Genomic DNA, 57,671 nt, shown 5'->3' on the forward strand with positions numbered 1-57,671 from the left:
GGTCCTGGGCCCGCTCCCGCAGGTCCGCGGCCGTCCTGCTGTGCACCGCGGTCCTGACCGGCCCCTTCCTGCCCGGTTCCTTCCTCTCCAACGGCGTGCCGCAGCGCGGCGTCGAGACCGCTGCCGCCGAGGAGCCCGCGGCCCTGTACGGCGCCCCGCAGGACCTCTGCTCGGTCACCGACGCCCGGCTGCCGGAGATCTCCGGCATGGCGGTCGACGGCGGCACCACGACGGTGATGAACGACGGCGGCGACGCAGTGGTCGTCTACCAGCTGGACGGCGGCTGCGCGGTCACCGGCGAGCGGACCGCGGCCGTCGACCCGTACGACCCGGAGGACATGGCCCTGGCGGCCGACGGCACCGTCTGGCTCGCCGACACCGGGGACAACCGGTTGTCCCGTGCGACGGTCGCCCTCATCGCCCTGGCCCCCGACGGTGCTGCCACGGTCTACCGGCTGACCTACCCGGACGGCCCGCGGGACGTCGAGGCGCTGCTGCTGGCCCCCGACGGCACCCCGTACCTGGTCACCAAGGAGGTGCTGGGCACCAGTGAGGTCTACCGCCCGGTGGGCGCGCTGGACGCCGGTGCCGCGGTGCCGCTGGAGAAGGTGGCCGACCTCCCGCTCGCGCTGACCGGCACCGAGGGCGGACCGGTCGGGCGCGCGGGCCAGCTCATGATCACCGGTGGTGCGGTCAGCCCCGACGGCGCGGTGCTCGCCCTGCGCACCTACACCGACGCCTACGTGTGGGCGCTGTCCGGCTCCGACGTGGTGGGCGCGCTGGCCGCTGCGCCGGTGGTCGTGCCGCTGCCCGCCGCACCGCAGGGTGAGGCCATCGCCTTCGCCGCCGACGGGCGCAGCCTGGTGGTCACCGGCGAGGGGCTGCCGGCGGTGGTGACGGCGTTGCCGGCGGTCGGTGCACTCTCACCGGCCGCGTCCACGGAGCCGGCGACGGCCACCGAGGCCGCGGGCGAGACCGCCGCAGCGCCGCGCGCGCCGCTCTCCCCGTGGGCCGCGGGCGCGATCGCGGTCGTCGCCGCCGCGGTGCTGGTCGCCGGCGTCGGGCGTCTGCGCCGCCGCTGACCGTCGCGATCGTCGCCGCGCCGGCGAGCGGGTGCGGGGGAGGGACGCGCACCCGCCCGGACGGGGTCAGACCCGGCGCAGGACCGTGACCACGCGGCCCAGGACGGTGGCGTCGTCACCGGGGATGGGCTCGAAGGCCGGGTTGTGCGGCAGCAGCCACACGTGGCCGTCCCGGCGCTTGTAGGTCTTGACCGTGGCTTCGCCGTCGATCATCGCCGCCACGATCTCGCCGTTCTCGGCGGTGGCCTGCTGACGGACGACCACCCAGTCGCCGTCGCAGATCGCGGCGTCGATCATCGACTCGCCGGTCACCTTCAGCATGAACAGCGTGCCCTCGCCGACCAGTTCGCGGGGCAGCGGGAACACCTCCTCGACGGCCTGCTCGGCCAGCACCGGACCACCGGCGGCGATGCGCCCGACCAACGGCACGTAGGTCGGGGTGGGGACGCGGGGGTCGTCGACCCCGCTGCCGGCACCGGCCGCGGCCAACCCGGCGGCGGACGGGTCGGCGTCGGGGTGGTCGCCGGGCAGCCGCACGTCGAGGGCGCGCGGGCGGTTCGGGTCGCGCCGCAGCCAGCCCTTCTTCTGCAGCGTCGACAGCTGGTGGGCCACCGAGGAAGCCGAGGACAGCCCGACGGCCTCGCCGATCTCGCGGACGCTCGGCGGGTAGCCGCGACGCTCGACGGAGTCGCGGATGACCTCCAGGACCCGGCGCTGGCGCTGGGTCAGGCCGTCGCCGGCCTCACCGCGCTCGGGGAACTCGCGCACCGACGCACCGCGACCGCCGGACGCCGGCTCGGCGGAGCTGCTCGCCCTCGGCCGGCGAGGTCGCTTGCCGGTGCCGTCGGTCCCGCCGGGGGTGTCTCCCGCGCTCGCCACGTGTCCTCCTCGTCGGCCGCGTGCCGCAGCCGTGCTGTCCGGGCGGTCGTCGCGGAGGCGGGTGGCCGACGCGCTGACCGGGGTGATCGATACGGACCGTAACGCCTGCGGGCCGATTCTTCAAACACGTGTTCGAAGTTCCACCCGTGTCATCTCGATTTTGTCGGACCCGTGCGGTAGACATCCGCACAGACGTTCGATCGAACAGCCGTTCGACCGGGATGGGTCCGCGAGGGCCCGCACGAGCGACAGGAGTTGCCCCAGATGGCCAGCACCGCGAGCCCCCTCCGCACCGTCCCGCGCAGCGCCGCACCCGGCGCCGCGATGCCGACCGCCCTCCCGGCGCCGGTCGTCCGTGCCCAGGCGGGGCGTGGCGACCTCCGGCGGGGCAACCACCCGGCCGGTCGGGCGCTGTCCCGCTCGGCGGTCGCCACCCCGGGTGGGTCGATCGCCCCGGTGTTGCCCCTGCGTCCCGCCGGCGCGGTCGTGGTCCCGCTGCGTCCCGGCGCGCCGCGAGCCGTCCCCGCCCCTGCCGTCTCCGTTCCCGCCGTGCCCGCCGTCCCCGTCGCCCCCGCTGCTGCGGCGGACCCGGCTCCCGTCGGTCCGGCCCGGCTGCGGCTGACCCGCCGCGGTCGGGTGGTGCTGAGCGGGTTGGGTGTGGTGGCCGCGCTCGGGGTGGCGGCCGTCGTCGGCCCGGCGCTGGGTGGTGCAGGTGACCCCGCGCTCGAGCTGGCGGGGCGGTCCAGCGTGGTGGTGCACAGCGGCGACACCCTGTGGTCGATCGCCGAGTCGGTCGCCCCCGACGTCGATCCGCGAGGCGTGGTCGACGCCCTGCGCGAGGCGAACGGCCTCGAGGACACCCGCCTGGTGCCCGGTCAGGTCCTCGTCCTGCCCTGACGTCGTCGACTCGCGGGGGCGGCCGTGGCGGGGTCCCGAGGGGCGGGTGGGTGCGTACGGCGTGGTGGGGCGCGTATGGCGCGAGGCCTGCCAGGTGCGGCCGGTCCTGTCGTGCACTTCTGGGAAGGCGACACGCCAGCCAGGGGTTGCACACCAGTAGGGGTCCGGAGCTACTCTCACCACAACATCTAGTAGTTACAGAGATGTCGTTCCGTCCACAGGTTGTTCCCCAGGTTCTCCCGAGGTCGTCCACCGGATGTCCCCGACCGAGTCCACAGGGAGCCCCTCCGGACCCGTGAGGAGATGACCCCGGTGCGCTGCCCGTTCTGCCACAACCCCGACAGCCGGGTCGTCGACTCGCGCGAGACCGACGAGGGGGCGACCACCCGCCGTCGGCGCTCCTGCCCGGGCTGCGGCCGTCGGTTCACCACCGTCGAGGAGGCCGTGCTGGCCGTCGTCAAGCGCAGCGGGGTGACCGAGCCGTTCAACCGCGCCAAGGTCGTCGCCGGCGTGCGGCGGGCCTGCCAGGGCCGGCCGGTCGACGAGGACCAGCTCGCCGTGCTGGCCGCGCAGGTCGAGGACGCGGTCCGCTGCACCGGGTCGGCCGAGGTGCCCAGCAACGAGGTCGGCTTGGCCATCCTGCGCCCGCTGCGCGACCTCGACGAGGTCGCCTACCTGCGGTTCGCCAGTGTGTACCGCTCCTTCACCTCGGCGGCGGACTTCGAGAAGGAGATCGCCGAGATGCGCGCCAAGGCCGCCTCGGTGGCCGAGATCGCGTCGGCCGACCTCCCGCCGCCGGTCATCCCGCGGATCGTCGGCGACGCCGGCCCGCCGGGTCCCGGCACACCCCAGCCCGGCACGCCGCAGCCCGCTGCGCCCTAGCGGCCCACCCGCCACCCCGTCCCACCACCGGTCCGCGGCCTTCCCCACCGCACCGGCACCCGGCACCGCTGCCGGGGCAGATCCACGAGCACGGCCGGAGAACTGCCGGTACCTCCCGGTACGCAGGGACCCGGTGGCCTCACCCGTTCCACCCAGCACGAAGCAACCGGCACCCGCCCCACCGGCGCGGGTGCAGACACACGAATCCCAGGGGGAGTCTTGACCGAGACCACCGACCGCATCTCGTCCGGCCGCAAGCGCAACGGCAAGTCCGTCGAGCGCAAGGGCCTCACGGTCCAGCGGGTGTTCACCACCGCGGGCGTGCACCCCTACGACGAGGTGACCTGGGAGCGTCGCGACGTCGTCATGACCAACTGGCGCGACGGCTCGATCAACTTCGAGCAGCGCGGGGTCGAGTTCCCCTCCGAGTGGTCGATCAACGCCACCAACATCGTCACCACCAAGTACTTCCGCGGCGCGGTCGGCTCCCCGCAGCGCGAGACCAGCCTGCGTCAGCTGATCGACCGCGTGGTGCTCACCTACACCGAGGCCGGCCGCGAGCACGGCTACTTCACCACCGAGGGCGACGCCGAGCTGTTCGAGCACGAGCTGACCTGGATGCTGCTGCACCAGTACTTCAGCTTCAACTCGCCGGTCTGGTTCAACGTGGGCACCGCGTCGCCGCAGCAGGTCAGCGCCTGCTTCATCCTCGCCGTCGACGACACGATGGACTCGATCCTGAACTGGTACCGCGAGGAGGGCCTGATCTTCAAGGGCGGCTCCGGTGCCGGCCTGAACCTCTCCCGCATCCGGTCGTCGAAGGAGCTGCTGTCCTCCGGCGGCACCGCGTCGGGCCCGGTCTCGTTCATGCGCGGGGCCGACGCCTCCGCCGGCACCATCAAGTCCGGCGGGGCGACGCGCCGCGCCGCGAAGATGGTCGTGCTGGACATCGACCACCCCGACATCGAGGAGTTCGTCGAGACGAAGGCGCGCGAGGAGGACAAGATCCGTGCGCTGCGCGACGCCGGCTACGACATGGACCTCGGTGGTCGCGACATCACCAGCGTCCAGTACCAGAACGCCAACAACTCGGTCCGGGTGAACGAGGAGTTCATGCGGGCGGTCGAGGAGGGCACCGGCTTCGGGCTGCGTTCGCGCACCGACGGCTCGGTGATCGAGACCGTCGACGCCAAGGAGCTCTTCCGCAAGGTCACCACCGCCGCGTGGGAGTGCGCCGACCCGGGCATCCAGTACGACGACACGATCAACGACTGGCACACCAACCCCGAGACCGGGCGGATCAACGCGTCCAACCCGTGCTCGGAGTACATGAGCCTGGACAACAGCTCGTGCAACCTGGCCTCGCTGAACCTCATGAAGTTCCTCAAGGCCGACGGCACGTTCGACTCCCCCCGGTTCACCCGCGCCGTCGAGCTGATCATCACCGCGATGGACATCTCCATCTGCTTCGCCGACTTCCCGACCGACCCGATCGGCGACACCACCCGGGCCTACCGCCAGCTGGGCATCGGCTACGCCAACCTCGGCGCCCTGCTGATGGCCACCGGCCACGCCTACGACTCCCGCGGTGGTCAGTCGCTGGCCGCGGCGATCACCTCGCTGATGACCGGTACCGCCTACCGCCGCTCGGCCGAGCTGGCCGGTGTGGTCGGCGCCTACGACGGCTACGCCCGCAACGCCTCGGCGCACGCCCGCGTCATGCGCAAGCACTCGGCCGCCAACGACGCCATCCGGCCCGTCGGCGCCGACGACGCCGACGTGCTCAAGGCCGCGACCGCGCAGTGGCAGGAGTGCCTCACCATCGGTGGGCAGAACGGCTGGCGCAACGCCCAGGCGTCGGTCCTGGCCCCCACCGGCACCATCGGCTTCATGATGGACTGCGACACGACCGGCATCGAGCCGGACTTCTCGCTGGTCAAGTTCAAGAAGCTGGTCGGCGGCGGGTCCATGCAGATCGTCAACCAGACGGTCCCGCGGGCGCTGGCCAGCCTCGGCTACCAGGAGGAGCAGGTCGAGGCCATCGTCGAGTTCATCGCCGAGCACGGCCACGTCGTCGACGCCCCCACCCTGCGCCCCGAGCACTACGAGGTCTTCGACTGCGCCATGGGCGAGCGGGCCATCTCCCCGATGGGCCACGTCCGCATGATGGCCGCGGTCCAGCCGTTCATCTCCGGTGCGATCTCCAAGACGGTCAACATGCCCGAGACGGCGACCATCGAGGACGTCGAGAACATCTACTTCCAGGGCTGGAAGATGGGCATCAAGGCCCTCGCGATCTACCGCGACAACTGCAAGGTCGGCCAGCCGCTGTCCGGCGGCAAGGGCAAGAACGACGGCACCAAGGCCGAGGTGGCCCCCGTCGCCGAGGCCCCGGCCGCGGCCGCCCTGTCCCACCCGGTGCGCAAGCGGCTGCCGAAGAAGCGCACCAGCGTCACCACGTCCTTCTCCGTCGCCGGTGCCGAGGGCTACATGACCGCCGGCATGTACGAGGACGGCAGCCTGGGCGAGGTCTTCCTCAAGCTGGGCAAGCAGGGCTCCACCCTGGCCGGTGTCATGGACGCCTTCTCGATCGGGATCTCGCTGGCGCTGCAGCACGGTGTGCCGTTGGAGACCTACATCTCCAAGTTCACCAACATGCGCTTCGAGCCCGCCGGCATGACCGACGACCCGGACATCCGGATCGCCCAGTCGGTGATGGACTACATCTTCCGGCGCCTGGCGCTGGACCACCTGTCCATCGAGAAGCGCGCGAACCTGGGCATCTTCACCGCCGAGGAGCGCGCGGCGCAGGTTGCCGGGTCCTACGGCACGGCCTCCACCGCGACCGTCGAGGAGGAGGTCGACCTCGAGGCGCTGCGTGGCTCGGCGCCGACCGAGGCCCCCGAGAAGCAGCAGGAGAAGGTCACCCCGGCCGGCCCGAAGTCGATCAAGGAGGCCCACTCCTCGGCCGAGCTGCTCGAGCTGGTCACCGGCACGGCCACCGACGCGCCGCTGTGCATGACCTGCGGCACGAAGATGCGCCCGGCCGGCAGCTGCTACGTCTGCGAGGGCTGCGGCTCCACCAGCGGTTGCAGCTGACCACCAGCACCTAGGTCCCCAGCGGGGGCGGAGCCGACCGGCTCCGCCCCCGCTGGCGTGTCCGCGGTCCGCCGACCGGATACGGGTGCGCGCGGTTCAGCCCGCCCGGCGGGGGGTAGTGCTGGTGAGTTCGCCTGCTCGACACCGTCCCGGACCCGGCGGCCCTCCGCCGATGGTCTGCGAGGTCCCCCCGTGCGAGATCCATCACCGCATCCGCCCTGGGTCTGGACCGGGCGAGTCCGTCGTCGGCCGCTGACGAGGTCCCGCACCTCGTGCCGATTCCTGCCCGTGCACCGGACGACGTCGTCCGGGGTGCGGTCGGGCACGCGAACCCCTGGCTCCATCCTGCGCGACCGCCCCCCTGGAGCCCCTCATGACCGCTGACCGGCACACCGTCCTCCGCTCGATGCACGACATCGGCCTCGCCGCCTGGTTCGGGGGCAGCCTGATGGGTGCCTTCGGCGTCAACGGTGCCGCGGCCGCCGCGAAGGACCCGACCGAGCGCGTGCGGCTCAGCTCCATCGGCTGGGCGAAGTGGGCCCCCGTCCAGGCCGCCGCCATCGGCGTGCACCTCGTCGGCTCCCTCGGCATGGCCCGGGCCGACCGCGGCCGGGTCGCCAACCAGGACGGCGCAGTCAGCAACACGGTCATCAAGACCGTGCTCACCGCCGCCGCGATGGGCACGACGCTGGCCAGCGGGCTCGCCGGCGCGAAGACCGCCAAGGGTGCGAAGGACGCCTCGGGGGCCCCGGCCGCCGGTGCCACCGAGCCCGGTTCGGACACCCCGGCGGACGTCGCCGAGGGGCAGGCCGCACTCAAGCCGCTGCAGTGGATCAACCCGGTGCTGACCAGCGTCCTCATCGTGCTGGCCGCCCAGCAGGGCGAGCAGCAGCGCACGGCACCCGCCCTCCTGACCGGCATGTTCGGTCAGGGGATCACCGGCGCCCGCACCGCGCTCAAGCGCGCCGCCGGCTGAGCTGTCCGACCGTGACCGCTCTGCAGGACCCCCCGCCCGTGCCCGCGTCCCGGGCACGGGCGGGTGCCCGTCCGGCCACCCTCTACGCCCAGCTCGCCGAGCAGGTCCAGGCCGCCGGCCTCATGCGGCGTCGGCTCGGCTTCTACGGGGCGACGGCGGCTGCGGTGGTCGGCACCACGGCCGGTGCCTGGGTGGCGTTCGCGCTCCTGGGCGACAGCTGGTGGCAGCTGGCCGTCGCCGCCGTCCTGGCCGTGACCAGCGCCCAGTTCGGGTTCCTCGCCCACGACGCCGCGCACCGCCAGGTCTTCGCCTCCCACGGCGCCAACGCCTGGGCCGCCCGGTTGCTCGCCGGCGTGGGCGCGGGGCTGAGCGTCGGCTGGTGGACCGGCAAGCACAACCGCCACCACAGCGGGCCCAACCAGGTCGGCCGCGACCCCGACATCGCCCCCGGGGTCCTGGTCTTCGACCCCGCCGACGCCGGGTCCCGATCCGGCGTCGTCGGCCGCTGGTTCCTGGCCCGTCAGGGCTGGGCCTTCTTCCCGCTCCTCCTGCTCGAGGGCCTGCAGCTGCACGTCGCCGGGCTGCGCGAGCTGCTCACCCGGGCCGACCTGCCGCACCGCCGGCTCGAGCTCGGGATCATCGGCGCCCGGCTCGTCGGTTTCCTGGTCGCCGTCCTCGTCGTCCTCCCACCCGGCAAGGCCGCCGCGTTCGTCGCCGTCCAGCTGGGGTTGTTCGGGCTGCTCATGGGCGGGGCGTTCGCGCCCAACCACAAGGGCATGCCGATCGTGCCCGCCGGCACCCGGGTCGACTTCCTCTCCCGCCAGGTGCTGATGAGCCGCAACATCGACGGCGGTCGGGTGACCGACATCGCCATGGGTGGCCTGAACTACCAGATCGAGCACCACCTGTTCCCGAGCATGGCCCGGCCCGACCTGCGGCACGCCCAGCCCCTGGTCCGGCAGTTCTGCGCCGACCACGGCGTGCCCTACACCCAGACCAGCCTGGTCGGCTCGTACGGCATCGTCGTGCGGTACCTGAACCGGGTGGGGCTGGGGGAGCGGAACCCGTTCACCTGCCCGCTGGTGCAGCAGACGCGGGCCTGACGCAGGGGCCGCCACCTGGCGGGCGAGCACCGCCAGGTGGCGCTGGGCAGACGGCGGTGGGCAGGACACGATGGTGATCGCGGTCACCGGTGACCGCCCCGGCCCCAGGAGATCCCGTGACGACGACGTCGCTGCCCCGCCCGCCCTTCGACCCCCTGGTCGCCGCCGCGCTCGACGCGCTGGGCGAGCTGCTGCCCTCGTCGCTGACCCCGGACATGATCCCCGTGCTCCGGCAGCCCAACCCGGCCTTGCCGCCGGCCAGCGACGACGAGCTGTCCCAGGGCGGCGCACTGCAGGTCAGCACCCGCACGGTGCCCGGTCCCGACGGCGCGCCCGACGTCGAGGTGATCGTGCTCCGGCCCACCGCGGCGATGGCTCCGGTGCCGGCGGTGCTGCACACCCACGGCGGCGGAATGATCATCGGGGACGCCCGCACGGGGTTGCTCGAGATCGCCGGCTGGGCCGCCGAGCTCGGCCTCGCGGTCGTCTCGGTGGAGTACCGGCTCGCCCCCGAGACGCCGCACCCCGGCCCGGTGGAGGACTGCTACGCCGCGCTGGTCTGGACGGTGCGGCAGGCCGCGGAGCTGGGCATCGACCCCGAACGGGTGGTCGTCGCCGGGGCCAGCGCCGGGGGAGGGCTGGCCGCCGCGCTGGCCCTCATGGCGCGGGACCGGGGTGAGGTGGCCCTGGCCGGCCAGGTGCTGATCTACCCGATGCTCGACGACCGGAACGACACGGTGTCGGCCCAGCAGATGGCCGGCGTCGGGGTCTGGGACCGGACCTCGAACCAGACCGGCTGGACGGCCCTGCTCGGGGACGCGGCGGGCGGCCCCGACGTGCCCGCCTACGCCGCGCCGGCCCGGGCCACCGACCTCGCCGGCCTGCCGCCGGCGTTCATCGACGTCGCCTCGACCGAGACCTTCCGCGACGAGGACGTCGCCTACGCCTCGCGCATCTGGGCGGCCGGCGGTGTCGCCGAGCTGCACGTCTGGCCCGGCGGGTGCCACGGCTTCGACCTGCTGGTCCCCGACGCCGCCATCTCGCAGGCGGCGCGGGCGGCCCGGATCGCGTGGCTGCGTCGACTGCTGGCCGCCTGACCGGGGGCTGGTGGCGGCGCCGGCCGGCGGACAGGATGGCCCCGTGAACGATCTGGCGATGCGGCTGGCGGCGCTGGACCCCGAGGTGGGCGCCGCGCTGCGGGCGGTCGGGCACTTCGACGCGCTGCTGGCGGCGCGGGCCGGGCTGCAGGACGTCGTCCGCGGGGCTGCCGAGCTGGCCGGGTGCGCGGCCCGGTACGTCGACCACGAGCGGGGCCTCGTCGTCCGGGCGCAGCCCGACGGCGTGCTGGCGGCCGGGTCCGCGGCCACCGACCCCGGGTGGGTGCGGACCGGTGTCGAGGGCACCGGTGGTGAGCTGCTCCTGGAGCGCCCGGGCCCGGCCGGCACCCGGGACGCGGTCGTGCTGGAGCGGGCGGCCGCGGCCGTCGGCACGGTGCTCGACCGCACCCGGCGCGGTCGCCCCGGCGCGGACCCGGCCTCGGTGGAGGTGGTGCTGGACCCGGCGGCCACCCCCGCCGACCGGCAGGCCGCCGCCCACCGGTTGGGCTTGACCGGTCCGGCCCGCGCGGTGGCGCTGGCCGACGGGCGGTGGGCGGTCGTCTGCGGCGGCGAGCCGGCGCCGGCCGGTGTCCGGTGCGGCACCGGTCCGGCGGTCCCCGTCGAGGAGCTGCCCGGCTCGGCCGAGCTGGCTGCGCTGGCCCTGCGGCTCACGGCCGAGGGCACCGCCGAGGACCCCGGGCCCCGCGAGGTCCACGCCGACGACGTGGCGACGGTGCTGGCCCTGGTCCGAGCGGTCGACGACGCCCCGCCGCTGCCCGACGTCCGGGCGCTGCAGGGCGCGGCCGCCGCCGGTCCGTGGGTGCTGACGACCCTCGACGCCGTCGCCACGACCGGGAGCCAGCGCGACGCCGCCCGGGCCCTGCACCTGCACCACTCCACGCTGCAGGACCGGCTCCAGCACGCCGAGCAGATGCTCGGCTGGGGGGTGCGCGACCCGGCCGGACGGCTGCGGCTGCAGCTGGCCCTGCACCTGCACCGGGCGGCCCGCTCCGGCGTGGGCGGGCGGCAGGGGGCCGACCGGCGGTAGCGGCGGCGTGGAATTCTGTGCCGGTGGACGACGACCTGTACCTGCCGTTCGCCGAGCGCACCCCCGACGGCCAGTACGCCGACGTGCTGCGGGCGATCGTCACCGAGGGGGAGCGGACGGCGACCCGGCAGGGCGTCGAGGCGCTGACCCTCATGCAGCAGACCACCCGCTACCCGCTGCGCAACGGCTTCCCGGTGATCACCGAGCGGTCCATCAAGGGCTTCTGGCCCAAGGCGATCGGCGAGCTGTGCGCGTTCGTCAACGGCGCCACCACGCTCGAGGAGCTCGCCGCGTTCGGCTGCGACTGGTGGGACGCCTGGGCGACGCCTGCGAAGACCCGCAAGCGCGGTCTGCCCGACGGTGACCTGGGGCCCGGCTCCTACGGCGGGGCCTTCCACGACTTCCCGGCCCCGCCCGGCCGCGAGCCCATGGACCAGTTCACCCACCTGGTCGAGCAGGTGCGCGAGCTGCCCGAGCTGCGCACCCACTTCGTGTCGCCGTGGATCCCGCAGTACCAGGTGCGCGGCGAGGGCAAGACCCCCGGGACGACGATCGCGCCCTGCCACGGCTGGGTGCACGTGCGGGTCCTCAACGGCACCCTGCACCTGCACATGTTCCAGCGGTCGGCCGACGTCCCGGTGGGCGTTCCGGCGAACATGATCCAGTACGCCGCGCTGACGCTGATGCTCGCGCAGCTCACCGGCACCCGGGCCGGCACGTTCCACCACACGATGAGCGACGCGCACATCTACGTCGACCAGCTCGACGCCGTCCACGAGATGCTCGGCCGCGAGCCCCGCCGGCTGCCCACCCTGACCCTCACCGACGAGGGCCGGCAGGTCACCGACATCCATGACTTCCGGGCCACCCACTTCGCGCTGGCCGACTACGAGCCGCACCCGGCCATCCGCGGCATCCCGGTCGCCTCGTGAGGCTGTCGCTGGTCGTGGCGGTGGCCGACGACGGCGTCATCGGCGACGCGAACGGCCTGCCCTGGCACATCAGCGAGGACCTCCGCCGCTTCCGCGAGCTCACCACCGGCCACGTGGTGGTCGCCGGTCGGCTGACCCACGAGTCGGTGGTCGCGCGCCTGGGGCAGCCGCTGCCGCGCCGGCACACCGTGGTGGTCAGCCGCCGCTCGGCCCCCGCCGGACCGGAGGTCTGGACGCCGGGCGCGGCCACCGTCGCCGGCGACCTCGACGCCGCGCTCGCGCTGGCGGCGCGACTGGCTGCCGACGCCGAGCACCCCGAGGTGGTCGTGATGGGCGGTGCCCAGCTCTACGCCCAGGCCTTGCCGCAGGTCGGCACGGTGCACCTGACCCGGGTGCACCTGGAACCCGGCGGCGACACCCGCATGCCCGAGGGCTGGCTCGACGGCTTCACCGTCGCCGACAGCCGCGACCTCACCACGGCGTCGGGCGCCGACGTCACCTTCCAGACGCTGACCCGTGGCTGACCTGTACTGCCCGGCCAACGCCCGCACCGCCGAGCAGGTCGCCCGCATGGCCGACCTCGGGGCGCGCGGGGTCTGCCTGTTCTGCGCCGACGCGGGGTCCGAGGCCGGGGGCGGTCAGGTCGTCACCGAGACCGTGCACTGGCGAGCCCTGCACAACGACTTCCCCTACGCCGGCGCCGCGCAGCACCTGCTGCTGGTGCCCCGGGCGCACGTCACCGACGTCCTGGACCTCGACGACGAGGCCCGCGCCGACCTGTGGACGATCCTGCGCACCGTGCGCGGCGACACCCGCGGGCCCTACGGGCTGGGCATGCGCAACGGGCCGTGCGAGGGCACCGGCGGCACCATCGCGCACGCCCACCTGCACGTGCTGGTGCCCGACGGGGAGCGCCCGCTGCGCATGCGGTTCAGCTCGGTGCGCTGAGGTCCACCCAGACCAGCTCGACCCCGGCGCCGGCCAGGATCTGCTCGGCGTCGAGCACCGCGTACGAGCCGCGGAAGAAGCAGCGGGCGAACCGGGCCTCGGCCACCAGGTAGGCGCAGGCCGGGCAGGGGAACGCCGAGACGTAGAGGTCGGCGCCCGCGGTGTCGAAGGCACCGGCGGCGGCCTGGCCCACCAGCGAGGCCTCGGCGTGGATCGCCGTCGACAGGTCGGCGCGCAGCCCGCGGGAGAACTCGTTGCGCGGGTCGCCGGAGACGTAGGGCGCGTACTCGGTGGGCTGGTGCCGGTTGTGCGCGGTGGCCAGCACCTCGCCGCCCCGGGCCGCGAGCGCGCCGACCTGGCGCCACCAGTCCGAGGACCGGTCCCCGACGGCGACGGTCCGCTGCATGAGCGCGACGTGCACCGGGTCGGTGGTGGCCGCGGCGCTCGCCTGCGCCGGCCGCTCCTCGGTGGCCCAGGGCCGGTCCCAGCGCAGGAAGGTCCGCTCGAACCGCCACGGGACCCCCGCGTGCTGCTGCGCGAGGGCCCGGGTGACGGCCTCGTCGGGGACCACGACGACGTCCCCGGTGAGCGCGTCCGGCAGGTCGTCCGGCTGCACCACGCGCGCGGCCACGCCGTGCTCCAGGGTCACCAGCCGGGCCACGGTGCCGGCGGCCAGCGCCCGGATCTCCTTGCGCATCGCCGGGAACTGCTCGGCGAAGCCCTCGCCGAGCAGCAGCACCTCCGCGGCGTCGGCGTGCTCGGCGAACAGCCGCCGGTGGCCCGCGTGGTAGACCGGCGCGTACAGCAGGACCTGCTTCACGGGTTCTCGGTGGCCGCCGCGTCGGCCAGGTGGATCAGCCGCAGCCGGGCCGACGTGCTCACCGTCGACATCCGGTCCAGCACCACCACCCGGTCGCAGTACTCGGCCTCCAGCCGGGCGACCTCCTCGGCGGTGTAGGTGTCGGCGGTGGCCACCAGCACGGCCGGGCGCACCGCCTTGATCAGCGCCCACTGCTCGTGCTCGACGTGCTTGAGGGTCACGATGCCCACCCCGCGCTGGTGGGTGACCATGCGCAGCCGCTCCATCTCGGGGACGGCGGGCCGGCTGGGCCCCTTGCGCCGGCGGACCTTCTCGTCGCTGTCCACGCCGACGATGAGGAACCCGCCCAGGGACCGGGCGTGCTCGAGGTAGCGGCTGTGGCCCTCGTGGATCATGTCGAACGAGCCGCTGGTCAGCACCACGCGGAGGCCCAGGGTCTTCAGCGCCGAGCTCATGGCGGCCAGCCGGTCGAGGTCGTCGACGAAGCGTTCCTCGAAGTGCGACGCGTCCTGGAACAGGTCGCTGTAGAGCCGGCCCGGCTCGGGGTTCCCGGTCACGCGGCGAGGCTACCGGTCGGCGAGGATGGGTCCCATGAGCGAGCGCGCGCACGATCTGGTCCTGTTCGGTGCCAGCGGGTTCGTCGGGAAGCTGGTGGCCGAGTACCTGGCCGAGCACGCCCCCGAGGGTGCGCGGATCGCGCTGGCCGGCCGCACCCGGGCCAAGGTCGAGGTGGTCCGCGCCGGGCTGCCCGAGCGTGGCCGGAGCTGGCCGGTGCTGGTCGCCGACTCCGCCGACCCCGCCGCGCTGGCCGAGCTGGCCGGCAGCACGCGCGCCGTCGTCACCACCGTCGGGCCCTACGCCCGGTACGGGCTGCCCCTGGTCGAGGCCTGCGCCCGGGCCGGCACGCACTACGCCGACCTGACCGGCGAGGTGCTCTTCGTGCGGGACGCCGTCGACGCCACCGACGCGCTCGCCCGGGAGACCGGGGCGAGGATCGTGCACGCCTGCGGCTACGACTCGATCCCCTCCGACCTCGCGGTCGCCGAGCTGGCCCGACGGGCCGCCGCCGACGGCGCCGGCGGCCTCACCGACGTGCAGACGGTGGCCACGGCCAAGGGCGGGTTCTCCGGCGGCACGATCGACTCGATGCGCGCCCAGGTCGCCGCGATCAAGGAGCGACCCGAGCTGCGCCGGGTGGCCGGCCACCCCTACGCCCTCAGCCCCGACCGGGCAGCCGAGCCCGCCACCCGGCAGCCCCGCGACGCGTCGACGCCCTCCCGCACCGCGGACGGTCGCTGGGTCGCCCCGTTCGTCATGGCCTCGTTCAACACCCGGGTCGTGCGGCGCAGCAACGCGCTGCAGGACTTCGCCTACGGGCGCGGGTTCTCCTACGGCGAGGTGATGGCCACGGGCACGGGCATCGGCGGCGCGGTCGCCGCCGGCGCGGTCACCGGTGGGCTGCTCGCCGGCGTCTCGGCCATGGCGTTCGGACCCACCGCGGCGCTGCTGGACCGGGTGCTGCCGGCGCCCGGCGAGGGCCCGGACGCCGCGACCCGGGCGAAGGGCTTCTTCCGCATGGTCACCACGGGGACGACGGAGTCCGGCCGGCGCTACCGCTCGGTCGCCGCCGGGAAGGGCGACCCGGGGTACGCGGCGACCGCGGTGATGCTCGGCGAGGCGGGGTTGTCGCTGGCCCTGGACGACCTGCCCGACCGCGCCGGCTCGCTCACCCCGGCCACCGCCTTGGGCACCGTGCTGGTCGACCGCCTGCGCGCGGCCGGCCACACCTACGAGGTCACCGAGCTGTGAGCGTGCGCCGCGCCGAGGAGGCCGACCTGCCGCTGCTGGCCGACGTCGAACGGGCGGCGGACCAGCTCTTCGTCCCGCTGGGCATGACCGACTTCCCGCCGCCGGCCACCCCGGCGCAGCGGGCGCAGGCGTGGCGTGTGCTGGTCGAGGGCCGACCGCCGCGGGGTTTCGCCGTCCTGGAGCTGGTCGACGGCGCGGTGCACCTGGAGCAGTTGTCGGTCGACCCCGCCCACGGCCGGCAGGGCATCGGGGCCGGGCTGCTCGAGGCGACCGTCGAGCAGGCGCGGGAGCACGGTGCCGACCGGGTCACGCTGTGCACCTACGCCGACGTCGCCTGGAACGGGCCGTTCTACGCCCGGCACGGGTTCGTCGAGATCACCGACCCGACCCCCGGCCTGGCCCTGCTGCTGGCCCACGAGGTCGACCTCGGTCTGGACCGGTACGGTCGCCGCGCGGCGATGGAGCGCCGGCTCTGAGCCTTGCCCCTGAGGTGGGGTCAGGCGTCGCCGCGGCGGACGACCCGCCCGGGGAGGGCGTCGAGCACGACCTCGCCGTCGCGCACCACCGGGGTGCCGGCGACGAGGACGTGCTGGAAGCCGCTGCTGGGTGCCAGCGCGGTGTAGGTGGCCCGGTCGGTCACGGTGGCCGGGTCGAACACCACCAGGTCGGCGTCGGCGCCGACCTGCACCCGGCCCTTGCGGCGCATCGCCGGGACGGCCGCCTCCAGCAGCTGGGCCGGGAGCAGGGAGGACCGGCGGAGGGCCTCGGTGAGGCCGAGGACCCCTCGCTCGCGGACCAGCCAGCGCAGCGTCCGCGCGTAGGACCCCGCGGTGCGCGGGTGGGTGACCGCGTCGGCCGGGGGTGGCCAGACGTCGGGCACGGCGGCGCCGCCGGGACCGACCAGCGGCATCGCGTCGGTGGCCACCGCGGTGTCGGGCAGCAGGAACGAGCGCTCGAGCAGGGCGAGGTCACCGGCGTCCTCCTCGTCGAGCATGTGCACCACGACCAGGCCGCCGGGGTCGGTGGCCCGGAGGTGGGTCAGCTGCGCGGCGTCGGCGATCCGCTCGCCGGTGGCCAGCCAGGTGATCGACGACGGGGTCAGCCGCATGCGGTGCAGCGCCTCGGGGGCCAGGAACGCCGCGCCGACCACCGTGGAGCCCGCGCCGTACGGGTAGGCCTCGGTGCTCACCCGTACGCCCTCGCCCCGGGCGGTCTCCACCGCGGCGGCGACCTCGTCGAGCATCCGGTTCGAGGTGGAGTTCACGTGGCACATGTGCATGTGCGCGCCGGTGCCGGCGGCCGCGGCGATGACCTCCAGCGCGCCCTCGAGAGAGGTCCCGGGCTCCTCGGTGGAGATGAACCGCGTGTGGGTGAAGGTGGGCACCCCGCGGCGGGCGGCCAGCCCGGCCAGCCGGAAGTACTCGGCGCGGCCGCTGTCGGGCGCGTAGCCGACCAGGCAGCCGATGCCCAGCGCACCCTCGTCGAGGGCGTCGTCGAGCAGGCCGAGGATGCGGTCGACCTCGGCGTCGGTGGCCGGACCCCGCCACCGGGGCCCGTTCTGGAACTGCCCGAACAGGTCGAGGCTGAGGTCGCCGTCCCCGGGCAACGGGACGCCGTCCAGCACGTGCATGCGCGCGTCGGTCCAGGCCGCGGAGAACCCGACGTTCACCGGACGGCCCTCGGCCTCGGCGCGTGCGCAGGCCAGCCCCACCGGCAGCGCCCCGGCCTCCAGCTCCAGGGCCGTGGTCACGCCGTCCATCGCCTGCAGGCGGAGACCGGTGAGCGACTGGGCGTGGCTGTGCAGGTCGACGAACCCCGCCGTGACCACCTGGCCCGACACGTCCCACACCTGCCGGCCCGGGGGCACCTCCTCGCTCACCGCGGTGACGGTGCCCCCGGTGATGCCCACGGCCCGGACGCCGTCCAGGCCGGTCTCCGGGTCGACCACCCGGCCGCCGACCAGCACCAGGTCGTGCATCAGCCGACCTTGGGGTTGGCCCGCACCCCGTAGTGCACGTACTCGCTGCCGTCGGGCAGGGCGTAGAAGGTCACCGCCATCCAGCTCTCCTGGCCCGGGGGCTGGGCGCAGAACAGGCCGTCGGCGACCGCGTGCAGGGTCAGCTCCTCGGGGGAGTGGCCGGGGGCGTCGGCGAGCGGGCCGGTGGGCACCATGCGCAGCACCAGCCCGCCGTCGCGCTCGCTGACCTCGGTGCGCACCGAGCTGCGCTCGTAGGTGCCGGTCCACCGCGCGAGGTCGAGCTCGGGCGCGGGGTCGGCCGGCTGGATCTGGTCGGCCATCGTGACCCCGGCCAGCTCGGACACGACCTCGCCGACCAGCGCGCGGAACAGGTCGGCGGTGTGGCCGCCGTTGGTCAGCAGGACGACGACCAGCCCGGCGTCGGGCACGACCCGCAGGTAGGCGTTCTGCCCGAAGGTGGTGCCGTCGTGGCCGTAAAGCCGCTGGCCTTCCCAGCCGAAGCGGATCCAGCCCAGGCCCCAGGAGTCCGCGCCCAGGGTGTGGGTGTCGGGCAGCTGGGTCTGCTCGGCCTGCATGTCCGCGGCGGTGCTCCCCGACAGCAGCGGGGCGCCGCCGGTCAGGTGCGCCCGGGCGAAGGTGGTGACGTCGCGGGCCGAGGCGTTGATCAGCCCGGCCGGCCCGGCCGAGCGGGGCAGCAGGAAGGTGGTGACCGGCTCGAACGGCTGGTCGGGGCCCTCGCTCACGTGGCCGACCGCGACCCGGTGCAGGATCGCCTCCTCGGGCAGCGTCGAGGTGCGGGTCAGGCCCAGCGGCTCGACGACCCGCTCGCGCAGCACGGCGTCCCACGTCGTCCCGGTGAGCACCTCGACCACGCGGCCGGCCAGGCTGAACCCGGAGTTGCAGTAGGAGAAGGTCGCGCCCAGCGGGTGGTTCTGCTGGACCTCCGCCAAGGCGGCCACATACCTCTCGAGCACGTCGTCGCCGCGGCCGGTGTCGGTGAACACGTCGCCGTCGATGCCGCTGGTGTGGGTGAGCAGGTGCCGCATCGTCACCTGCTTCGTGACGTCCGGGTCGCCCAGCGCCAGGTCGGGCAGCACCTCGACCAGCGGGGCGTCGAGGTCCAGCTTCCCCTCCTCGACCAGCTGCATGACCAGGGTCGCCGTCCAGACCTTGGAGATCGAGCCGATCTGGAACACCGAGTCGGTGGTCACCTCGACGCCGGTGGCGGTGTTGAGCACGCCGGTGGCGGCCTCGACGAGCTCGTCGTCGGCGCCGTCACGGCCCAGCCGCAGGATCGCCAGGGTCGCCCCGGGCACCTGGTGGGCCGCGGCGAGGGAGTCCAGGCGCTGCTGCCAGTGCGCGCCGTCCAGCGGGGGAGTGGTCACGTGCTGCTCCGTCCAGTCGATGATCCGCCGGCTGAGGTCGGCCCGGTGGCTGGGCCGGCCGTCGACGACGAACAGGTGGGAGGCCCCCGGGTAGAGGACCAGCTCGGTGGGCACCCCGCGGCTGCGCAGGGCGGTGAACCACAGCTCGGCCTGCCCGGCCGGGCAGCGCTCGTCCGCGGCGCCGTGCACCACCAGCGTGGGGGTGGTGACCGCGCCGACCCGGGTCCACGGGTTGACCTCGGCCAGCGCGGCGCGGTCGGTCACCGGGTCGGGCCACTCCAGGCCGCCCAGCAGCGGGCCGACGTCGGAGGTGCCCCACATGCCCGTGAGGTCGGCGACCACGCCGCCGGCCACGGCCGCGGCGAACCGGTCGGTGCGCCCGGTCAGCCAGCAGGTCAGGAAACCGCCGTAGGAGTAGCCGGTCAGCGCCAGCCGGTCGGGGTCGGCGACGCCCTCGGCGACCAGGGCGTCCAGCGGCTCCAGCACGTCGCGCTCGTCGGCGAGCCCCCAGCGGCCGACGGCGGCGGTGTGGTGGTCGAGGCCGTAGCCGTCGCTGCCGCGGATGTCCAGCAGCAGCACCGACCAGCCCCGGCCGGCCAGCACCTGGTGGTAGGGGTGGATCGCGTCGGCGGCCGGGGTCCAGGCGTTGTGCGGGCCGCCGTGCACGTCGACCAGCAGCGGGCCGGGGCCGGTCACGGCGGGGTCGCGCAGCAGCCAGCCGTGCACGGTGCGCCCGTCGGAGACGGTGAAGGTGCGCGCCTGCGGCGCGACGAGGGCCACGCCCGGCAGGGCGGCGGCGGTGTGCCGGGTCAGCCGCACCGGCGCACCCCCGGACAGCGGGACGACGGCCACCTCGCCGAAGGTGGTGGGGTCGGCCAGCACGACCGCGGCGACGTCGGCCCCGGCGGCCACCGCGAGGCCGGAGACCACGACGTCGTCCCCGCCGACCAGCCCCTCCGGCGCCCCGGAGCCGTCGACCGGGGCGGCCACGACGTGGGTGCAGCCGTGGTCGCGGATGCAGAACACGACCCGGCGACCGTCCGGGGTGAGCTGCGCCGGCCCGCCCGGGTAGCCGGGGCCGCCGGGCATGACGTTGCGGTCGAGCACCGCGGCCAGGTCGGTGACGCGGCCGCCGTCCAGCGGCACCCGGAGCAGCTGGGTGTGCCCGACCTCGACCCGCTGCTGCCCGCTCACCAGCAGGACGTCGTCCGGGGCCCAGACGACCGGGCCGGCGACGCCCTCGGCCGGGCCCACCTGCTCGGGCTGCCCGCCCGTGACCGGCACGACGTGCACCGCGGAACGCCCGGTCAGGTCGGGGTCCGGGCCGGTGGGGGCGCCGAAGGCCAGCCGCCGGCCGTCGGGGGACCACGCGGGGGCGCCGACGTGCCGGTCGCCGGAGGTCACCTGCCGCACCTCGCCGCTGGCCCGGTCGAGCACGTGCACCTGGCTGCGCACCTCGCCGAGGTGGCCCGCGCCGTCGGCCTTCCAGCCGAGCCGGGTGGTCACCAGCGGGGCGTGCTCGTCGGGGGTGCCGGCCGGGTGCACCGGGGCGGTGAAGGCCAGCGCGCCGCCGTCCGGGCGCCACACCGGGGCACCGGCCCCCAGGGGGAGGTCGGTGACCCGCTCGGGCTCGCCGCCGGTCATCGGCAGCAGGTGCAGCTGGGCGGGCGCCCCGTCGGCGGCCCGCAGGAACGCCAGCACCGCGCCGTCGGGGGAGAAGGTGGGCGCGGTGTCCGCCGGGCCGTGCGTCAGCGGGGTCGGCGCGGCCCACCCGTCGCCGTCGGCGCGGACGACCCACAGGCAGCGCCGGTCGACGTCGGCCCCGGTGTCGGTGGTGCGCAGGACGTAGACGACGGTGCGGCCGTCGGGGGCGATGGCCGGCTCCGCGGGCAGGGCGAACGCGGCCAGGTCGGCGAGCTGCAGCGGGCGGGCCATGCCCGGATCGTGCCGCCGCGGTGCCGGTACTGGTTCGTCCGACACGACGAACGGGGTGCCGCCGGTTCGGCCGCGCGGACGAACGGCAGCTCGCCCGGCGCCCCTAGCGTCCACCGCCATGACGAGCGCGACGAGCACCACGGTGGAGCAGGTCGGGGCCTGGCTGGCCGACCGGCTGCCGGCCCTCCTGGCCGAGCACGACGTGCCGGCCGCAGCCGTCGCGGTGTCCGTGGGCGGCGAGGTGGTCGAGGCCGCCGCGGGGCTGCTCAGCCGCACCACCGGTGTCGAGGCCACGACCGACTCGGTGTTCCAGATCGGCTCGGTCACCAAGGTCTGGACGGCGACCCTGGTGATGCAGCTGGTCGACGAGGGCGCGGTCGACCTCGACGCCCCGGTGCGCCGGTACCTGCCCGACCTGCGGCTGGGCGACGAGTCCGCCGCCGCGGCGATCACCGTGCGGCAGCTGCTGGCGCACACCGCCGGCTTCGAGGGCGACGTGTTCACCGACACCGGCCGCGGCGACGACGCGCTGTCGACCTACCTCGGCGAGCTCGCCGGGGTCGCGCAGCTGTTCGCCCCCGGCGAGCTGTTCAGCTACAACAACGCCGGCTACTGCGTGCTCGGCCTGCTCGTCGAGGTGCTGCGCGGCAAGCCCTACGACCAGTGCCTCACCGACCACCTCATCACCCCGCTGGGCCTGACCACCGCCTCGCCGAGCCCCTACGAGGCGATCGTGCACCGGGTCGCCGTCGGCCACGTGACACCGGCCCCGGGCGCCGAGCAGGTGGCCGCACCGGTGTGGGCGATGGTCCGCTCGAACGCCCCGGCCGGGTCGATGCTGGCCATGTCGGCGCGCGACCTGGTCGGCTTCGGCCGGCTGCACCTGTCCGGCGGGGTTGCCCCCGACGGCACCCGGCTGCTGGCCGAGGCCACCGTCGCGGCCATGCGCGAGCCGCAGGTGCGGCTGCCCGAGCTGCGGGTGCTGGGCGACGCGTGGGGCCTGGGCTGGGAGCTGTTCGACGGCCCGGGCGGGGTGCACGGCCACGACGGCAACACCATCGGCCAGGCCTCGTTCCTGCGCCTGGTGCCCGAGCACGACCTGGCCGTCGCCCTGCTGACCAACGGCGGCAACCCCTACGCCCTGTACGCCGACGTCGTCGGGCACGTGCTGCGCGAGCTCGCCGGCCTCGAGCCCCGGGCCCTGCCCACCCCGCCGGCCGACCCCGCGCCGGTGGACCCCACCCGGTTCACCGGCACCTACGAGAGCCTCGTCTACGACCTCGTCGTCAGCGCCGACGAGCAGGAGCGCATCTGGCTGCAGATCGTGCCCAAGGACCCGCTGGTCGACCTGACCGACGGCCCCGAGCGCACCGAGCTGGTCGGCTTCGGCCCCGACGCGCTCATCCCGGTGCAGGGCCAGATGGGGCTGCACATCCCGCACGTCTTCCTCGGCGACGACGGCTCGGGCCGGGCCCGCTTCCTGCACCTGGGCCGCGCCGTGCGCCGTGCCGACGCCTGACCTGCCCCCGCACACCCCGCCCCGTCCAGCCCAGCCCCGCCCCGAGAGGACCCCCGCATGAGGCACGTCCGCACCGCCGCCGGACTCGGCGTCACCGCCCTCGCGCTCGCCGCTTGCGGCGGCGGCTCCGGGGGTGGTGGCGAGGCCGTCTCCGGCGGCACCTTCGTCTTCGCCGTCGCCGCCGACCCGGGCAACCTGGACCCCCAGGCGTCGGCGGCCAGCGGGCTGTTCCAGATCACCCATTTCGCCTACGACTCGCTGCTCGGCCTGGACGCCGACGGGGAGGTCGTCTCGCAGATGGCCACCGACTGGTCGGTGGACGGGTCGACGGTCACGCTCACGATGGACCCCGACGTCACCTGCTCCGACGGCACGCCGTTCACCGCCGAGGACGCCGCGGAGAACATCAACTACGTCGCCGACCCGGCCAACCAGAGCCCGTTCCTCGGGGTGTTCGTGCCCGACGGCGTGACCGCCACGGGCGCCGAGGACGGCACGGTCACCCTGACCCTCGCCGCGCCGGCGCCGTTCGTGCTCAACGGCCTCGCCGGGGTGCCGATGGTCTGCTCGGCCGGGCTGGCCGACCGCGACTCGCTCACCGACTCGACGCTGGGCACCGGTCCCTTCCAGCTCACCGAGGCCGTGCCGAACGACCACTACACGTACACGGTGCGCGACGACTACACCTGGGGCCCGGACGGTGCGAGCACCAGCACCGAGGGGACCCCCGACCAGGTGGTGTTCCAGATCGTGCCGAACGAGACCACCGCGGCCAACCAGCTGCTGTCCGGCGAGGTGAACGCCGCGCAGATCATCGGCCCGGACTTCGACCGGCTGGAGTCGGCGGGGCTGTTCTCCACCAGCGTCACCGCCGTCCTCGGCGAGCAGTGGTACAACCAGACCGCTGGCCGCCCGGCGTCCGACCCGGCCGTCCGGCTGGCCCTCACCCAGGCCGTGGACTTCGAGCAGGTCGCCAAGGTGCTCAGCGCCGACCGCGGTGGCCCCGGCACCAGCTTCGCCGCGTCGGCCCCCTCCGCGTGCGGCGGCGACTCGGTCTCCGACGCGATGCCGGACGTCGACGCCGACGCCGCCGCCGCGACCCTCGACGCGGCCGGCTGGGTCGCCGGCGCCGACGGCACCCGGGCCAAGGGCGGCACGCCGCTGGCGATCACGTTCCTCTACGACACCGAGCTGGGTGCCAGCGGCTCGGCCGCCGCGGAGCTGGTCACCACGGCCTGGCAGGACCTGGGCGTGACGGTGGACGTGACCCCGCAGGACGAGACGGCGTCGATCAGCACGCTGTTCGGCTCGGGGGACTGGGACGCCGCCTGGGTGCAGCTGAACGTCAGCAGCCCCGACCAGGTGGTGCCGTTCGTCTCCGGCACCGTGGTGCCCGACGGCAACAACTTCGCGCACATCGCCAACCCCGACTACGACGCCCTCGTCGCGCAGGCCAGCACCATGGAGGGCACCGACGGCTGCGACACCTGGCTGCAGGCCGAGGCGGCGCTCGTGTCCTCCGCCGACGTCTTCCCCTTCGCCAACCAGGAGTCGACGTTCTTCGGCTCGGGCGCGGAGTTCGCGCTCGGCGACGGCCTCATCCCCACCAGCATCCGCATGCAGGGCTGAGCCGGTGACCGCCGTCGCCCCGGCCTCCGCCGTCGGGACGCCGTCCCGACGGATGGCCGACAACCCGTGGCTGGCCTTCGCGGTGCGCCGCACCGGCCGGCTGCTGGTCTCGCTGTGGGTGCTGGTGACGGCGTCGTTCCTGATCCTGCACCTCATCCCGGGCGACCCGGTGCGGGCGGCGCTGGGGCCGACCGCACCGGCCGCCCTGGTCGCCGCCCGCCGGGCGTCGCTCGGGCTGGACCGGCCCCTGTGGGAGCAGTACGTGGACTACCTGCGCGGGGTGCTGACCGGCGACCTGGGCTCGTCGCTGGGCTCCTCGCTGCCGGTCTCGCGGATCATCGGGCAGCGCCTGCCGGCCACCCTGGAGCTGGCGCTGCTGGCCTTCGTGGTGGTGGTCGCGCTCGCCGTGCCCATCGGGGCCGGGATGGGCGTGCTCACCCGGGGTGGGCGGCGGCGCGGCGGCGAGCTGGCGTTCTCCTCCGCGAGCACGGTCGTCGGCGCGGTGCCGGACTTCGTGCTCGGCGTCGGGTTCGTCTACGTCTTCAGCGTGACGCTGGGCTGGCTCCCGGTGGCCGGGCGCACCGGGCCGTCGTCCTACGTGCTGCCGGTGCTCGCCCTGGCCGTCGGCCCGGCGGCGGCGCTGGCCCGCATCGTGCGGGTGGAGATGCTCACCGCCCTGCGCAGCGACCACGTGCGGACGGCGCGGGCCAAGCGGCTGCCGGCCTGGCAGGTCAACCTCGGCCACGCGCTCCCGCACGCGCTGACGGCCTCGATCACCCTCGGCGGGCTGCTGCTCTCGGCGCTGGTGGCCGGCACCGTGCTGGTGGAGAACGTCTTCTCCTGGCCGGGCCTGGGCTCGACCATCGTCTCCTCGATCCTGGAGAAGGACTACCCCGTCGTGCAGGGCGTCGTGCTCGTGTACGGCGCCGGAGTGCTGCTGGTGAACCTGGCCGTCGACGTCGTCCTGTCCCTGCTCGACCCGCGCTCCGTCATCCGGGAGAGCTGATGACCACCATGGCGCCCGGGGTGCTCGTCCCCGTCGCCGACCGACCGGCCGCCCGTGGCCGGTGGGGGTCGGTGCTGCGCACGCCGGTCGGCATCGGCGCCGGGGTGCTGCTGGCCGCGGTGCTGGTGCTCGCCGTCGTCGCGCCCGTCGTGTGGGGGGCGCAGGCCGAGGCCGTGGACACCGACGCGATCCTGCAGGGGTCCTCGGCCGCGCACCTGGTGGGCACCGACAACCTGGGCCGTGACCTCTTCGCCCGCACCATGGTGGCCACCGGCCTCTCGGTGCGGCTGGCGCTGACCGCCACCGTGCTCACCGTGGTGCTGGGCATGCTGCTGGGTGCGGCGCCGCTGCTGCTGGGCCGCCGCGCCGGCCGGCTGGTCACCGCGGGCATCGACATCGCCGTCGCGTTCCCCGGCCTGCTGCTGGCGCTGTTCTTCGCCATCGTGTTCGGGGTCGGCGCCACGGGCGCGGTGCTGGCCATCGGCGTCGCCGGGGCGCCGGTGTTCGCCCGGCTCACCTCGACGCTGGCCGCCGGGGTCGCGTCGCGGGACTACGTGCTGGCCGCGCGGGTCGCCGGGGTCGGCCGGTTCCGCGTGCTGCTGCGCCACGTGTTCCCCAACATCGCCGAGCCGCTGGTCGTCAACGCGACCATCGGCGCCGGCGGTGCGCTGCTGGCCTTCGCCGGGTTGTCGTTCCTCGGGCTGGGGGTGCAGGCGCCGGACTACGACTGGGGCCGGCTGCTGCAGGACGGCCTGTCGGGCATCTACCGGCACCCGGAGGCCGCCCTGGCCCCCGGCCTGGCCATCGTCGTCGCCGGGCTGGCGTTCAACCTGTTCGGCGAGGCCGTGGCCAAGGGCATCGGGCTCACCTCGGCCGCCGGGGTCGTGCGCGGCCGCCGCGCCGCCGGGGCCGACCGGCAGCCGGCCACCGAGCGCGGCCCGGTGGCCGGGCAACCCGTGCTCGACGTCGAGGACCTCTCGGTGGCGTTCCCGGGTGCCGGTGGCCCGGTCCGGCCGGTGCGCGGGGTGACCTTCTCGGTGGGGCGCGGCGAGGCCGTGGGCGTGGTGGGGGAGTCGGGGTCGGGCAAGTCGCTCACCGCGCTGGCCGTCGCCCGCCTGGTCGAGGCGCCGGGCGAGGTGACCGCGGCCCGGCTGGACTTCCGGGGCACCGACCTGCGCACCGGCGGCGAGCGGGCGCACCGCCGGCTGCTGGGCACCGGGTTCGCGATGGTCTTCCAGGACCCGATGACCTCGCTGAACCCCACCCGGCGGATCGGCCACCAGCTGGCCGAGGGCGCCCGCCGGCACCAGGGCCTATCCCGGGCGGCCGGGCTGGCCCGCGCGGTGGACCGGCTGCGCAGCGTGCGGGTGCCCGAACCCGAGCGCCGGGCCCGCCAGTACCCGCACGAGTTCTCCGGGGGCATGCGCCAGCGGGCGATGATCGGCATGGGCCTCATGGGGGAGCCCGCGCTGATCGTGGCCGACGAGCCGACCACCGCCCTCGACGTCACCGTGCAGCGCTCGGTGCTCGACCTGCTCGCCGCGATCCGCCGCTCCGACGACGTCGCCCTGCTGCTGATCAGCCACGACGTGGCGGTCGTGCGCGAGGTGTGCGACCGGGTGCTGGTGATGTACGCCGGGCGCATCGTGGAGGACCTGCCCGCCGACCGGCTCGCCGCGGGCCGGCACCCCTACACCCGGGCCCTCGTGGCCACCGTCCCGGACATGGCCGTCGACCTCGACGCACCCCTGCCGGTGATCCCCGGCCGGCCGGTCGACCCGTCGGCGCAGCCTCCCGGGTGCGCCTACGCCGCGCGCTGCCCGCTGGCGTCGGACCGCTGCCGGGCGGAGGACCCACCGCTGGCGGCCGACGCGTCGGGGAGCCGGGTGGCCTGCTGGCACGCCGACGAGGTCGCCGACGGGGCGCTCGCCGCCGCCGGTGCGGCACGGGAGGAGGTCGCGTGAGCGAGCTGGTGTTCGACGACGTGACGGTGCGGTACGGCAACGCCCGCACCGGGCACACCGCGGTGGACGGCGTGCGCCTGGTCGTGCCCGACGGTGCGGTGGTCGGCCTGGTCGGCGAGTCGGGGTCGGGCAAGTCGACCCTGGCCAAGGCTGCGGTCGGGCTGGCACCGGTGACCGGTGGGGCGGTGCTGCTGGACGGCGTGCCGGTGCCCACCCGCCCCGGTCGCCGTCCCGTGCAGATGGTGTTCCAGGACCCGTACTCCTCGCTGGACCCGCGGATGACGATCGGCGACAGCATCGCCGAGGCCGTGCCGCGCGGCACCCCGCGGGCGCAGCGCCGGGCCGACGTGCTCCGGTTGCTGGAGCTGGTCGACCTGGACCCGGCCCGGGCCCGCGCCCACCCCGCCCAGCTGTCGGGCGGGCAGCGGCAGCGCGTGGCCGTCGCGCGGGCCCTGGCCGCCCGGCCCGACGTGGTGATCGCCGACGAGATCACCTCGGCGCTCGACGTGTCGATCCAGGGCACGGTGCTCAACCTGGTGCGCCGGCTGCAGCGCGAGCTGGGCACCTCGATGCTGTTCATCTCGCACAACCTGGCCGTGGTGCGCTACGTCGCCAGCACCATCGCGGTGATGCGCGAGGGCCGCATCGTCGAGCAGGGCCCGGCCGAGCAGGTGCTCGGCGACCCGGCGCACGAGTACACCCGCGAGCTGCTGGCCGCCGTGCCCGGGGCGGTCCGGTGACCGAGCTCCCGGCCGACGTGCTGGCCGACATCCACGAGCTGGTCTCCTGCGAGTCGCCCTCGGACGACCTGGCGGCCGTGGCCCGCAGCGCCGACGTCGTCGCCCGGGTCGGCACCCGCCGGCTGGGGTGCGAGCCCGAGCGCATCGTGCTCGAGGGCCGCACCCACCTGCGCTGGCGCCTGGGGGAGGGTCCGCCACGGGTGCTGGTGCTGGGTCACCACGACACCGTCTGGCCCCTCGGGTCGCTGGCCACCCACCCGTCCACGGTCGTCGACGGCGTGCTGCGCGGCCCGGGCAGCGTGGACATGAAGGCCGGCCTGGTCGTCGCGTTCGCCGCGGTGGCCGCGCTCGAGGACCCGGCCGGGGTGACCGTGCTGGTGACCGGCGACGAGGAGCTGGGCTCGCCGTCCTCCCGGACGCTGATCGAGGACGAGGCCCGCGGCTGCGCGGCCGCGCTCGTGCTGGAGGCCGCCGCCGACGGCGGGGCCCTCAAGACCACCCGCAAGGGCGTCTCGCTGTACCGGGTCGCGGTCACCGGCCGCGCCGCGCACGCCGGGCTCGCGCCCGCCGACGGCGTCAACGCCGGCGTCGAGCTGGCCCACCAGGTGCTCGCGCTGACCGCCCTCGGCGACCCCGACCTCGGGACGACGGTCACCCCGACCGCGTCGGCGGCGGGCACCGTCACCAACACCGTGCCGGCGCAGGCATGGGTCGCCGTCGACGTGCGCGTGCCCGACGCCGCCGAGCAGGACCGGGTCGACGCGGCGGTGCGGGCGCTGCGCCCCGTGCTGCCCGGCGCCCGCGTGGAGGTGACCGGCGGACCGAACCGACCGCCGATGGAGGCCGCCGCCGCGCTGCTCGACCGGGCCCGTGCGGTCGCCCGCGGGCTCGGGCTGCCCGAGCTGCGCGGTGCCTCGGTCGGGGGCGCCTCCGACGGGAACTTCACCGCCGGCGTCGGGGTGCCCACGCTCGACGGGCTGGGCGCGGTGGGCGGGGGCGCGCACGCCGACGACGAGCACGTGCTGGTCGCCGAGCTCGCGCCGCGGCTGGCGCTGCTCACCGCGCTGCTGGCCGACCTGCTCGCCGACGTCGCGGACGAGCCGGCCGGGCCGGCCGACGGGGGCCGGCGGTGACCACGTGGACCGTCGCCGACGACGCCCAGCTGGCCGCCGACGCCGCCGGGCGCGCGGCGGGGGTCGCGGTCCGGACGATCACGGCGGTGCCGGACCTGGCCGCGGTCGCCGGCCTGCTGGGCGCCATCTGGCAACGGGCCGACAGCCCGCCGTTGAGCACCGAGCTGCTGCGGGCGCTGGCGACGGCGGGCAGCTACGTGGCCGGCGCGTACGACGGGGACGACCTGGTGGGGGCCTGCGTGGGCTTCTTCGCCGAACCGGCCGCCGGGTCGCTGCACAGCCACATCGCCGGGGTCTCCGGGGCCGTGCGCGGTCGCAGCGTCGGGTTCGCGCTCAAGGTGCACCAGCGCGCCTGGGCGCTGGCCCGCGGGGTCGGCGAGATCACCTGGACCTACGACCCGCTGGTCGCCCGCAACGCCTGGTTCAACACCGGCAAGCTCGGCGCCGCCGCGGTGGCCTACCTGCCCGACCACTACGGCGGCATGCAGGACGCGCTCAACGCCGGCGACGAGACCGACCGGTTGCTGGTCCGCTGGGACCTCGCGGCGCCGCAGGTCGTGGCGGCCTGCCGCGGCGGGGCCCCGGGTGCCGCCGTCCCGCCCGGCGCGGCGGTGGCGCTGGGCTGCTCGCCCGACGGCGCCCCGGTGCCCGGTCGCACCGACGCACCGGTGCTGCTGGTGGCCGTGCCCCGCGACGTCGAGGCGCTGCGCCGCACCGACCCGGCGCTGGCCGCGCGGTGGCGCAGCGCCGTCCGGTCGGTGCTGCACCCGGTGCTGGCCGACGGCGGGCGGATCACCGGCTTCGACCGCGCCGGGCGGTACGTGCTGCACCAGCGCGGCGCAGAGCACACGACAGGGGAGAGGCAACCGTGGAGCTGATCGACTCGACCGTCGAGGGGGTCGAACTGCGGCGGGTCGGGCTGCCCCTGGTGTCGCCGTTCCGCACCTCGTTCGGCACCCAGACCCACCGCGACGTCCTGCTGGTCCGGGTGGTGACCGCCGACGCCGAGGGCTGGGGCGAGTGCGTGGCCATGGCCGACCCGCTGTACTCCGAGGAGTACGTGGACGGCGCGGTCGACGTGCTGCGCCGCTTCCTGGTGCCCCGGCTGGCCGCGGCCGGGCGGATCGACGCCGCGGCGGTCGCCGAGGTGCTGGCCCCCGTGCACGGGCACCGGATGGCCAAGGCCGCCCTTGAGCTCGCGGTGCTCGACGCGCAGCTGCGGGCCGCCGGCACCCCGCTGTCCCGGCACCTCGGCGCCGTGCACGACCGGGTGCCGTGCGGGGTGTCGGTCGGGATCATGGACTCGGTGCCGGCGCTGCTGGACGCGGTGGGGGAGTACCTCGACCAGGGCTACGTGCGGATCAAGCTCAAGATCGAACCCGGCTGGGACGTCGAACCGGTGCGCGCGGTGCGCGAGCGCTTCGGCGACGACGTGCTGCTGCAGGTCGACGCCAACACCGCCTACACCCTCGCCGACGCCCGGCACCTGGCCCGGCTGGACCCCTTCGACCTGCTGCTGGTCGAGCAGCCGCTGCCCGAGGACGACGTGCTGGGGCACGCCGCGCTGGCCCGGCAGATCCGCACCCCGGTCTGCCTGGACGAGTCGATCACCTCCGCCCGGGCCGCGGCCGAGGCGATCACCCTGGGCGCCTGCTCGATCGTGAACGTCAAGCCCGGCCGGGTCGGTGGGTACCTGGAGGCCCGGCGGATCCACGACGTCTGCGCCGCGCACGGGGTGCCGGTCTGGTGCGGCGGGATGCTGGAGACCGGGATCGGCCGGGCGGCGAACGTGGCGCTGGCGGCGCTGCCCGGGTTCACGCTCCCCGGGGACACCTCGGCGTCGGACCGCTACTACCGCACCGACGTCACCGACCCGTTCGTGCTCGACGGCGGCCACCTCGGCGTGCCCACCGGGCCCGGCATCGGCGTCGTCCCGGTGCCCGAGGTGCTCGAGGACGTGACCACCTGGCGCGAGTGGCTGCCGGTGTGAACCGGACGGATCAGTAACGTCGACCCGGTGACGGGAGCTCCGGCAGGTCTGCGCCGGGTCCTCGACGACCTGGGCACGACGCTGCTGGACCTGCTGCACGGCGACCCCGACGCCGTCCCGCGGCTGGGCGGGGTGGCCATCCACGACCCCATCGACGAGCCCGAGCTGCCCCCGGCCGCGCTGGTGCTGGGCGTGGGCGTCGGCGGAGCGGCGGCGACCATCACCTTGCTGACCCAGCTCGGCCGCCGCGGTGCGGCCGGGCTGGTGCTGCGGGCGCCGGTGACGGTGACCCCGGCGGTGCTGGCCGCGGCCCGGGAGTCCGGCGTGGCGCTGCTGGGGCTGACCCGCGGGGCGACCTGGGCGCAGCTGGCGGCCATGCTCCGGGTGCTGCTGGCCGAGGGCGACGTCGGCGCGCAGACCGCCGAGTCGCTGGGCGGGCTGCCCTCGGGCGATCTGTTCGCGCTGGCCAACGCCGTGGCCGCGCTGGTCGACGCGCCGATCACCATCGAGGACCGCAGCAACCGCGTGCTCGCGTTCTCCGGCCGGCAGGACGAGGCCGACCCCGGACGCATCCAGACCGTGCTGGGGCTGCAGGTGCCCGAGGTCTACTCCCGGGTGCTCACCGAGCGCGGGGTGTTCCGCGAGCTGTACCGCTCCACCGGGCCGGTCCTGGTCGAGCCGGTGACCCCGCTGGACGGCGCCGGTGCGCTGCCCCGCGCGGCCATCGCGGTGCGGGCCGGTGACGAGGTGCTCGGCTCGATCTGGGCGGTGCTCCGCGACGGCCTGAGCCCCGACCGGGCCCGCGCCCTCGGTGAGGCCGCCACCCTGGTCGCCCTGCACATGCTGCGGGTGCGGGCCGGCGCCGACGTGCAGCGCCGGCTGCAGGCCGACCTGGTCTCCACGGCGCTGGAGGGGGGCGCGGGCGCGCGGGAGGCGCTGCACCGCCTGGGGCTGGCCGACCGCTCGGTGGTGGTGCTGGCCCTGGCGGCGCTGGACCCCGCCGCCGGGGTCGACGCCGCCAGCGACGCCGGGTCGGCCAACGACCGCCAGCGGCTGGCCGACGCGTTCGGGGTGCACCTGTCCGCCGTCCACCCCCGGTCGGCCACCGCGCTGGTCGGCCACGCCGTCTACGGGCTGGTGCCGGTCACCGGCGAGGACGCCGACGCCCGGGCCGTGCGGATCGCCACCGACTTCCTCGACCGCATCGGGCCGCGCATCCCCGCCGTCGTCGGGATCGGCCCGGCCGGCCGCGACGTCGCCGGCCTGGCCGCCGCCCGGGTGGCCGCCGACCGCGCGCTGCGGGTGCTGCGGGTGCGCGCCGGTGCGGCGGGAGGCGGTGCGGTGCGGGTGGCCCGGGCCGACGACGTCCACGTCGAGGGGCTGCTGCTCGAGCTGCACGACCTGGCCGAGGCCCGGGGTGACCGGCCGGCCGGGCCGGTGGCCCGGCTGGGGGAGTACGACGCCGCGCACGGGGCGCAGCTGGTGCCCACGCTGCGGGCCTGGCTGGACGCCTTCGGCGACGTCCCGGCGGCCGCCGCGGCGCTGTACGTGCACCCGAACACGTTCCGCTACCGCCTGCGCCGGGTCGCCGAGGTCGGCGGCATCGACCTGGGCGACCCCGACGTCCGCTTCGCCGCGATGGTGCAGCTGCGCCTGCTGGACCGCTGAGGGGCCGGGCCCCCGATCAGGCGCGCAGGACGTCGTCCGCGCTGCCCACGACCGCGAACGTCGTCGTCCCGTCGGTGCCCGAGACGACGGCGGCCCCCGAGGCGGACACCCAGCCCCAGCCGGCGGCGAGGTCGGGCACGACGGTGGACCCGTCGGCGGCGGTCAGGGTGACCTCCGCACCGGGCGGGGCGGCGACCACGACGAACCGGAACGCCGGCCCGTCGGGGTCGGTGACCACGCAGTCGGTGGCCACGACGAGCCGGGCGAGGTCGGTCCCGGCCGGGTGGCCGGCGCCCCCGCAGCTGGCGACGGCGGTGTACCCGCCCGACGTGGCGTGGTGGTAGGCGGCGGTCCCGGTGGTGGTGACGACGGCGCCGCCGGGCAGGACGGCGGCCACGGTGGCGGTCTCGACGACCTGGCCGGTCGGCATCCGGGCGCTGCCCGCGCCCAGGACCGTGATCGCCAGGTCCGCCGGCGCCCAGGAGGTGGCCGCGCTGACGGCGTCGACCGCCGCCGCGTAGGCGGTGGCCGCGACCTGCTCGGTGCCCGACCGGCTGGTGGGCACGCTCCCCGGGTCCGGGGCGACCGCATCGACGACCAGCGGCACCCGCCCGTCGGTGGGCGCGCCGGGGCCCACCGCGTACCGCACCCCGGCCGCCGACGAGCGGTCGACGGCCAGGACGGCGACGCCGTCCTCGGTGGGCACCTCGCGGTAGTCCCGCGCCCCGCTGCCCAGGGCAGGGTCGACGTCCACCCCGGGGGACACCTGGACCTCCGTGCCCTCGGCGGCGACGACGACCAGCTCCACCCGGCCCCGGTCGGGATCGGTCACCGCCACGGCGGCGGCCAGGTCGTCGGCCGCCCCCGTCGGGTCGCCCTCCGCGGTGGGGGTGACCGTCAGCTGCCCCGGTCCGCTCCCGGCGGCGCCGGTCAGCCACGCGAGCTGGGTGCCCCCGTCCGCGGCGCGGCCCATCAGCACCACGCGGGTGCCGTCGACGTCCCCGCCGTACACGAGGCGGTAGCCCGACCCGGGCAGTCCTGCGGCGTCCAGGCGCCGCTGCAGGTCGGGCAGCACCCCTGGGTCGTCGGCCAGCTCACCGCGCGGCGCGCCCGCGTAGGCCCCCGCCAGCACCGGTGCCGACGGTGCCGACGCCGGCACCGGTCCGGGGAGGTGGTCGGGCACGAGGACCGCACCGGCGACGGCCGCGGCGGCCACGACGACGGCGAGACCGGCGCGCCGCCGCCGACGGGTGACCGCGACCCCGACGGCGTCCGCCGCCGCGTCGTCGTCGAACGCGGACGCGTCGTGGGCGGCGGCCAGCGAGGCGAGCCGCTCGGGGAGGCGGGTGGGGTCGGGCACCTCGCCGACCAGCCGGCGCGCGGCGGTGTCGGGGTCGGCGCCCGGCACGAGGTCCCGGATGCGCGCGGGGGGCCAGTCCTCGGCGAAGCGCAGCACGACGGCCGCCCGCTCGTCGCGGGTGAGGCCGGCGAGGGCGTCGGCCAACCGGCCGGCCGCGGCTAGGTCGTCCTCGGTGAGCCACCAGACCGGCGCCCCCGCGCTGAGGGTCGCGCCGTCCCCGACCCGCCGGCGGCGGAAGGTGCGGACCACCGCGACGACCGCGCCGTCGTGGCCGGGCGGGACCGGGCGGGCACCGGCCAGCGCCGCGACGACCAGCCGCCAGGCGCTGCCGACGTCACCGGTGAGCAGCACGGCGGTGGGCAGCACCTGCCGCCAGCGCTCCCGCGCGAGCGCCGCCCTGGTGTCCACGAGCACCCAGGATGCCCCGGATGCCGGGCGTCTGCACCGGGTCGGCCCGCCGGAGGGGCCGGACCCCCGTCAGGGACGGTGGCGCGGGCGTCAGGGAGACGTCAAGGGCGTGGTCCGCCGGGCCCGGTGGACCCAGGATCACGGGGTGACCACGACGACGACCACCCTGCTCACCGGCCTGTGCCGACCGACCACCTGCGCGACGGTGCACGCCGTCGAGGCGCACCGGAGCAGCGACGAGCTGGACGGCGGACCCGAGCTGGCCCTCTGCGGTGCGGTGGTCTCCGTCGCGGACACCCCGTGGACGCCGACCGCACCGGGTGCCTGCCCGGCCTGCGCCTGCACCTGCTGAACCGGGGGGAGGCAGGATCAGCGGCATGGCCTACGAGGCGGCGCAGACCCGCTACGACGACATGACCTACCGCCGCACCGGGCGCAGCGGCACCGACCTGCCCGCGGTCAGCCTGGGCCTGTGGCACAACTTCGGCGACGACGTGCCCTTCGACCGCCAGCGCGACATCCTGCGCCGGGCCTTCGACCTGGGCATCACCCACATCGACCTGGCCAACAACTACGGCCCGCCCTACGGGTCGGCCGAGACCAACTTCGGCCGCCACCTGCGCGACGACTTCGCGCCCTACCGCGACGAGCTGGTGATCAGCACGAAGGCCGGCTACGACATGTGGCCCGGCCCCTACGGCCAGGGCGGCGGCGGGCGCAAGTACGTGCTGAGCAGCCTCGACCAGTCGCTGCGGCGGATGGGTCTGGAGTACGTCGACGTCTTCTACAGCCACCGGCCCGACCCCACCACGCCGCTCGAGGAGACGATGGGGGCCCTGCACACCGCGGTCACCAGCGGCCGGGCGCTGTACGCCGGCATCAGCTCCTACGGCCCCGAGGACACCCGGCGGGCGGCGGCGATCCTGGCCGACCTGGGTACGCCGCTGTTCATCCACCAGCCCAGCTACTCGATGCTCAACCGCTGGATCGAGACCGAGGGTCTGCTCGACGTCCTGGCCGAGGTGGGTGCCGGGTGCATCGCGTTCTCGCCGCTGGCCCAGGGCATGCTCACCAGCAAGTACCTGGACGGCGTCCCCGAGGGCTCGCGGGCCAGCCAGGGCAAGTCGCTGTCGACCGACCTGCTCACCGACGACGCGATCGAGCACGTGCGCGCGCTGAACACCCTGGCCGAGGGCCGCGGGCAGTCCCTGGCCCAGCTGGCCCTGGCGTGGGCGCTGCGCGACGAGCGGGTCACCAGCGTGCTGGTCGGCGCCAGCAGCGTCCGCCAGCTCGACGACAACGTGGGGGCCCTGGCGAACCTGGCGTTCACCGCCGACGAGCTGACCGCGATCGAGCGGCACGCCGTCGACTCGGGCATCGACCTCTGGCGGGCGCCCCGCACCGCGGGGTGACCCACGAGACGGGTTCGACCTCGTCGGTGCGGGGCAGGTCCTGACCACGCCTGCACCCGCACCGACGAGGAGAACCCATGAGCCGCCCCAGGATCGTCGTCGTCGGGGGAGGGTTCGCCGGGTTCCACGCCCTCCGCAAGCTCGAGAAGACCATGCCCCCCGAGGCGGCCGAGCTCGTGCTGGTCAACCCCAGCGACTACCTGCTCTACAGCCCGCTGCTGCCCGACGTCAGCGCCGGCGTCGTCGAGCCGCGGCACATCGCGATCAGCCTCCGCCAGCAGCTGCGCCGCACCCGAGTCGTGCTGGGCAGCGCCACCGCGGTCGACCACGGCGCGAAGACGGTCACCGTGCGGACGACGGACGACGGCGGCGCCACCGAGGAGGTCGTCACACTGGCCTACGACCGCCTGGTGCTCGTGCCCGGGTCGATCACCCGCCAGTTCGACATCCCCGGTGTCGCCGAGCGCGCGCACGGGGTGAAGACCCTGGTCGAGGCCCAGTTCCTCCGCGACCACCTGCTCCGCCAGCTGGACCGGGCCGACGCCCTGCCGGCCGGTCCCGAGCACGACGCCGAACGCCGCGCCCGCATGACCGTCGTCGCGGTCGGCGCGGGCTACACCGGCACCGAGATCGTCGCCCAGCTGCAGTTCTGGCTGGAGACCATCGCGCAGCGGTGGTCGACCGTGCGTCCTGCGGACATCTCGTGGGTGCTCGTCGACCTGGCGGAGAGCGTGCTGCCCGAGCTCGGCCCCGAGCTGGGCGAGAAGGCGCTGGGTGCGCTGCGCCGCCGCGGCATCGACGTGCGGCTGGGCGTCACGGTGAAGGAGGCGCGGGACGGCGAGACCGAGCTGACCGACGGCTCGACCATCCCCAGCCGCACCCTGGTCTGGGGGGCCGGGGTCGCCGCCAGCCCGCTGGTCCAGACCCTGGACCTGCCGCTGCAGAAGGGGCGGCTCGTCGTCCGGCCCGACCTCACCGTGCCCGGCGCCGACGGGGTGTTCGCCGGCGGCGACGCGGCCGCCGTCCCCGACCTGACCCAGGAGGGCACCCCGATGACCCCGCCGACCGCGCAGCACGCGCAGCGGCAGGGCACCGCGCTGGGCCGCAACGTGGCCGCCAGCCTGGGCGTCGGCGCGGCGAAGCCGTACCGGCACCGCGACCTCGGCCTGGTCGCCGACCTCGGCGGCTGGGACGCCATCGCCAAGCCGTTGGGCATCAGGCTGCACGGTCCGGTGGCCAAGCTGGTGGCCCGCGGCTACCACCTGTACGCGCTGCCGTCGGTGGCCAACCGGGTGCGGGTCGGCACGGACTGGCTGCTGGCCGCGCTGCTGCCGGCCCAGTCGGTCGAGGTCACCCGCATCCGGCCCGACCAGGCCCTGGTCAGCACCGCCCAGCAGTCGCAGGCGCACCTGCGCGGCTGATCCCCCCGCCGGCGGGTCGTCCGTGCGATCCTGCGGCGGACGGAGGGGGAGCGGTGCGGGCAGCACGTGCGGTGGCGGCGGTCGCGCTGGTCGGTCTGAGCGTGTCGGGGTGCCGGCTCGGCGCCGCGCTGGGCGCGGAACCGGCAGTCGCGACGGACGCGACCTCGGCGTCCGTCGCGACGACCAGCCCGTCGGCGGCGCCGGCCCCCGCCGTCGTCCCGCTGGCCGTCGTCCCCGGCGCCGGTGCCGACGACCTCCTCTCCGTGACCCGCGGCGAGGTGCAGGTGGGGTTCGCGCCGCCGCTCACCGACTGGCCGGAGCCGTGCCAGGTCGACGACGCAGCGCTGGAGTACGTGCCGATCACCATCAGGTTCAGCGGCGACGAGCTGGCCGGCCGGCTCACCGTGACCATCACCGCGGCGACGCCGGCCGACGTCGGCCCGATCGGGGTGTTCTTCGACGACGCGACCGACCCCTACTGCCAGGGGGACCCCGCGTTCCCGTCGTCGGACACGTTCTGGTCGCACGGCAACGGCGGCCGCACCACCGCCTACGTCGTGCTCCAGGACGCCGTCGGCCCCGCCACGCCGCAGGGTCGGCCCGACGTCGTCTCCAGCCTCGAGATCCGGGTCGACGACCTGCGCCGGCACGCATCCGGCGACGCCCCGCTGCGGTTGACGGCGCCCACGGTCGGCGCGCTCTGCCCCGACGACGACGACGCGATCTGCGTGCCCCTGCCCTGACCGCGAGACTGGGCCGGTGACCGACCTCCGCTTCTGGTTCGACCCGGTCTGCCCCTTCGCCTGGCTCACCAGCCGCTGGGTCGAGGAGGTGGCCCGGCAGCGCGAGTACTCCGTCGAGTGGCGGTTCATCTCGCTGCGGCTGCTCAACGCCCACGTCGACTACGCGGCCCACTTCCCGCCCGAGTACGAGGCCGGGCACACCGCCGGCCTGCGGCTGCTGCGGGTGGCCGCCCGCGTGCGCGACGAGCACGGGGACGACGGCGTCGGCCGGTTCTACGCCGCGGTCGGCACCGGCATCCACGACGCCGAGCCGGTCGGTGCCACCCCCGGCCACGACCGCCGCGGCACCCGGGAGTTCCTCGCCCCGGTGCTGGCCGACCTCGGCTTCGCCCCCGACCTCGCCGACGCCCTGGACGACGACGCCCTCGACGCCCGCATCCGGACCGAGACCGACGAGGCGCTGGCGCTGGCCGGCAAGGACGTCGGCACCCCGATCCTGCAGTTCCTCCCGCCGGACGGCCTGGCGTTCTTCGGCCCGGTCATCAGCCGGCTGCCGGCCCCCGAGGACGCCGTCGCGCTGTGGGACCACGTCGTCGGCCTCGCCTCCTTCCCGGGGTTCACCGAGCTGAAGCGGTCGCTGCGCGAGCGCCCCCAGCTGCGCAGCTACGGCGTCGAGCCCGGCGAGGTGGGGGAGACCGAGGACTGGCACGGCGGCAGCCGGCGGCAGAAGCGGTGACCGACCTGCTGCTGGCCGACGTCCGGCCGTGGGGCGGCCCGCCGGTCGACCTGCTGGTCACGGGGGACCGCATCACCGACGTCGTCCCCGCCGGGTCGGGCTCGGACGGCGGGCGGGTCGAGGGCGGCGGGCTGCTGGCGCTGCCCGGCGGCCGGGTCGTCGTCCGCGACGGCGAGCTGCTGGTCTGACCTCCGCCGCGGGGTGGCCCGACGTCCTGCACGGTGGCCGGCCGTCGTCCACCGCGTCCACCGTCGGGGATGTCCGGCCACCCCGGTGCCGGCGAGGGTGCGCGTGACCAGCCGACCCGGGTCGGCCCGGGTCACGGGTCCAGCTGCAGGTCGACCAACCACCCGGACTCCGCGCGGTAGGAGGACTGGTCCCGGGGTGGGACGGTGTCGGCCCGGTCGGCGACGCCGTCGGGTGCGGTGTCGACGTCGCGGTGCTCCTCGCTGCCCGGCACGGACACGAACGTGCGCCCGCCGTGCGCGGCGTACCAGGTCGACGACTGGCCGGTCGCGGCCGTCGTCCCCTCCTGGTGCAGGCGGCTGATCACCCGGATGCGGGTGATCCGGCCGGTCACCGGGGGCAGGTCGTCCCACCCGTCGCCGCCGTGCCAGGTCGCCGACAGCCGGGCACGGAGGCGCACGGTGCCCACCGGCAGGTGCGCAGACAGGTCGCTCCACCCTGCCTGCAGGCCACGGGCCGCGAGCACCCGTGCGGACCAACCGGGCCCGGGGTCCGGGGCCGGTGTCGCCGTCCAGACGTCCTCGGGGGCGGTGTCGTCGAGGACGGCGAGCAACCGCCAGCTCACCCGGTCGCCGATGGCCAGCGGGCCGCCGCAGCAGCCGAGCTCCCAGTCGGCGACCTCGACCTCGATGCCGGTCATCGCAGGTACGAGGCGCCGTTGACGTCGAGGACGGCGCCGCTGCACCACAGCGCATCGGGACCGGTCAGGAACGCGACCGCGGCGGCGACCTCCGGCGGCTCGCCGACCCGGCCGAACGGGCTCTGCGCGCGGATCCCGTCACCCACCGGCCCGGCCAGCAGCGACGTCGCCATGTCGGTGGCCACGAACCCGGGGGCCACCGCGCTGACGCCGATGCCGTGCCCACCCAGCGCCAGGGCCAGGGACTGGGTCAGCGAGTGCACCGCGGCCTTCGACGCCCCGTAGGCCATCGCCTGCGGCTCGCCGCGGAAGGCGCCCCGGGAGCCGACGGTCACGATCCGGCCGCCCGCGGGACCCTCGGGCCGGTCGAGCAGGTGCCGCACGACCTGCCAGCTCACGTTGGCCGTCCCGACCACGTTGACCGACAGGACCCGGTGCCACGATGCCTGCCACTGCTCGTAGTCCGACTCCTCGATGACCAGCGGGTCGTGCGCCGCGGCGTTGTTGACCAGCACGTCGACCCCGCCCAGCCCGGCCACCGCGTCGGCGACCAGCGCGGCCACCGCCGCCGGGTCGGCCAGGTCGCCCGAGACCAGCAGGTGACCCTCGCCCGGCAGGCCGGCGAGCACCGCCCGGCCGGCGTCGAGGTCCCGGCCGGCGTGCACGGCGACCGCGTCACCGCGGGCGGCCAGGGCGTGGGCGATCGCGGCACCGATGCCGCGGGAGGAACCGGTGACCAGGGAACGGGTGCGCACCTCCGGCACGGTAGCCGTGGTGGAGGTGCGCACCCTCCGTCGTGTCAGCTGGCGTGCGCGGGGCGGTGCGGGTGGCCCTCGACGGCGACGACGATCGCCTCCTGGGTGCTGCGGGCCACGATCATCTCGACCGGCTCGGTCTCGCTGGCGTTCTGCTCCCAGTGCACGATGCCCGGCGGGATGAACACGAAGTCCCCGGCGTGCGCCTCGCGGACGTCGTCGAGCTCCTCGCCGACCCACCAGCGGGTCACCCCGCTGATGACGAAGATCGCCGTCTCGGACTCGCCGTGGTGGTGCACGCCGGTCTTGCCGCCGGGCTCCAGGACGGCGTAGCCCATCCAGAGCTCGGACGACCCGGTCTTGTCCGCGCAGATCGCGGCGAACCGTCGCAGCCCCGGCGTCTGGGCGGTGCGGGTGTCGCGCTCCTCCGGCCCGATGACCCGGACGTCCAGCGGCATCAAGCGATCCGCTTGAGCCGGGTGATGGTCAGCCCGTTCTCGTCCAGCAGCTCGTCGATGCGGCCGGCGAACTGCACCAGGTGCGGGGTGGCCAGGTGGGCGTCGAGGTGGGCCGGGGACTCCCAGTTCTCGTAGAAGAAGAACGTGCCCGGCTCCTCGACCGCCTCGTGCAGGTCGTAGTTGACGTACCCGTCCTCCTGGCTGGTGGGCTCGATGAGGGCCTCGAGGCCGGCGCGGAGCTCGTCGGCCTTGCCGGGGGCGGCCTTCATGTACGCGATCACGGTGAGCAGGTCACGGCGGTCGTCGGTGGGGGTGGGCATCGTCGCTCCAGTCCTGGGTGCGGGTCGGTCGGGTCCACCCCATCGCCCCAGCCGGTGGTGCACAACCCACCGGGTGTCTCAGTTCTGCGACACCCCGGCCAGCAGCTGCTCGCACAGCTCCATCGTCACGACGTTGTCCTGCGCGCTGCGGTCCGGGGCCACCGGCGTCGCGGCGAAGGCGGTCAGCTCGCCGACGAAGCCGCGCAGGTGGAGGTCCTGCTCGCCGCCGGACATCGTGCTGCTCGCCGGGACCAGGCGCTCGACCCGCTCCTGCGGGGCCTGCCACCCCCCGCTGCCGCCGAACCGGATCTCGGTGGTGCGGGAGTCCACCACCTCGACGACCGCCTGCTCGAAGGCGATCTCGACGACGTCGACCTCCGAGGAGTGGGCCGGCGACGAGGCCAGCCGCAGGGTGCCGTGCACCTGCGGCGCCACGGTCAGCAGTGCGCTCAGCGTCGATCCCGACGCGTGGGTCGAGGTGGTGGCCTGCACGGTGTGCGGCGCGCCGAGCAGGAAGGGCACCAGGTCGACGTGGTGCACGGCCGCCAGGGTCAGGAAGGACCGGACGTCGGGGGCGAACGCCCGGGTGTCGGCGGCGAACCGCACGTCGAAGCCCACCGGAGGCCCGAACCTGCCCGACCGGACCACGTCCCGCAGTGCCACGAGGGCCGGCGCGTGCCGCTTCATGAACCCCGCCCGGAGCACCACCCCGGCGTCGGCGGCGTGGTCGGCGAGCCGGCGGGCCTGCGCCGCGTCGGTGCCCAGCGGCTTCTCGCACAGCACGTTCCGGCCCGCTGCCAGGACCGCGGCCACGATGTCCGGCTGGTCGGCCGGCTGGGCGCAGACCACGACGTGCCGCACGTCGGGCTCGCCGGCCAGCAGGTCGGCCACCGAGCCGTACGGCGTCCCGGCGGAGCCGGCGGCGGCCAGGGCGGCCCGCGACCGGTCGACGTCGCGGGTGGCCAGGGCGGCGATCTCCAGGCCGGCTGCCCGGATGGCCGGGACCAGGTTGACCCGGGCGTGGTGCCCGGCCCCGACCAGGGCGATGCGCTCGGTCACCGGCCCTCGGCGATCTGCTTGATCGCCGCCAGCGTCGCCGGGATGCCGCTGCGCGCTGCCTCCTGGCGGGTGGCGATCTCGTGCGCTGCGCGCTCTCCGTGCTTCTGCGCCATGAACTGCAGGCCGGCGTCGGCGAACTCCCACGACTCGGTCAGCCGGGTGCCGCCCTCGACCGGCTCCAGGTCGTAGCGCCAGAACACCTTGCGGTCGTTGACGCTCCAGGCGAAGGCCCGTGGCCGGTCGGCCTGCTCGACGGTCGACCGGGTCTCCCAGGTGCGCTCCGGGGTCTCCTGGCGGCCGCCGAAGACGTCGCCCACCGCGCCCGAGCCGCCGTCGACCCACCAGCACTCCCGGCACTGCGGGCTCCACTCGCCGGTGCGGGTCACGTCCGTCACCAGGTCGTAGACGACCTCGGGGGCAGCGGCGACGACGATCGAGTCCGACAGGCGCAGGCTGGTCATGCCCCGAGTGTGGCGGCCCGGACCTCCGCCGGTGTGGCCACCCGCCGTCCGCCGGCCTCGACCCGGGCGACGGCGGCCCGCACCAGCTCCTCGTTCGAGGTCGGGCACCCCAGCGGGGCGTCCTCGAGGCCCACCCGCACGTGCCCGCCGCGCTCGACCGCGACGTCGGCCAGGTCGCCCAGCTCGACGCCCAGGCCGGCCACCATCCACGGCCCGCCCGGGTCGCAGTCCTCGAGCAACCGCAGGTGGGCGTCCAGGGCCCAGGTGGCGGGCGGGAAGCCGAAGGTGAACCCGTCGCTGAACATGAACCGGTGCACCGGCCGGGGCGCGGCAGGTACGCGCAGCGCGGCCCCGAGCCGGGTGAAGCCGGGCTCGTAGACGGCGAAGCTGGGTACCAGCCGGTGCTCGGCGCAGACGGCCAGTCCGGCCCGGACGTCGGCCGGGCTGTTGGCGTACAGGAATCCCTCGCCCCCCGCGGCCAGCTCGTCGGTCGTGGCCACCACCAGCGACCCGGGGTCGACGACGGCCCACTCGACCAGGCCGGCCCGGGCCAGCCGGTCGACGGTGTCGTACCGGGCCCGCCCGGCCGAGGCGTCCGCAGCGGGCACCGGCCCCATCGGGACCGTGGGGTAGCAGATCACGTCGCGGGCGGACCGGATCGCCTCGAACACCGGGGCGTACAGCTCGTAGGCCTCGCGCGGGCGGCCGGCGTCGTCGAAGGCGTGCAGGTGGACGACGGCGGCGCCCGCGTCGGCGCAGGCGACCGCCTGGGCCACCAGCTCGTCGGCGGTGACCGGGGCCAGCGGTTGACGGCCGGTGCCCCAGGTGCCGTTGAGCGCCACCTCCAACCAGACGGGGGTGGCGCTCACGGCATCAGGCGACGGTGCGGTCGGCGGGCTGGTCGATCCGGATCGGGTCGGCCGCGGTGCCGTGCAGACCGCCGGTCTGCGCGACCTCGAAGTCCGGCCCCAGCTTCTCCAGCGCCAGCCGGCCGTACACCTGCTGCTGGGTGGCCACCCGCTGGGCGCGGCCCTTGCCCAGGAAGGAGACGATCCAGCTGAACGTGGTGGTCAGCCGGCTCTTGAACCCGACGATGTAGACCAGGTGGACCAGCAGCCACATCATCCAGGCCAGGAAACCGGTGACCTTGAACTTGCCGAGGTCGGCGACGGCCTTGTACCGGCTGATGGTGGCCATCGAGCCCTTGTCGAAGTACTCGAACTTCTCCTTGTGCTTGCGCCCGGAGACCGTCGCGGCGATGCGGTCGGCGGCGAAGCGCCCACCCTGGATGGCGACCTGGGCGACGCCCGGCAGCCGGTCCAGGCTCATCATGTCGCCGACGACGAAGACCTCGGGGTGCCCGGGCAGCGTGAGGTCGGGCTGCACCTCGACCCGCCCGGCGCGGTCGATCTGCACGTCGCACTGCTGGGCCAGCAGGGCGCCCAACGGGCTGGCCTGCACACCCGCGGCCCAGATCTTCGTGGCCGCGGTCACCCGGCGGGTGGTGCCGTCCTTGGTGTCCTTGACGTCCAGGCCGTTGGCGTCGAGGCCGGTGACCATCGCGCCGAGCTGGATCTCCACGCCGATGTCGCGCAGCTGCTTGGCCGCGTTCTGCTGCAGCTTCTCGGCGAAGGGCGGCAGGACGACGGGGGCGGCGTCCATGAGGATGACCCGGGCGGTCTTCGGGTCGATGTTGCGGAAGTTGTCCTTCAGGGTGCGGCGGGCCAGCTCGGCGATCTGCCCGGCCATCTCCACCCCGGTCGGGCCGGCGCCGACGACGACGAAGGTCAGCAGTCGGTCGATCTCGGCGGGGTCGGTGGCGACCTCGGCCATCTCGAAGGCGCCCAGGATGCGGCCGCGCAGCTCGAGGGCGTCGTCCACGCTCTTCATGCCCGGCGCGAACTGCGAGAACTGGCTGTTGCCGAAGTAGGACTGCCCGGCGCCCGCGGCCACGATCAGGTGGTCGTAGGCGTGCACGGTCTCGCGGCCCAGCAGCCAGGAGGTGACGGTCTTGTCGGCCAGGTCGATGTCGACGACCTCGCCGAGCACCACCGAGGCGTTCTTCTGCTTCTTCAGGATGTCGCGGGTCGGCGGGGCGATCTCGCCCTCGCTGATGATCCCGGTGGCCACCTGGTACAGCAGCGGCTGGAAGAGGTGGTGGCCGGTCTTGGCGACCAGGGTGATGTCGACGTCGGCCTTGCGGAGGCGCTGGGCGGCGAACAGACCGCCGAATCCGGAGCCGATGATGACCACGCGGGGACGGCGGGCGGTGGTCGGGTTCGTGGGCACAGCAGCTCCGGATGTCGTCATGATGTCTCCCATGGTCCCACGACGGGTCGGGCCACCGTGGATCTCCCCGGCGCGCCAGCGCGCCGCTGGGCACAGCCTGCCCGCCGGGCCCGGCGACCGCCACCTCCGTGCCGGCTGAGGACCGCTGAACCGGCGGTCACGGACGGTCGGCCGCCAGCTGCCGCTTCGTGGCGTACATCCTCCGGTCGGACTCGTGCAGCAGCGCCCGGAAGTCGTCCCCGTCGTCGGGGAAGACGCTCGTGCCGGCGGCGGCGGTGATGCTGATCGCGCCGCCGCCGCCGCCGCCGACGTCGGCCGGCTCGGCGACGGCCGCGAGCAGGGCGCGGGTGATCTCCGCGGCCTCGGCGTCGGCGTGCCCCCGGCGCAACCCGGGCAGGGCGACCAGGAACTCGTCGCCGCCGAGCCGGGCGCACAGGTCGCTGTGCCGCAGCCGGGAGTCGATCCGCCGGGCGACGTGGACGAGCAGCTCGTCGCCGGCGGCGTGGCCGCGTGTGTCGTTCACCGCCTTGAAGCCGTCCAGGTCGAGGAAGAGCAGGGCGACGGCCGTGCCGTCGGCCCGGGCCGCCCAGAGCAGGGTCTCGAGGTCGTCCTGGAAACGGCGCCGGTTGGACAGGCCGGTGAGCGGGTCGGTCCAGGCCAGCCGCTCGATGCGGGAGAGGTACCGGGAGGACCGGTCCCGTTCGCGCTGCAGCTCGAGCTCGGCCTCGACCCGGGCCGTGACGTCGTGCTGCACGCCGATGTACTGGAGGACGGCGCCGTCGCGGTCGACCACGGGCGCCAGGTGCACCTCGTTCCACCACGGGGTGCGGTCGGGGCCGCGGTGGTTGAGCAGCGTCTCCCTGCACTCCCGGCCGGCGGCGACGGCAGCCCGGACCCGGGTCACCGCCGCGTGGTCGGTGCCCGGGCCCTGGAGGAACCGGCAGTTGCGCCCGAGCAGCTGGTCCGTGGGCAGGCCGGACAGCTGCTCGAAGGCGCGGTTGACGAACACCAGGGGCTGGTCCGCCACGGTCATGTCGACGATGCACACCCCGCTGGCGGTGGCCCCGAGGGCACGCTCGAGCAGCGATCCGGCGGCCTCCGGTCCGGGCGTGGTACCGGCGGGCGGCGGGGGGTCCTGGGCGCGGGACCGCCGCGGGGGCGTGCCGGACACCGCAGGCGGGGGGGAGACCCGGGGGGCCACCCGGGACACCAGCGCCCGGGCCGCGGCGACGACGGTGTCGCGTCGGTAGGTCAGCGCGAACTCGAAGCCGCGCTCCGCCTCGGGGACGTCGTCGCCGAGGTCCCGGGCCAGCAGCGCGACCGCGAAGTGCGGGCTCAGCACGACGACGTCCCACTCGTCGCGGAGCGGGTCGGCCAGCGCCAGGGAGGCGCCGCGCAGGCCGGCGACCGGTTCGGCCGGGACCTCGTCCCCCAGGGCGCAGACGAAACCCACCGAGGCCACCAGGTCGCGGTACCGCTGCGCTGTGGTCGGAGTGAAGTGGCGGGCGTGCTGGAACGCCGATGCCACGATGCATGAGTCACCCAGCCGCAGCGCCTCCCGCTCGATCTGCTTGGTGACCTCCAACAGCAGCCGCTTCGACCCCTGCCGCACGGTGGCCGAGGCCGGGAGCAGGTCGAAGGGCGACCCCAGCTCGTCGGACGAGCCCTCGACCGGTTCCTCCGGATCGGGCAGCGGGAGCCCTGGGGCGCTGACCTCCCACCGGTCGGGCGACCCGACCGGTGGGGCGGGCGCGGGCCGGCCGAACAGCCAGCCCTGACCCAGGGTGGCGCCCAGCGCCAGGGCGACCGCGAGGTGCTCCGTGGTCTCGACGCCCTCCGCCACGACGAGCGCGCCGCTGTCCTCGGCGTAGGCGTTGACGGCGTTCATCACCTCGGCGACCGCGGGGCCGGGCCGGTCCTGGACCAGCCGCAGGTCGAGCTTGACGACGTCGGGCCGCAGCAGGGGCATGAAGGCGATGGACATCGCGTCGGCGCCCACGTCGTCCAGGGCCACACCCCACCCGAGCTGCCGCACCCGGGCGACGGTCTGCAGCAGCTCGGCCGGGCGCTCGGCCAGCGCCCGCTCCGTGATCTCGAGGACCACCCGGAGCTGGCCCGGTGCCCGCTCGGCGATCCGCCGGAGCTCACCGAGCGGGGCCCGGTCCAGGACCTCCGGCTCCACGTTGACGAAGAGGGTGAGGGGAGCGACGAGGCCGGCCGCCACGGCACCGCGCACCGCCGAGGTGCGGCACGCCTCGTCGAGCTCGGTCAGCAGTCCGCTCTCGCGTGCCGCGGCGAAGAGGGCGGTGGGCGACTCCCACGGACCGGCCGGGCCGCGGGCCAGGGCCTCGCAGGCGACCACGCGTCCGGTGCGCAGGTCGACGATGGGTTGGAAGACGCTGGTGACCTGCCCGCCGCGGATGACCTCCGCGATGCCCCGTGGGTCGGTCGTCGTCGGGGGGACGTGGTGGGCGCGCAGCGGCGGGTCGGTGGTGGCCATGGTGTCCTGCTTCCGGACGGGACCACCGATCCGGTGGTCCGCGCGCGAGGACCCGCCCGCCGGCCGGTCTCGCGGCCGCGGGGAAGGGCACATCGCCTGGGCGCTACCGGGTCCGGGGCAGCTGGGGCGCATCCACCACACCACAGGCCCCCGGGGCGCACAAACCCGACCGTCAAGCGAAGGCCGGGCGCTCCTGCTGGAACCGCTTCACCGAACCGCCCTGGGCGCGGTTGCGGCGCACGAAGAACAGCAGCACGAGGCAGCTCGTCAGCGCCGCCCACACGCACCAGATCGAGGCGAACGCCTCGGCCAGCACCACCAGGACGGCGGTCAGCCCGACCGCGTTGGCCACGCCGAACGCCACGATGGACGGGTAACCGGCCAGCAATGCCGCCCCCACGGTGGCCAGCACGTACCCCACCGCGGCCACCCCGAGCAGCGGGGCGTGGGCGGTGTAGGCGATCGAGTGGTGCACCTCGGCGTACCCCACCGGACGCGCCGCGGTCGCCCAGAACAGGTACACCGAGGTGATCGCCCCGATGACCACGAAGGGCGTCATGTGGGCCCGCCGCCGGCCCGGCGGCTCGATCAGCAGGATCGCCGTGGGCACCAGGACCGGCAGCAACCCGAACGCGAACAGCACGTACAGGTACGCGGCCACGTCACCGGCACCCCGGCTGATGTGCCCTTCGAGGGACAGCCAGACGAAGCCTTCGGTGAACTGGTGCGCGGCGAACAGCAGCGGCAGCGATGCGAACGGCACGTCCCGTCGGGTGCGCACCTGGGTCAGGGTCGCGATCCCCACGGAGCCGATGACACCGGCGGCGACGAAGTCCGCGGTGGCGGAGAAGCACACGAGCGGCGGCTACTTCGTGCGGCTGACCCAGGCCTGGGTGAGCAGGCCGAGGCCGATGCCGAGCATCCACACGTCCTTGGAGACCGGCAGGCCGTCCTGGGTGGGGGCGACCGACTTGCCGGGCTTGGTCATGCCGGGGGTGCGCAGGTACAGCCCGAGCAGCCCGCCGGCGAAGCCGGTGAGCGCCGCACCGGCGACCGCGGTCGGCACGAACGGGGTCAGCAGCGCGGCGCCGATGGCGATCTCCGCGGTGGACAGGCCCTTGGCGAAGGTGGCCGGGGCGACCTTGGCCAGGAACGGGTAGGTGCCCGCGGCGAAGCCGTGCAGGCCGGCGGCGGTGCCCTCGTCGGCGTTCCGCTTGCCCAGCCCCGAGTTCAGGATGAAGGCACCGGTGGCCAGGCGGGGGGCGATCTCGGCGGCGGTGATGGGCAGGCGCATGGTTCCTCGCTCAGCAGGGGGTGGGGAGAGACCGATTCTCTCCCCACCCCCTGCCCCGCCGCCCGGGGGCCCAACCGGCCCCGGGCGACCGGCGGTGTCAGCGGCCGGCGCGGCGGGGCCGTGCAGCTGGCTGGCCGGCGCGGGCGGCCAGCTCGGCGCGGGTGCGGGCCGGGCCCGCCGAACGGGTGCCGCCGGTGCGGGCCGGGGCGCCCGAGCGGCCGCCACCGGCGTTGCCGGAACCGCCGCCGGCACCGCGACGACGACCGCCGCCACCACCGCCCTGGGGCTGCTCGACGACCGGGGCCGGCTCGACGTAGGGCGCGGCCGGACCGGTCAGCGCCACGATCTCCCGGGCACCGGGCTTGATCGCCGACACCTCGGGGGTGATCCCGGCCTGGCGGGCCAGCAGCCGCACCTCGCCGGCCTGGTCCGGGGTGGCGATGGTGACCACGGTGCCGCCCGCTCCGGCGCGTGCCGTACGGCCCGAGCGGTGCAGGTAGGCCTTGTGCTCGGCCGGCGGGTCGACGTGCACGACGATCGCGACGTCGTCCACGTGGATGCCGCGGGCGGCGATGTCGGTCGCGCACAGCACCCGGGTCGTGCCCGAGGTGAAGGCCTCGAGGTTGCGCTCGCGGGCGTTCTGGCTCAGGTTGCCGTGCAGGTCGACGGCGGGCACGCCGCCGGCGGTGAGCTGCTTGGCCAGCTTCTTGGCCTGGTGCTTGGTGCGGGTGAACAGCACGACCCGGTCCAGCCCCGAGGCCAGCTCCTTGACGACCTGGCTCTTGTCCAGCGCGTCGACCCGGAACACGTGGTGGGTCATCGTCGACACCGGCGCGACGGCGGGGTCGACCGAGTGGGTGCGCGGGTTGTCCAGGTAGCGCTTGACCAGCACGTCGACGCCGTTGTCCAGCGTGGCCGAGAACAGCAGCCGCTGGCCGACCTTCGGGGTGCGGTCCATGAGGCGCTTGACGCCGGGCAGGAAGCCCAGGTCGGCCATGTGGTCGGCCTCGTCGAGGATGGTGATCTCGACCGCGGACAGGTCGCAGTGGCCCTGGCCGATGAGGTCCTCGAGCCGGCCGGGGCAGGCGATGAGCACGTCGACGCCGCCGGCCAGCGCCTGGACCTGCGGGTTCTGGCCCACGCCGCCGAACACGACCGTGGTCTTCATGCCCACGGCGGTGGCCAGCGGGGTCACGACGGCGGCGACCTGGTTGGCCAGCTCGCGGGTCGGCACCAGGATCAGGCTGCGCGGCTTGCGCGGCTGCCGCTTCGAGGTCGAGCCGGCCAGCCGGGCGACCAGCGGCAGCGAGAAGGCCAGGGTCTTGCCCGAGCCGGTGCGGCCGCGGCCCAGGACGTCCTTGCCGGCCAGGGTGTCCGGCAGCGTCGCGACCTGGATCGGGAACGGCGCGGTGATGCCGCTGGCGGTCAGCGTCTCGACCAGCGGGGCCGGGACGCCGAGGGCGGCGAAGGTCGTGTCGGTCGGCAGGGCCGTCGGGGCGGTGGGGTGGGCGGACGACGCACCCGGGGCCTGCGCGGGCACGACCGTGCGCGGCTGGACGACGGGCTGCTGCGCGCGGGGGGCCGGGACCGGGGCCTCCTCGACGGCGGGCGCGGCAGCCTGCTCGGTGGTCTGCTCGACCGCCTGCTCGGCGCCGGCGCCGTTGCCGCGACCGCGGCCACCGCGGCGGCGGCGGCGGCCGGTGCCGGGCTCGCCGGCGGTCTCGGGGCGGTGCGGCTCGTGCCGGGTGACCAGCGGCTGCTGCGGGGCGCTCGAGCCGGCGGCGCGGAACGCGGGGGCCTGGCGGGCCGCACCGGCGCCGCCGGGGCTGGTGGCGCGGCGGCGCGGGCGGGCGGGGGAGTTCTCGGGGGTCACGATGGTGTCCTCACCAGGTCGGTGGCCACCGTCCGTCGCCAGGGCGGGGCCCTGGTCAGGGCCGCACCGTCCGGTCGGACGTCGGGTCGCCGGCGCGCCTCGGTGGCGCTGCCTCTGCGCCGACGTCGGGTCCACCTGCTCTCGGACGAGCAGGGGGCGGCGCCGGTGATCATCACTGTGCCACGTCGACCGGGCGTCGGGACCCGGCCGAGGGGGAGTCGGTGGTCACACCGGGTGGGTCCGGGCGCGTGGCGGTGCCCCGGGCGGGGTAGGACCGACCCTCGTGACCGCAGCGTGACCGCCACCGAGCAGCAGACCGGCTCCGCCGACGAGACCTACCAGCCCGACCCCCGCCGCTGGCGGGCGTTGTCGGTGACCCTGGTGGCCGGGTTCATGACGCTGCTGGACGTCAGCATCGTCTCGGTCGCGCTGCCCTCGATGCGCGAGGCCCTCGACGCCTCGGCCAGCGGCGTCCAGTGGGTGGTCTCGGGCTACGCCCTGACCTTCGGCCTGGTGCTGGTCCCGGCCGGCCGGTTGGGCGACGCGTTCGGCCGGCGCCGGATCTTCCTGGTCGCCCTGGCGGCCTTCGTGCTGACCAGCGCCGCGGCGGGCGCGGCGCCGAACGCGGAGTGGCTGGTCGCCGCCCGGCTGCTGCAGGGCGTGGCGGCCGGCTTCCTGGCCCCGCAGAACTCGGCGCTCATCCAGCAGCTGTTCCGCGGGCCCGAACGGGGCAAGGCCTTCGGGCTCTTCGGCGCCACGGTCGGGCTGTCCACCGCGATCGGCCCGGTGGTCGGCGGCCTGCTGATCGGCCTGTTCGGCGAGGACCTCGGCTGGCGGGCGATCTTCTTCGTCAACGTGCCGATCGGCGTCGTGGCGCTGGTGCTCGCCGCGCGGTTGCTGCCCAAGGGCCGGCCCACGGGCACCAGCACCGACATCGACGTCGTGGGCACGGTGCTGCTGGGCCTCGGTGCGGTGCTCGTCCTGCTGCCGCTGGTGCAGGCGGAGTCCGGCGGGCTGCGCTCGCTGTGGTTCCTCTTCCTGCTCGGCGCCGCCACGCTGGCCGCCTTCGCCTGGTGGGAGCGGCGGGTGGTGGCGCGGGGGCGGGAGCCGGTGTTCGACGTCCGGCTGCTCACCCAGACCCGGGGCTACGCCGCCGGGGTGTCCGTGGGCACGGTCTACTTCATCGGGTTCAGCGGGATCTGGCTGGTGTTCGCCCTGTTCTTCCAGACCGGGCTGGGCTGGACGGCGCTGCACTCGGGCCTGTCGGTGATGCCCTTCGCGATCGGCGCGGCCGGGTCCGCGGCGGTCGCCGGCCGGCTGGTCAGCCGGTACGGCCGGCTGCTCACCGTGATCGGGCTGTCCGTCGTCTCCGCGGGGCTGATCACGACCGCCCTGCTGGTGGCCTTCGTCCCGCCGGACGTGCTGACCTGGGCCGTGCTGCCCGCCCTATTCCTCGCCGGCCTCGGCGGTGGGTTCGTGATCAGCCCGAACATCACGCTGACCCTGCGCGACGTGCCCGTCCGGATGGCCGGGGCCGCCGGCGGCGGCTTGCAGACCACCCAGCGCTTCGGTGCGGCGCTGGGCTCCGCCGTCCTGCCCGGGCTGTTCTACGTCGTGCTCGGCTCCACCGGCGGCGACTACCCGAGGGCGGCCGGCATCGCCCTGGGGGTGGCGGTGCTCGGGGCGCTGGGCGCGCTGGTCATCGCCGTCCCCGACTGGCTGCGCGACCGCCGGTCCGACGACGGCACCCGGACGCCGGCCGAGCACGGCCACGCCGACCTGCACTGACCGGGCGGGTCAGCCCGGCAGCGGGGAGCCGCGGAAGGTCCGGCGGTAGGCCAGCGGGGCGACCCCGATCGCGGCGTGCAGGTGCTGGCGCAGCGAGGTCGCCGTGCCGAACCCCGCCTGCGCGGCGACCCGGTCGATGCTGGCGTCGGAGGTCTCCAGCAGGTGCCGGGCCAGCTCGACCCGCTGCTGGGTGAGCCAGCGGAGCGGACTGAGCCCCGTCTCCTCCCGGAAGCGGCGGGTGAAGGTGCGCACGCTCGTGCCGGCGTGGGCGGCCAGCTGGTCGAGGGTCCACGGCCGGTCCAGGTGCTCCTGCACCCAGGCCCGGGTGGCCGCCGTGCCGGCGCCGTCGGGGTCGGGCACCGGGCGGTCGACGAACTGGGACTGGCCGCCGTCCCGCCAGGGCGCGACCACCCGGCGGCGGGCGATCCGGGTCGCGGTCGCGCTGCCGTGGTCGCGCCGCACCAGGTGCAGCAGCAGGTCGATGCCGGCGGCGTTGCCCGCGCTGGTGAGCACGTCGCCGTCGTCGACGTGGAGGACGTCGGGGTCGACCCGGACCCGTGGGTGCAGCTGGGCGAGCTGGTCGGTGTGCAGCCAGTGCGTGGTGGCCGGGCGCCCGTCCAGCCGGCCGGCCGCGGCCAGCACGAACGCACCGGTGCAGATCGACACCAGCCGGGCCGGCCCCTGCAGGGCCGCGGCCACGCCGTCGGGCAGCTCGCCGGTGCGCATCACCGCGCCCCCGGCCACCCCCGGGACGACGACCGTGCCCGCCCCGGCCAGCAGGGACAGGTCGCCGTCGGGCAGCACCCGGTACCCGGCGCTGGTGGTCACCGGCCCGCCGTCGACGGTGGCCGTCACGACCTCGTAGAGCGGTGCGTCGTCGGCGTCCCGGGCCCCGCCGAGGAAGGCGTGCGGCAGGCCGAGCTCGAAGGCGACCACGTGCTCCAGCGCGAGGACGACGACCCGGTGCAGCGGTGGTCCGGACGACATGGCCGGATTCTTGCACATGCTGGCTGTCCGGCCACTGGTGCCCGGTTGCCCGCGCACGGGATGCTCTGCGCCGTGACCGACCTGCGCACCCGCCGCATCCACCCCGCCTGGTGGGTCGCGGCGGTGACCTTCCTGGCCCTGGTGGGGGCGGCGGCGTTCCGGGCCGTCCCCGGCGTGCTCATCGAGCCGCTGCAGGCCGAGTTCGGCTGGTCCACCTCGACCATCTCGGCCGCGGTCGGGCTGAACATGGCGCTCTACGGGTTGACCGCACCGTTCGCCGCAGCCCTGATGGAGCGGTTCGGCATCCGGCGCGTGGTGGTCAGCGCGCTGCTGGTCGTCGCCCTCGGGTCCGGGCTGACGGTGTTCATGACCGCGCCCTGGCAGCTGGTCCTGTGCTGGGGCCTGCTGGTCGGGCTGGGCACCGGCTCGATGGCGATGTCGCTGGTGGCCACGGTCACCGGCCGCTGGTTCGTAGCCCGCCGCGGGCTGGTGTCCGGCGTCCTCACCGCGGGCGGGGCGGCCGGTCAGCTGATCTTCCTGCCGGTGGTCGCCACCGTCTCCGCCGCGCACGGGTGGCGCCCGGCGGCGCTGGGCACGACGGCGGCCGCGCTGGTCGTCGTCCCCTTCGTGGCCTGGTTCCTGCGGGACCGGCCCAGCGACGTCGGCGCCGTGCCGCTGGGCGGGACGGCGGCCGACGAGCCGCCCCGGGCGACCGGCAACGCCGCCCGCACCGCGCTGGCCGGGCTGGCGCTGGCCGCCCGCACCCGGGTGTTCTGGCTGCTGGCCGCCGGGTTCGCGATCTGCGGGGCAACGACGAACGGGCTGGTCCAGCCGCACTTCATCCCGGCCGCCCACGACCACGGCATGCCGGTGACCACGGCGGCCTCGTTGCTGGCGCTGGTCGGGTTGTTCGACATCGCCGGTACGATCGCCTCGGGCTGGCTCACCGACCGGGTCGACCCGCGGTTCCTGCTGCTGGCCTACTACGCGCTGCGCGGGTTGTCGCTGTTCCTGCTGCCGCCGCTGTTCGGGTCGGACCTGCAGGCCTCGATGATCGCGTTCATCGTGTTCTACGGCCTGGACTGGGTGGCCACCGTGCCGCCGACCCTGGCGCTGTGCCGGCAGCACTTCGGCGCCCGGGCGCCGGTGGTGTTCGGCTGGGTGTTCGCCAGCCACCAGGTCGGCGCCGCGATCGCGGCGTACTCCGCGGGGGTGGTGCGCGACGTCACCGGGACCTACGACGCCGCCTGGTACGGCGCCGCGCTGCTCTGCCTGGTCGCCGCCGGGTTGTCGATCTCGATCCGCCGGGTCCGGCCGGTGCAGCCGGCGCCGGCCGCCGAGGAGGCAGCCGCGGAGGACGCCGTCCTCCGCGGCTGACGGTCAGCGGCGCCGGGCGTCACGCCTCGCGCCGCGCCGGCGGGAGTCCAGGAACTCCCCGCCCTTGCGCAGGCCCTTGGACAGCGAGGTCGGGCCGTTCTCGCGCTCGAGCGCGGTGCCGGCGCGCTGCAGCAGCTTGGCCACCAACGGGGCGGCCACGGTCAGCAGCAGCCAGGTGCGGATCCGTCGGGTGAGGAACAGCCACATGGGGGAGCACTCCAGGGGTCGAGGGGGACTCCGGGCGATGCTGCCGTCCCCGAGCCGATCCCGCCTGCCCGGACCTCACCAGGGGAGGGGACCGTCGTCGTTGGAGTAGGTGCCGGTCGGGCCGTCGTCCGGCAGCGTGGCCAGGCGGATCGGCGTGCGGGCCCCCTCCTCGGGGGTGCGGGTGCCGCGGTGCCCGTTGAGGTCGGTGGACACGAAGCCCGGGCAGCCCATGTTCACCAGGATCCCGGTGCCCTTCAGCTCCTTGGCGTACTGCACGGTCACCGCGTTGAGGTAGGTCTTGGACGGCGAGTAGGCCGCCGACAGGGGACCGGTCGTGCCGTCGTCCGCGCTCTGCAGCGTCAGCGACCCCACCCCGCTGGACACGTTCACGATCCGCGGGGACGGTGAGCGGCGCAGCAGCGGCAGCACCGCGTTGGTCAACCGGATCACGCCCCAGACGTTGACCTCCACCGCAGCGCGGACGGCGTTCATGTCCACCTCGCTGGGCGTCTGCACCCCGCCGCCGGTCACCCCGGCGTTGTTCACCAGCACGTCCAGCCCGCCCCGCTCCGCCAGCAGCGCCGCGGCGGCGGCCACGCTCGCGTCGTCGGTGACGTCCAGCGGGACGCCGAACGCGTCCACCCCGGCCTCCCGCAGCTGCGCCACCGCGGCCTCGCGGCGCTCGTCGTCCCGGGCGCCGACGCCCACGGCCCAGCCCAGCCGGCCCAGGCCGGCGGCGATCTCGTACCCGATGCCCTTGTTCGCGCCGGTGACCAGCGCTGTCGTCGTCATGCCTCCAGGGTCGTCCTGGTCGGGCACCCCACGCCAACACCGATCGGGTGCGCACCGATGCTCCCCGGGTATGGATCGGCGTACCGTCGCGCGGCGTGGAGACCCGGGAACTGCGGTACGTCGTCGCCGTCGCCGAGGAGCTGCACTTCGGGCGCGCGGCCCAGCGGCTGGGCATGGCGCAGCCGCCGCTGAGCCGGGCGATCCGCCAGGTCGAGCGCCGCCTCGGGACACCGTTGTTCGAGCGCACCAGCCGCGTCGTCCGGCTGACCGCGGCCGGTGAGGTGCTGCTGCGGGAGGGCCGGGCCGCGCTGGCCGCCGTGGAGGCCGCCGAGCGGCGCACCAGGCGGGCGGCCCCGGCTGCCGGGCAGGCCGGCGTCGTGCTGGTCACCAAGGCCGGCGCGTCGGCCGAGCTGCTGGCCAAGCTGCTGGACGCCCACGCCGCCGAGCCCGATGCCGTCCCGGTCGAGGTGCTGCTGTGCGGCATCGGCGAGCAGGAGCCGATGCTGCGCGACGGCCGGGCCGACGTCGCCCTGCTGCACCGGCCCTTCGACGTGACCGCGGGGCTGGACACCGAGGAGCTCGGCACCGAGGGCCAGGTCGCGGTGCTCCCGGCCGGGCACCCGCTCACCGGGCGCGCCGACGTCCTGCTGGCCGACCTCGACCACCTGCCCGGGTTGCCGGCCGCACGGTGGCCCGACGAGCCGGACGGGCCCGGGCCGCGGATCCGCGACCACGCCCAGCTGCTGCAGCTCGTCGCGCTGGGCCGCACGTTCGCCGTGCTGCCCGAGTCGGTCCGCACCCAGCTGCCGGAGGGGCTGACCGCGGTGCCCGTCCGGGATGCCCCGCAGGTCACCACGGTCATCGCCTGGCCGCCGCACAGCCGGTCGCCCGCCGTCGCGGGCCTGGTCCGCACCGCCCTGCGGCTCTAGCTGCCCTCGACGACGGACCACACGAGCCCGGCCAGCCGGTCGGGGGTCTCCAGCTGCGGCAGGTGCCCGGCGTCGCCGATGACCTCGAGCCGGGCACCGGGGATGGCCCGGGCGTAGGCCTCCCCGTGGCTCGGGCCGACCACCCGGTCGGCGGCGCCCCAGACGACGAGCACCGGCCGGTCGACGGCCGGGAGCCGGTCGAGCAGGGTGGGATCGGCCATCGTCGTCCCGCCGTAGGCCAGCAGCGCCGCGCGGTTGCCCGCCATCGCCTCCCGGGCCGCCGCGGGCAGGGTGTCGACGTCGAGCCGGAAGCGGTCGGGGTCGGCGTAGCTGAGATCGGTGACCTGGTCCATGGTCAGCGAGAAGAAGTCGACGACCGGGTCGGTGTCGCTGGCCAGGCCGACCGCGTCGACGAGGACCACACCGCCGACCCGGGGGTCGGCCAGCAGGGCCATCTCGGCGGCGGTCCAGCCGCCGATCGAGTTGCCCACGACGGTGATGCCGGTGAGGTCGAGCTCGCCGAGCAGGGCCACGTACAGCGCAGCCAGGTCGGCGATCGAGTCCAGGCCCACGGGGCGGGGCGTGCCGCTGAAGCCGGGGTGGGTGGGGGTCAGGACGCGGGCGGGCCGGGTGCCGGCCAGCAGCTCGGCGAACCCGGCCACGGACTGCGGGCCGGCACCGCCGTGCAGGAGGAGGACCGGGCGGCCCGAGCCCTGCTCGGCGAGCGTGACCGGTACGGGGCCGGCGGCGGTGGGGACGGTGACGGTGGTCGTGGTGGGCACGGGGCCTCCTCGGGTCGGTGGCTTCATCAACATGTTGACCGTACGCCTCATGGTCAACATGTTGATACAGTGACCGCATGACCCGGTCGGTGCAGGACGTCGCGCTGTCGATCAAGCGGGTGCAGAGCCGGCACCACCGCACGCTCGACGCCGCGCTGACCTCGCTAGGCCTCAGCCTGGTGCAGTGGGACGCCCTCCGGCACCTGGACCGCAACCCCGACGCCTCCCTGCACGACCTGGCCCAGCTGACCTTCCAGAGCGACCAGGCGTTCGGCACGCTCACGCAGCGGTTGACCGACCGCGGTCTGGTCGAGC

54 protein-coding genes (2 of these 54 only partly in view) are annotated in these 57,671 nt (G+C 75.4%); 32 read left to right on the forward strand and 22 right to left on the reverse strand.

The annotated features are described in order from the left end of the window. Positions 1–1,082, forward strand: partial view of an SMP-30/gluconolactonase/LRE family protein gene (locus BLS67_RS19015; protein WP_242654202.1) — the 3' portion only. 43 nt of this gene lie to the left of the window's left edge; the window shows 1,082 of its 1,125 coding nt (coding positions 44–1,125); its start codon lies off the left edge, out of view; its stop codon occupies positions 1,080–1,082. A gap of 66 nt (positions 1,083–1,148) precedes the next feature. Here BLS67_RS19015 and lexA read toward each other — a convergent pair whose 3' ends face one another. After that, positions 1,149–1,961, reverse strand: a complete 813-nt coding sequence (gene lexA / locus BLS67_RS19020) for a transcriptional repressor LexA (protein ID WP_091248320.1) — start codon at positions 1,959–1,961, stop codon at positions 1,149–1,151. 264 nt (positions 1,962–2,225) lie between these two features. Here lexA and BLS67_RS19025 point away from each other — a divergent pair, with 264 nt between their 5' ends. The 10 genes from BLS67_RS19025 (at position 2,226) to BLS67_RS19070 (ending at position 12,943) form a co-directional block, all read left to right on the forward strand. Beyond that, the gene (locus BLS67_RS19025; RefSeq protein WP_207500738.1) at positions 2,226–2,858 is read left to right on the forward strand and encodes a LysM peptidoglycan-binding domain-containing protein; all 633 of its coding nucleotides are present in this window, start codon (positions 2,226–2,228) and stop codon (positions 2,856–2,858) included. A gap of 303 nt (positions 2,859–3,161) precedes the next feature. Further along, entirely contained in the window at positions 3,162–3,740 is a 579-nt protein-coding gene (gene nrdR, locus BLS67_RS19030) for a transcriptional regulator NrdR (RefSeq protein ID WP_242654203.1), read from the forward strand. A gap of 219 nt (positions 3,741–3,959) precedes the next feature. After that, complete coding sequence (locus BLS67_RS19035) at positions 3,960–6,839, forward strand: vitamin B12-dependent ribonucleotide reductase (protein ID WP_091248324.1); 2,880 nt, start codon at positions 3,960–3,962, stop codon at positions 6,837–6,839. 373 nt (positions 6,840–7,212) lie between these two features. After that, positions 7,213–7,815 (forward strand): hypothetical protein, encoded by a 603-nt coding sequence (locus BLS67_RS19040; RefSeq protein ID WP_091248327.1) that lies wholly within the window; start codon positions 7,213–7,215, stop codon positions 7,813–7,815. 11 nt (positions 7,816–7,826) lie between these two features. After that, on the forward strand, positions 7,827–8,918 hold the full coding sequence (locus BLS67_RS19045) for a fatty acid desaturase family protein (RefSeq protein WP_242654204.1): 1,092 nt from the start codon (positions 7,827–7,829) through the stop codon (positions 8,916–8,918). A 116-nt stretch (positions 8,919–9,034) separates the two neighbouring features. Beyond that, entirely contained in the window at positions 9,035–10,015 is a 981-nt protein-coding gene (locus BLS67_RS19050) for an alpha/beta hydrolase (RefSeq protein WP_242654205.1), read from the forward strand. A gap of 43 nt (positions 10,016–10,058) precedes the next feature. Next, a complete protein-coding gene (locus BLS67_RS19055; RefSeq protein WP_091248331.1) occupies positions 10,059–11,063 on the forward strand; it encodes a PucR family transcriptional regulator in 1,005 nt (334 codons plus the stop codon). 23 nt (positions 11,064–11,086) lie between these two features. Next, positions 11,087–11,995 carry a thymidylate synthase gene (gene thyA / locus BLS67_RS19060; protein WP_207500739.1) on the forward strand — a complete coding sequence of 303 codons (909 nt, stop codon included), beginning with the start codon at positions 11,087–11,089 and terminating at the stop codon, positions 11,993–11,995. Then, entirely contained in the window at positions 11,992–12,519 is a 528-nt protein-coding gene (locus BLS67_RS19065) for a dihydrofolate reductase (protein ID WP_091248334.1), read from the forward strand. Before thyA ends, BLS67_RS19065 begins: the two co-directional genes overlap by 4 nt. After that, positions 12,512–12,943: an HIT family protein gene (locus tag BLS67_RS19070; RefSeq protein WP_091248337.1), complete on the forward strand. Its 432-nt coding sequence runs from the start codon at positions 12,512–12,514 to the stop codon at positions 12,941–12,943. Before BLS67_RS19065 ends, BLS67_RS19070 begins: the two co-directional genes overlap by 8 nt. Here the strand turns inward: BLS67_RS19070 and BLS67_RS19075 are convergent. Together BLS67_RS19075 and BLS67_RS19080 are read right to left on the reverse strand one after the other, a co-directional pair. After that, a complete protein-coding gene (locus BLS67_RS19075) occupies positions 12,927–13,763 on the reverse strand; it encodes a deaminase (protein WP_091248340.1) in 837 nt (278 codons plus the stop codon). The two genes, BLS67_RS19070 and BLS67_RS19075, sit on opposite strands and share 17 nt — an antisense overlap. Then, the gene (locus tag BLS67_RS19080; RefSeq protein WP_091248344.1) at positions 13,760–14,320 is read right to left on the reverse strand and encodes an adenylyltransferase/cytidyltransferase family protein; all 561 of its coding nucleotides are present in this window, start codon (positions 14,318–14,320) and stop codon (positions 13,760–13,762) included. The genes BLS67_RS19075 and BLS67_RS19080 overlap by 4 nt, the downstream gene beginning before the upstream one ends. Positions 14,321–14,354: 34 nt before the next feature. On the opposite strand from BLS67_RS19080, the gene BLS67_RS19085 reads away from it, so the two are divergent. After that, a complete protein-coding gene (locus tag BLS67_RS19085) occupies positions 14,355–15,572 on the forward strand; it encodes a saccharopine dehydrogenase family protein (RefSeq protein WP_091248348.1) in 1,218 nt (405 codons plus the stop codon). Further along, entirely contained in the window at positions 15,569–16,048 is a 480-nt protein-coding gene (locus tag BLS67_RS19090) for a GNAT family N-acetyltransferase (protein WP_091248352.1), read from the forward strand. The genes BLS67_RS19085 and BLS67_RS19090 overlap by 4 nt, the downstream gene beginning before the upstream one ends. 20 nt (positions 16,049–16,068) lie before the next feature. Here BLS67_RS19090 and BLS67_RS19095 read toward each other — a convergent pair whose 3' ends face one another. Both BLS67_RS19095 and BLS67_RS19100 read right to left on the reverse strand, forming a co-directional pair. Beyond that, complete coding sequence (locus tag BLS67_RS19095) at positions 16,069–17,550, reverse strand: amidohydrolase family protein (RefSeq protein ID WP_091248356.1); 1,482 nt, start codon at positions 17,548–17,550, stop codon at positions 16,069–16,071. Beyond that, entirely contained in the window at positions 17,550–20,870 is a 3,321-nt protein-coding gene (locus tag BLS67_RS19100; protein ID WP_091248359.1) for a serine hydrolase, read from the reverse strand. The genes BLS67_RS19095 and BLS67_RS19100 overlap by 1 nt, the downstream gene beginning before the upstream one ends. Before the next feature lie 118 nt (positions 20,871–20,988). Here BLS67_RS19100 and BLS67_RS19105 point away from each other — a divergent pair, with 118 nt between their 5' ends. Genes BLS67_RS19105 through BLS67_RS19145 form a run of 9 tightly spaced genes read left to right on the forward strand, consistent with a single transcriptional unit; the run spans position 20,989 to position 32,519 of the window. Beyond that, positions 20,989–22,389: a serine hydrolase domain-containing protein gene (locus tag BLS67_RS19105; protein WP_091248363.1), complete on the forward strand. Its 1,401-nt coding sequence runs from the start codon at positions 20,989–20,991 to the stop codon at positions 22,387–22,389. A 57-nt stretch (positions 22,390–22,446) separates the two neighbouring features. Continuing rightward, on the forward strand, positions 22,447–24,018 hold the full coding sequence (locus tag BLS67_RS19110; protein WP_091248367.1) for an ABC transporter substrate-binding protein: 1,572 nt from the start codon (positions 22,447–22,449) through the stop codon (positions 24,016–24,018). 4 nt (positions 24,019–24,022) lie between these two features. Next, positions 24,023–25,024, forward strand: coding sequence for an ABC transporter permease (locus tag BLS67_RS19115; protein ID WP_207500740.1), 1,002 nt, complete (start codon positions 24,023–24,025; stop codon positions 25,022–25,024). Then, a complete protein-coding gene (locus tag BLS67_RS19120) occupies positions 25,024–26,988 on the forward strand; it encodes a dipeptide/oligopeptide/nickel ABC transporter permease/ATP-binding protein (RefSeq protein ID WP_207500741.1) in 1,965 nt (654 codons plus the stop codon). The genes BLS67_RS19115 and BLS67_RS19120 overlap by 1 nt, the downstream gene beginning before the upstream one ends. Then, on the forward strand, positions 26,985–27,728 hold the full coding sequence (locus tag BLS67_RS19125; RefSeq protein WP_091248370.1) for an ABC transporter ATP-binding protein: 744 nt from the start codon (positions 26,985–26,987) through the stop codon (positions 27,726–27,728). Before BLS67_RS19120 ends, BLS67_RS19125 begins: the two co-directional genes overlap by 4 nt. After that, complete coding sequence (locus tag BLS67_RS19130) at positions 27,725–28,861, forward strand: M20/M25/M40 family metallo-hydrolase (protein ID WP_091248374.1); 1,137 nt, start codon at positions 27,725–27,727, stop codon at positions 28,859–28,861. Before BLS67_RS19125 ends, BLS67_RS19130 begins: the two co-directional genes overlap by 4 nt. Next, positions 28,858–29,739: a GNAT family N-acetyltransferase gene (locus tag BLS67_RS19135; protein WP_091248377.1), complete on the forward strand. Its 882-nt coding sequence runs from the start codon at positions 28,858–28,860 to the stop codon at positions 29,737–29,739. The genes BLS67_RS19130 and BLS67_RS19135 overlap by 4 nt, the downstream gene beginning before the upstream one ends. Beyond that, on the forward strand, positions 29,730–30,851 hold the full coding sequence (gene menC / locus BLS67_RS19140; protein ID WP_242654206.1) for an o-succinylbenzoate synthase: 1,122 nt from the start codon (positions 29,730–29,732) through the stop codon (positions 30,849–30,851). The genes BLS67_RS19135 and menC overlap by 10 nt, the downstream gene beginning before the upstream one ends. Before the next feature lie 27 nt (positions 30,852–30,878). Then, the gene (locus BLS67_RS19145) at positions 30,879–32,519 is read left to right on the forward strand and encodes a PucR family transcriptional regulator (protein WP_091248380.1); all 1,641 of its coding nucleotides are present in this window, start codon (positions 30,879–30,881) and stop codon (positions 32,517–32,519) included. Between the two features lie 16 nt (positions 32,520–32,535). Here BLS67_RS19145 and BLS67_RS19150 read toward each other — a convergent pair whose 3' ends face one another. After that, complete coding sequence (locus tag BLS67_RS19150; protein ID WP_131801790.1) at positions 32,536–34,287, reverse strand: hypothetical protein; 1,752 nt, start codon at positions 34,285–34,287, stop codon at positions 32,536–32,538. A 145-nt stretch (positions 34,288–34,432) separates the two neighbouring features. Here BLS67_RS19150 and BLS67_RS19155 point away from each other — a divergent pair, with 145 nt between their 5' ends. From BLS67_RS19155 to BLS67_RS19180, 6 genes are all read left to right on the forward strand, one after another. Then, positions 34,433–34,639 carry a hypothetical protein gene (locus BLS67_RS19155; protein WP_091248386.1) on the forward strand — a complete coding sequence of 69 codons (207 nt, stop codon included), beginning with the start codon at positions 34,433–34,435 and terminating at the stop codon, positions 34,637–34,639. 25 nt (positions 34,640–34,664) lie between these two features. Continuing rightward, entirely contained in the window at positions 34,665–35,699 is a 1,035-nt protein-coding gene (gene mgrA, locus BLS67_RS19160; RefSeq protein ID WP_091248388.1) for an L-glyceraldehyde 3-phosphate reductase, read from the forward strand. A 77-nt stretch (positions 35,700–35,776) separates the two neighbouring features. Continuing rightward, positions 35,777–37,120: an NAD(P)/FAD-dependent oxidoreductase gene (locus tag BLS67_RS19165; RefSeq protein ID WP_091248392.1), complete on the forward strand. Its 1,344-nt coding sequence runs from the start codon at positions 35,777–35,779 to the stop codon at positions 37,118–37,120. Between the two features lie 53 nt (positions 37,121–37,173). Then, positions 37,174–37,863: a hypothetical protein gene (locus tag BLS67_RS19170; protein ID WP_131801791.1), complete on the forward strand. Its 690-nt coding sequence runs from the start codon at positions 37,174–37,176 to the stop codon at positions 37,861–37,863. A 16-nt stretch (positions 37,864–37,879) separates the two neighbouring features. Further along, complete coding sequence (locus tag BLS67_RS19175; RefSeq protein ID WP_091248399.1) at positions 37,880–38,599, forward strand: mycothiol-dependent nitroreductase Rv2466c family protein; 720 nt, start codon at positions 37,880–37,882, stop codon at positions 38,597–38,599. After that, on the forward strand, positions 38,596–38,787 hold the full coding sequence (locus BLS67_RS19180; protein WP_091248402.1) for a hypothetical protein: 192 nt from the start codon (positions 38,596–38,598) through the stop codon (positions 38,785–38,787). Before BLS67_RS19175 ends, BLS67_RS19180 begins: the two co-directional genes overlap by 4 nt. A 131-nt stretch (positions 38,788–38,918) precedes the next feature. Here the strand turns inward: BLS67_RS19180 and BLS67_RS19185 are convergent, their stop codons facing one another. From BLS67_RS19185 to BLS67_RS19240, 12 genes are all read right to left on the reverse strand, one after another. Beyond that, the gene (locus BLS67_RS19185; protein WP_091248405.1) at positions 38,919–39,485 is read right to left on the reverse strand and encodes a DUF6578 domain-containing protein; all 567 of its coding nucleotides are present in this window, start codon (positions 39,483–39,485) and stop codon (positions 38,919–38,921) included. Next, positions 39,482–40,240, reverse strand: a complete 759-nt coding sequence (locus BLS67_RS19190; protein WP_091248616.1) for an SDR family NAD(P)-dependent oxidoreductase — start codon at positions 40,238–40,240, stop codon at positions 39,482–39,484. Before BLS67_RS19190 ends, BLS67_RS19185 begins: the two co-directional genes overlap by 4 nt. A gap of 44 nt (positions 40,241–40,284) precedes the next feature. Continuing rightward, positions 40,285–40,698 (reverse strand): cupin domain-containing protein, encoded by a 414-nt coding sequence (locus tag BLS67_RS19195; RefSeq protein WP_091248407.1) that lies wholly within the window; start codon positions 40,696–40,698, stop codon positions 40,285–40,287. Continuing rightward, complete coding sequence (locus BLS67_RS19200; protein ID WP_091248409.1) at positions 40,698–41,018, reverse strand: putative quinol monooxygenase; 321 nt, start codon at positions 41,016–41,018, stop codon at positions 40,698–40,700. The genes BLS67_RS19195 and BLS67_RS19200 overlap by 1 nt, the downstream gene beginning before the upstream one ends. Positions 41,019–41,096: 78 nt before the next feature. Further along, a complete protein-coding gene (locus BLS67_RS19205) occupies positions 41,097–42,077 on the reverse strand; it encodes a Gfo/Idh/MocA family protein (RefSeq protein ID WP_091248413.1) in 981 nt (326 codons plus the stop codon). After that, a complete protein-coding gene (locus BLS67_RS19210) occupies positions 42,074–42,538 on the reverse strand; it encodes an SRPBCC family protein (RefSeq protein ID WP_091248416.1) in 465 nt (154 codons plus the stop codon). Before BLS67_RS19210 ends, BLS67_RS19205 begins: the two co-directional genes overlap by 4 nt. Next, a complete protein-coding gene (locus BLS67_RS19215; RefSeq protein ID WP_091248420.1) occupies positions 42,535–43,407 on the reverse strand; it encodes a 3-keto-5-aminohexanoate cleavage protein in 873 nt (290 codons plus the stop codon). Before BLS67_RS19215 ends, BLS67_RS19210 begins: the two co-directional genes overlap by 4 nt. Positions 43,408–43,411: 4 nt before the next feature. Next, positions 43,412–44,827 carry an NAD(P)/FAD-dependent oxidoreductase gene (locus BLS67_RS19220; protein WP_242654207.1) on the reverse strand — a complete coding sequence of 472 codons (1,416 nt, stop codon included), beginning with the start codon at positions 44,825–44,827 and terminating at the stop codon, positions 43,412–43,414. Positions 44,828–44,984: 157 nt separating this feature from the next. Further along, positions 44,985–47,327 carry an EAL domain-containing protein gene (locus BLS67_RS19225; RefSeq protein ID WP_091248427.1) on the reverse strand — a complete coding sequence of 781 codons (2,343 nt, stop codon included), beginning with the start codon at positions 47,325–47,327 and terminating at the stop codon, positions 44,985–44,987. A gap of 172 nt (positions 47,328–47,499) precedes the next feature. Then, positions 47,500–48,183 carry a DUF6629 family protein gene (locus tag BLS67_RS19230; RefSeq protein ID WP_091248431.1) on the reverse strand — a complete coding sequence of 228 codons (684 nt, stop codon included), beginning with the start codon at positions 48,181–48,183 and terminating at the stop codon, positions 47,500–47,502. Positions 48,184–48,192: 9 nt separating this feature from the next. Beyond that, positions 48,193–48,621: a hypothetical protein gene (locus BLS67_RS19235; protein ID WP_091248434.1), complete on the reverse strand. Its 429-nt coding sequence runs from the start codon at positions 48,619–48,621 to the stop codon at positions 48,193–48,195. A 97-nt stretch (positions 48,622–48,718) separates the two neighbouring features. Continuing rightward, positions 48,719–50,494 (reverse strand): DEAD/DEAH box helicase, encoded by a 1,776-nt coding sequence (locus tag BLS67_RS19240; RefSeq protein ID WP_242654208.1) that lies wholly within the window; start codon positions 50,492–50,494, stop codon positions 48,719–48,721. Positions 50,495–50,788: 294 nt separating this feature from the next. Between BLS67_RS19240 and BLS67_RS19245 the strand changes: the two genes are divergently transcribed. Next, a complete protein-coding gene (locus BLS67_RS19245) occupies positions 50,789–52,282 on the forward strand; it encodes an MFS transporter (RefSeq protein WP_242654209.1) in 1,494 nt (497 codons plus the stop codon). A 9-nt stretch (positions 52,283–52,291) separates the two neighbouring features. Here BLS67_RS19245 and BLS67_RS19250 read toward each other — a convergent pair whose 3' ends face one another. Beyond that, complete coding sequence (locus tag BLS67_RS19250; RefSeq protein WP_242654210.1) at positions 52,292–53,269, reverse strand: GlxA family transcriptional regulator; 978 nt, start codon at positions 53,267–53,269, stop codon at positions 52,292–52,294. A gap of 72 nt (positions 53,270–53,341) precedes the next feature. On the opposite strand from BLS67_RS19250, the gene BLS67_RS19255 reads away from it, so the two are divergent. Continuing rightward, positions 53,342–54,646 (forward strand): MFS transporter, encoded by a 1,305-nt coding sequence (locus BLS67_RS19255; protein WP_242654211.1) that lies wholly within the window; start codon positions 53,342–53,344, stop codon positions 54,644–54,646. Between the two features lie 3 nt (positions 54,647–54,649). Here BLS67_RS19255 and BLS67_RS19260 read toward each other — a convergent pair whose 3' ends face one another. Then, positions 54,650–54,853, reverse strand: a complete 204-nt coding sequence (locus BLS67_RS19260; protein ID WP_091248446.1) for a hypothetical protein — start codon at positions 54,851–54,853, stop codon at positions 54,650–54,652. A gap of 75 nt (positions 54,854–54,928) precedes the next feature. Continuing rightward, positions 54,929–55,645 carry an SDR family oxidoreductase gene (locus BLS67_RS19265; protein ID WP_091248450.1) on the reverse strand — a complete coding sequence of 239 codons (717 nt, stop codon included), beginning with the start codon at positions 55,643–55,645 and terminating at the stop codon, positions 54,929–54,931. 95 nt (positions 55,646–55,740) lie between these two features. On the opposite strand from BLS67_RS19265, the gene BLS67_RS19270 reads away from it, so the two are divergent. Continuing rightward, entirely contained in the window at positions 55,741–56,574 is an 834-nt protein-coding gene (locus tag BLS67_RS19270; RefSeq protein WP_091248453.1) for a LysR family transcriptional regulator, read from the forward strand. On the opposite strand, the gene BLS67_RS19275 is transcribed toward BLS67_RS19270, so the two are convergent. Next, positions 56,571–57,356: an alpha/beta fold hydrolase gene (locus BLS67_RS19275; RefSeq protein WP_207500742.1), complete on the reverse strand. Its 786-nt coding sequence runs from the start codon at positions 57,354–57,356 to the stop codon at positions 56,571–56,573. The genes BLS67_RS19270 and BLS67_RS19275 overlap by 4 nt on opposite strands. A 77-nt stretch (positions 57,357–57,433) precedes the next feature. Here BLS67_RS19275 and BLS67_RS19280 point away from each other — a divergent pair, with 77 nt between their 5' ends. Further along, on the forward strand, positions 57,434–57,671 hold the 5' portion of the coding sequence (locus tag BLS67_RS19280) for a MarR family winged helix-turn-helix transcriptional regulator (protein WP_091248458.1). Its footprint extends 170 nt past the window's final position; the window shows 238 of its 408 coding nt (coding positions 1–238); it begins with the start codon at positions 57,434–57,436; its stop codon lies off the right edge, out of view.

It is taken from the genome of Klenkia soli (assembly GCF_900103975.1).
GTDB lineage: Bacteria > Actinomycetota > Actinomycetes > Mycobacteriales > Geodermatophilaceae > Klenkia > Klenkia soli.

Excerpts from the sequence above, each read along its gene's own strand:
- BLS67_RS19250 (WP_242654210.1), bottom strand. The coding sequence starts at position 53,269 with ATGTCGTCCGGACCACCGCTGCACCGGGTCGTCGTCCTCGCGCTGGAG.
- BLS67_RS19105 (WP_091248363.1), top strand. The coding sequence starts at position 20,989 with ATGACGAGCGCGACGAGCACCACGGTGGAGCAGGTCGGGGCCTGGCTG.
- mgrA (WP_091248388.1), top strand. The coding sequence starts at position 34,665 with ATGGCCTACGAGGCGGCGCAGACCCGCTACGACGACATGACCTACCGC.
- BLS67_RS19110 (WP_091248367.1), top strand. The coding sequence starts at position 22,447 with ATGAGGCACGTCCGCACCGCCGCCGGACTCGGCGTCACCGCCCTCGCG.
- BLS67_RS19195 (WP_091248407.1), bottom strand. The coding sequence starts at position 40,698 with ATGCCGCTGGACGTCCGGGTCATCGGGCCGGAGGAGCGCGACACCCGC.
- BLS67_RS19095 (WP_091248356.1), bottom strand. The coding sequence starts at position 17,550 with ATGCACGACCTGGTGCTGGTCGGCGGCCGGGTGGTCGACCCGGAGACC.
- BLS67_RS19120 (WP_207500741.1), top strand. The coding sequence starts at position 25,024 with ATGACCACCATGGCGCCCGGGGTGCTCGTCCCCGTCGCCGACCGACCG.
- BLS67_RS19085 (WP_091248348.1), top strand. The coding sequence starts at position 14,355 with ATGAGCGAGCGCGCGCACGATCTGGTCCTGTTCGGTGCCAGCGGGTTC.
- BLS67_RS19185 (WP_091248405.1), bottom strand. The coding sequence starts at position 39,485 with ATGACCGGCATCGAGGTCGAGGTCGCCGACTGGGAGCTCGGCTGCTGC.
- BLS67_RS19040 (WP_091248327.1), top strand. The coding sequence starts at position 7,213 with ATGACCGCTGACCGGCACACCGTCCTCCGCTCGATGCACGACATCGGC.
- BLS67_RS19200 (WP_091248409.1), bottom strand. The coding sequence starts at position 41,018 with ATGCCCACCCCCACCGACGACCGCCGTGACCTGCTCACCGTGATCGCG.
- BLS67_RS19025 (WP_207500738.1), top strand. The coding sequence starts at position 2,226 with ATGGCCAGCACCGCGAGCCCCCTCCGCACCGTCCCGCGCAGCGCCGCA.
- BLS67_RS19100 (WP_091248359.1), bottom strand. The coding sequence starts at position 20,870 with ATGGCCCGCCCGCTGCAGCTCGCCGACCTGGCCGCGTTCGCCCTGCCC.
- BLS67_RS19260 (WP_091248446.1), bottom strand. The coding sequence starts at position 54,853 with ATGTGGCTGTTCCTCACCCGACGGATCCGCACCTGGCTGCTGCTGACC.
- BLS67_RS19235 (WP_091248434.1), bottom strand. The coding sequence starts at position 48,621 with ATGCGCCTGCCCATCACCGCCGCCGAGATCGCCCCCCGCCTGGCCACC.
- BLS67_RS19210 (WP_091248416.1), bottom strand. The coding sequence starts at position 42,538 with ATGACCAGCCTGCGCCTGTCGGACTCGATCGTCGTCGCCGCTGCCCCC.
- BLS67_RS19165 (WP_091248392.1), top strand. The coding sequence starts at position 35,777 with ATGAGCCGCCCCAGGATCGTCGTCGTCGGGGGAGGGTTCGCCGGGTTC.
- BLS67_RS19265 (WP_091248450.1), bottom strand. The coding sequence starts at position 55,645 with ATGACGACGACAGCGCTGGTCACCGGCGCGAACAAGGGCATCGGGTAC.
- BLS67_RS19225 (WP_091248427.1), bottom strand. The coding sequence starts at position 47,327 with ATGGCCACCACCGACCCGCCGCTGCGCGCCCACCACGTCCCCCCGACG.
- nrdR (WP_242654203.1), top strand. The coding sequence starts at position 3,162 with ATGACCCCGGTGCGCTGCCCGTTCTGCCACAACCCCGACAGCCGGGTC.